This is a genomic window from Qipengyuania sp., assembly GCF_048550555.1.
GTDB lineage: Bacteria > Pseudomonadota > Alphaproteobacteria > Sphingomonadales > Sphingomonadaceae > Qipengyuania.
Genome location: NZ_JBLYYF010000043.1, coordinates 1 through 57,671, shown reverse-complemented (window position 1 = coordinate 57,671; position 57,671 = coordinate 1). Strand labels below are relative to the sequence as shown.

General features: G+C 66.1%; 49 protein-coding genes (1 of these 49 running past the window's edge). 19 read left to right on the top strand and 30 right to left on the bottom strand.

Annotated elements, in window-relative coordinates; all coding sequences use genetic code 11:
* From ACN4E0_RS11580 to ACN4E0_RS11555, 6 genes are all read right to left on the bottom strand, one after another.
* Nucleotides 1-402: the beginning of a type IV secretion system protein gene (locus ACN4E0_RS11580; protein WP_419567997.1), read on the bottom strand. It extends 774 nt beyond the left edge of the window; the window shows 402 of its 1,176 coding nt (coding positions 1-402); the start codon lies at nt 400-402; the stop codon falls past the left edge of the window.
* Nucleotides 399-2,855 carry a VirB4 family type IV secretion/conjugal transfer ATPase gene (locus ACN4E0_RS11575; RefSeq protein WP_419567995.1) on the bottom strand — a complete coding sequence of 819 codons (2,457 nt, stop codon included), beginning with the start codon at nt 2,853-2,855 and terminating at the stop codon, nt 399-401. Before ACN4E0_RS11575 ends, ACN4E0_RS11580 begins: the two co-directional genes overlap by 4 nt.
* Complete coding sequence (locus tag ACN4E0_RS11570; protein WP_419567994.1) at nt 2,845-3,129, bottom strand: type IV secretion system protein VirB3; 285 nt, start codon at nt 3,127-3,129, stop codon at nt 2,845-2,847. The genes ACN4E0_RS11575 and ACN4E0_RS11570 overlap by 11 nt, the downstream gene beginning before the upstream one ends.
* 1 nt (nt 3,130) lies before the next feature.
* Nucleotides 3,131-3,430 (bottom strand): TrbC/VirB2 family protein, encoded by a 300-nt coding sequence (locus tag ACN4E0_RS11565; RefSeq protein ID WP_419567992.1) that lies wholly within the window; start codon nt 3,428-3,430, stop codon nt 3,131-3,133.
* Nucleotides 3,431-3,435: 5 nt separating this feature from the next.
* Complete coding sequence (locus ACN4E0_RS11560) at nt 3,436-4,065, bottom strand: lytic transglycosylase domain-containing protein (protein WP_419567990.1); 630 nt, start codon at nt 4,063-4,065, stop codon at nt 3,436-3,438.
* A gap of 153 nt (nt 4,066-4,218) precedes the next feature.
* Nucleotides 4,219-4,602, bottom strand: coding sequence for a hypothetical protein (locus tag ACN4E0_RS11555; RefSeq protein WP_419567988.1), 384 nt, complete (start codon nt 4,600-4,602; stop codon nt 4,219-4,221).
* 266 nt (nt 4,603-4,868) lie between these two features.
* Here ACN4E0_RS11555 and ACN4E0_RS11550 point away from each other — a divergent pair, with 266 nt between their 5' ends.
* Nucleotides 4,869-6,434 carry a hypothetical protein gene (locus ACN4E0_RS11550; RefSeq protein WP_419567986.1) on the top strand — a complete coding sequence of 522 codons (1,566 nt, stop codon included), beginning with the start codon at nt 4,869-4,871 and terminating at the stop codon, nt 6,432-6,434.
* Nucleotides 6,435-6,560: 126 nt separating this feature from the next.
* Nucleotides 6,561-9,314, top strand: a complete 2,754-nt coding sequence (locus tag ACN4E0_RS11545; RefSeq protein WP_419567984.1) for a TonB-dependent receptor domain-containing protein — start codon at nt 6,561-6,563, stop codon at nt 9,312-9,314.
* A gap of 92 nt (nt 9,315-9,406) precedes the next feature.
* Here ACN4E0_RS11545 and ACN4E0_RS11540 read toward each other — a convergent pair whose 3' ends face one another.
* The 6 genes from ACN4E0_RS11540 to ACN4E0_RS11515 form a co-directional block, all read right to left on the bottom strand.
* Nucleotides 9,407-10,084, bottom strand: coding sequence for a response regulator transcription factor (locus tag ACN4E0_RS11540; protein ID WP_419568045.1), 678 nt, complete (start codon nt 10,082-10,084; stop codon nt 9,407-9,409).
* A gap of 106 nt (nt 10,085-10,190) precedes the next feature.
* Nucleotides 10,191-11,213 carry an aldo/keto reductase gene (locus tag ACN4E0_RS11535; protein WP_419567982.1) on the bottom strand — a complete coding sequence of 341 codons (1,023 nt, stop codon included), beginning with the start codon at nt 11,211-11,213 and terminating at the stop codon, nt 10,191-10,193.
* Nucleotides 11,214-11,430: 217 nt separating this feature from the next.
* Nucleotides 11,431-12,168, bottom strand: coding sequence for an SDR family NAD(P)-dependent oxidoreductase (locus tag ACN4E0_RS11530; RefSeq protein WP_419567980.1), 738 nt, complete (start codon nt 12,166-12,168; stop codon nt 11,431-11,433).
* A 13-nt stretch (nt 12,169-12,181) separates the two neighbouring features.
* On the bottom strand, nt 12,182-13,324 hold the full coding sequence (locus ACN4E0_RS11525; protein WP_419567978.1) for an acyl-CoA dehydrogenase family protein: 1,143 nt from the start codon (nt 13,322-13,324) through the stop codon (nt 12,182-12,184).
* Nucleotides 13,325-13,338: 14 nt separating this feature from the next.
* On the bottom strand, nt 13,339-14,313 hold the full coding sequence (locus tag ACN4E0_RS11520; protein ID WP_419567976.1) for an NAD(P)H-dependent flavin oxidoreductase: 975 nt from the start codon (nt 14,311-14,313) through the stop codon (nt 13,339-13,341).
* A 56-nt stretch (nt 14,314-14,369) separates the two neighbouring features.
* Nucleotides 14,370-14,960, bottom strand: a complete 591-nt coding sequence (locus ACN4E0_RS11515) for a flavin reductase family protein (protein ID WP_419567974.1) — start codon at nt 14,958-14,960, stop codon at nt 14,370-14,372.
* Between the two features lie 231 nt (nt 14,961-15,191).
* On the opposite strand from ACN4E0_RS11515, the gene ACN4E0_RS11510 reads away from it, so the two are divergent.
* The 9 genes from ACN4E0_RS11510 (at nt 15,192) to ACN4E0_RS11470 (ending at nt 29,193) form a co-directional block, all read left to right on the top strand.
* The gene (locus ACN4E0_RS11510) at nt 15,192-18,218 is read left to right on the top strand and encodes a TonB-dependent receptor (RefSeq protein WP_419567972.1); all 3,027 of its coding nucleotides are present in this window, start codon (nt 15,192-15,194) and stop codon (nt 18,216-18,218) included.
* Nucleotides 18,219-18,332: 114 nt separating this feature from the next.
* On the top strand, nt 18,333-19,880 hold the full coding sequence (locus ACN4E0_RS11505) for a tryptophan halogenase family protein (protein WP_419567970.1): 1,548 nt from the start codon (nt 18,333-18,335) through the stop codon (nt 19,878-19,880).
* A 2-nt stretch (nt 19,881-19,882) separates the two neighbouring features.
* Nucleotides 19,883-20,602, top strand: coding sequence for a SapC family protein (locus tag ACN4E0_RS11500; protein WP_419567968.1), 720 nt, complete (start codon nt 19,883-19,885; stop codon nt 20,600-20,602).
* Nucleotides 20,595-21,626 (top strand): cupin-like domain-containing protein, encoded by a 1,032-nt coding sequence (locus ACN4E0_RS11495; RefSeq protein WP_419567966.1) that lies wholly within the window; start codon nt 20,595-20,597, stop codon nt 21,624-21,626. The genes ACN4E0_RS11500 and ACN4E0_RS11495 overlap by 8 nt, the downstream gene beginning before the upstream one ends.
* Nucleotides 21,623-23,125, top strand: coding sequence for a tryptophan halogenase family protein (locus ACN4E0_RS11490; protein WP_419567964.1), 1,503 nt, complete (start codon nt 21,623-21,625; stop codon nt 23,123-23,125). Before ACN4E0_RS11495 ends, ACN4E0_RS11490 begins: the two co-directional genes overlap by 4 nt.
* A gap of 65 nt (nt 23,126-23,190) precedes the next feature.
* Nucleotides 23,191-24,252 carry a LacI family DNA-binding transcriptional regulator gene (locus ACN4E0_RS11485; RefSeq protein ID WP_419567962.1) on the top strand — a complete coding sequence of 354 codons (1,062 nt, stop codon included), beginning with the start codon at nt 23,191-23,193 and terminating at the stop codon, nt 24,250-24,252.
* A gap of 179 nt (nt 24,253-24,431) precedes the next feature.
* Entirely contained in the window at nt 24,432-26,834 is a 2,403-nt protein-coding gene (locus ACN4E0_RS11480) for a glycoside hydrolase family 3 N-terminal domain-containing protein (RefSeq protein ID WP_419567960.1), read from the top strand.
* Nucleotides 26,835-26,945: 111 nt separating this feature from the next.
* A complete protein-coding gene (locus ACN4E0_RS11475) occupies nt 26,946-28,367 on the top strand; it encodes a sugar MFS transporter (RefSeq protein ID WP_419567958.1) in 1,422 nt (473 codons plus the stop codon).
* Between the two features lie 91 nt (nt 28,368-28,458).
* Entirely contained in the window at nt 28,459-29,193 is a 735-nt protein-coding gene (locus ACN4E0_RS11470; protein WP_419567956.1) for a 3'(2'),5'-bisphosphate nucleotidase CysQ, read from the top strand.
* Here ACN4E0_RS11470 and ACN4E0_RS11465 read toward each other — a convergent pair.
* The gene (locus ACN4E0_RS11465; RefSeq protein ID WP_419567955.1) at nt 29,190-30,083 is read right to left on the bottom strand and encodes an HpcH/HpaI aldolase/citrate lyase family protein; all 894 of its coding nucleotides are present in this window, start codon (nt 30,081-30,083) and stop codon (nt 29,190-29,192) included. The genes ACN4E0_RS11470 and ACN4E0_RS11465 overlap by 4 nt on opposite strands.
* A gap of 256 nt (nt 30,084-30,339) precedes the next feature.
* Between ACN4E0_RS11465 and ACN4E0_RS11460 the strand changes: the two genes are divergently transcribed.
* Genes ACN4E0_RS11460 through ACN4E0_RS11445 form a run of 4 tightly spaced genes read left to right on the top strand, consistent with a single transcriptional unit; the run spans nt 30,340 to nt 34,380 of the window.
* Entirely contained in the window at nt 30,340-30,753 is a 414-nt protein-coding gene (locus tag ACN4E0_RS11460) for a hypothetical protein (RefSeq protein ID WP_419567953.1), read from the top strand.
* Nucleotides 30,754-30,780: 27 nt separating this feature from the next.
* Nucleotides 30,781-31,992: an acyl-CoA dehydrogenase family protein gene (locus ACN4E0_RS11455; RefSeq protein WP_419567951.1), complete on the top strand. Its 1,212-nt coding sequence runs from the start codon at nt 30,781-30,783 to the stop codon at nt 31,990-31,992.
* A 19-nt stretch (nt 31,993-32,011) separates the two neighbouring features.
* Nucleotides 32,012-33,082 carry an acyl-CoA dehydrogenase family protein gene (locus ACN4E0_RS11450; RefSeq protein WP_419567950.1) on the top strand — a complete coding sequence of 357 codons (1,071 nt, stop codon included), beginning with the start codon at nt 32,012-32,014 and terminating at the stop codon, nt 33,080-33,082.
* Nucleotides 33,079-34,380, top strand: coding sequence for an MFS transporter (locus tag ACN4E0_RS11445; RefSeq protein WP_419567948.1), 1,302 nt, complete (start codon nt 33,079-33,081; stop codon nt 34,378-34,380). Before ACN4E0_RS11450 ends, ACN4E0_RS11445 begins: the two co-directional genes overlap by 4 nt.
* Here ACN4E0_RS11445 and ACN4E0_RS11440 read toward each other — a convergent pair.
* The gene (locus ACN4E0_RS11440) at nt 34,372-35,598 is read right to left on the bottom strand and encodes a TetR/AcrR family transcriptional regulator (protein ID WP_419567946.1); all 1,227 of its coding nucleotides are present in this window, start codon (nt 35,596-35,598) and stop codon (nt 34,372-34,374) included. The genes ACN4E0_RS11445 and ACN4E0_RS11440 overlap by 9 nt on opposite strands.
* Nucleotides 35,595-37,331, bottom strand: coding sequence for a class I adenylate-forming enzyme family protein (locus ACN4E0_RS11435; RefSeq protein WP_419567944.1), 1,737 nt, complete (start codon nt 37,329-37,331; stop codon nt 35,595-35,597). The genes ACN4E0_RS11440 and ACN4E0_RS11435 overlap by 4 nt, the downstream gene beginning before the upstream one ends.
* A 179-nt stretch (nt 37,332-37,510) precedes the next feature.
* Here ACN4E0_RS11435 and ACN4E0_RS11430 point away from each other — a divergent pair, with 179 nt between their 5' ends.
* The 3 genes from ACN4E0_RS11430 (at nt 37,511) to ACN4E0_RS11420 (ending at nt 43,729) form a co-directional block, all read left to right on the top strand.
* The gene (locus ACN4E0_RS11430; RefSeq protein ID WP_419567942.1) at nt 37,511-38,746 is read left to right on the top strand and encodes a serine hydrolase domain-containing protein; all 1,236 of its coding nucleotides are present in this window, start codon (nt 37,511-37,513) and stop codon (nt 38,744-38,746) included.
* Nucleotides 38,747-38,755: 9 nt separating this feature from the next.
* Nucleotides 38,756-40,792 carry a 3-hydroxyacyl-CoA dehydrogenase NAD-binding domain-containing protein gene (locus tag ACN4E0_RS11425; protein WP_419567940.1) on the top strand — a complete coding sequence of 679 codons (2,037 nt, stop codon included), beginning with the start codon at nt 38,756-38,758 and terminating at the stop codon, nt 40,790-40,792.
* A 159-nt stretch (nt 40,793-40,951) separates the two neighbouring features.
* Nucleotides 40,952-43,729, top strand: coding sequence for a TonB-dependent receptor (locus tag ACN4E0_RS11420; RefSeq protein WP_419567938.1), 2,778 nt, complete (start codon nt 40,952-40,954; stop codon nt 43,727-43,729).
* Nucleotides 43,730-43,898: 169 nt separating this feature from the next.
* On the opposite strand, the gene ACN4E0_RS11415 is transcribed toward ACN4E0_RS11420, so the two are convergent.
* Genes ACN4E0_RS11415 through ACN4E0_RS11400 form a run of 4 tightly spaced genes read right to left on the bottom strand, consistent with a single transcriptional unit; the run spans nt 43,899 to nt 48,166 of the window.
* Nucleotides 43,899-45,308 carry an efflux transporter outer membrane subunit gene (locus ACN4E0_RS11415; RefSeq protein ID WP_419567937.1) on the bottom strand — a complete coding sequence of 470 codons (1,410 nt, stop codon included), beginning with the start codon at nt 45,306-45,308 and terminating at the stop codon, nt 43,899-43,901.
* Nucleotides 45,305-46,288, bottom strand: coding sequence for an efflux RND transporter periplasmic adaptor subunit (locus ACN4E0_RS11410; protein ID WP_419567935.1), 984 nt, complete (start codon nt 46,286-46,288; stop codon nt 45,305-45,307). Before ACN4E0_RS11410 ends, ACN4E0_RS11415 begins: the two co-directional genes overlap by 4 nt.
* A gap of 1 nt (nt 46,289) precedes the next feature.
* On the bottom strand, nt 46,290-47,033 hold the full coding sequence (locus ACN4E0_RS11405; RefSeq protein ID WP_419567933.1) for an ABC transporter ATP-binding protein: 744 nt from the start codon (nt 47,031-47,033) through the stop codon (nt 46,290-46,292).
* Nucleotides 47,033-48,166, bottom strand: a complete 1,134-nt coding sequence (locus tag ACN4E0_RS11400) for an ABC transporter permease (protein ID WP_419567931.1) — start codon at nt 48,164-48,166, stop codon at nt 47,033-47,035. The genes ACN4E0_RS11405 and ACN4E0_RS11400 overlap by 1 nt, the downstream gene beginning before the upstream one ends.
* Before the next feature lie 71 nt (nt 48,167-48,237).
* Between ACN4E0_RS11400 and ACN4E0_RS11395 the strand changes: the two genes are divergently transcribed.
* The gene (locus ACN4E0_RS11395; RefSeq protein ID WP_419567929.1) at nt 48,238-48,864 is read left to right on the top strand and encodes a TetR/AcrR family transcriptional regulator; all 627 of its coding nucleotides are present in this window, start codon (nt 48,238-48,240) and stop codon (nt 48,862-48,864) included.
* Between the two features lie 7 nt (nt 48,865-48,871).
* Here the strand turns inward: ACN4E0_RS11395 and ACN4E0_RS11390 are convergent, their stop codons facing one another.
* The 11 genes from ACN4E0_RS11390 to ACN4E0_RS11340 are packed head-to-tail and all read right to left on the bottom strand — an operon-like array spanning nt 48,872 to nt 57,594.
* A complete protein-coding gene (locus ACN4E0_RS11390; protein WP_419567927.1) occupies nt 48,872-49,705 on the bottom strand; it encodes a flagellar motor protein MotB in 834 nt (277 codons plus the stop codon).
* 1 nt (nt 49,706) lies between these two features.
* Nucleotides 49,707-50,570 (bottom strand): flagellar motor stator protein MotA, encoded by an 864-nt coding sequence (motA, locus tag ACN4E0_RS11385; protein ID WP_419567925.1) that lies wholly within the window; start codon nt 50,568-50,570, stop codon nt 49,707-49,709.
* A gap of 30 nt (nt 50,571-50,600) precedes the next feature.
* A complete protein-coding gene (locus ACN4E0_RS11380) occupies nt 50,601-51,512 on the bottom strand; it encodes a flagellar biosynthesis protein FlgL (protein WP_419567923.1) in 912 nt (303 codons plus the stop codon).
* Nucleotides 51,509-52,849, bottom strand: coding sequence for a flagellar hook-associated protein FlgK (flgK, locus tag ACN4E0_RS11375; RefSeq protein WP_419567921.1), 1,341 nt, complete (start codon nt 52,847-52,849; stop codon nt 51,509-51,511). The genes ACN4E0_RS11380 and flgK overlap by 4 nt, the downstream gene beginning before the upstream one ends.
* Nucleotides 52,849-53,154, bottom strand: a complete 306-nt coding sequence (locus ACN4E0_RS11370) for a rod-binding protein (RefSeq protein WP_370033414.1) — start codon at nt 53,152-53,154, stop codon at nt 52,849-52,851. The genes flgK and ACN4E0_RS11370 overlap by 1 nt, the downstream gene beginning before the upstream one ends.
* Entirely contained in the window at nt 53,151-54,248 is a 1,098-nt protein-coding gene (locus tag ACN4E0_RS11365) for a flagellar basal body P-ring protein FlgI (protein ID WP_419567919.1), read from the bottom strand. The genes ACN4E0_RS11370 and ACN4E0_RS11365 overlap by 4 nt, the downstream gene beginning before the upstream one ends.
* 11 nt (nt 54,249-54,259) lie before the next feature.
* Entirely contained in the window at nt 54,260-54,913 is a 654-nt protein-coding gene (locus ACN4E0_RS11360; protein ID WP_419567917.1) for a flagellar basal body L-ring protein FlgH, read from the bottom strand.
* Between the two features lie 11 nt (nt 54,914-54,924).
* Nucleotides 54,925-55,713, bottom strand: coding sequence for a flagellar basal-body rod protein FlgG (flgG, locus tag ACN4E0_RS11355; protein WP_419567915.1), 789 nt, complete (start codon nt 55,711-55,713; stop codon nt 54,925-54,927).
* A 21-nt stretch (nt 55,714-55,734) separates the two neighbouring features.
* Nucleotides 55,735-56,475, bottom strand: a complete 741-nt coding sequence (locus ACN4E0_RS11350; RefSeq protein ID WP_419567913.1) for a flagellar basal body rod protein FlgF — start codon at nt 56,473-56,475, stop codon at nt 55,735-55,737.
* Nucleotides 56,476-56,480: 5 nt separating this feature from the next.
* Entirely contained in the window at nt 56,481-57,293 is an 813-nt protein-coding gene (locus ACN4E0_RS11345; RefSeq protein ID WP_419567911.1) for a flagellar hook-basal body complex protein, read from the bottom strand.
* Nucleotides 57,294-57,309: 16 nt separating this feature from the next.
* Entirely contained in the window at nt 57,310-57,594 is a 285-nt protein-coding gene (locus ACN4E0_RS11340) for a flagellar hook assembly protein FlgD (protein WP_419567909.1), read from the bottom strand.
* Nucleotides 57,595-57,671: the final 77 nt, after the last annotated feature.

The following is a 57,671-nucleotide window of genomic DNA, read 5'->3' as shown; positions in this document are numbered from 1 at the left end:
AAAGACCACGTCGATCTTCTGCGCGAACGTATCGGTGGCCGAGCCCTGCGTCCCCGTAAGGATGCCGGCGAGATAATCGGGCGTCGCGACCGCGAGATTCCAGACTACGCTCTGGTAGGCGATCCAGCTCGTCGCGAAGGTCAGGACCAGCCCCAGCGTCATCATCCGCGGGACGAGATTGCGCACGCCGACATTGGTGCGCCCGGTCAGCAGCGCGAAGGCGAACAGCGCGATGAACAGCGTGAGAACGAGCGTGAGCACCATGCCGAGCGAGCCGCCCGGGGCGAACAAACGCCCGAACGCCGCGGCGCTGGCTTCGCCAGCGATGCAATCGACACCGCGCAGCGCAGCGGCAACGCCGTTGCCGACCTGCTCGGCAGCCTGCTGACAGCTTGCGCTCATTCGGCAGCAAGGCCGAGGGGTTCGACCCCCGCCTCCCCTGCATCGTCCGCGCCGCCGGGCCATTTGCTGCCGGTGAGCGCGGGGAACCAGTCCGAGGGCGCATCGCCCAGCGCTTCGCGCAGCAGGTCGAGCCTGCGCACCGAGCTTTCGCGACCCGAAAGCAGCGTCAGCACTTCCGGCGCGCCCGAAAGATCGAGGCGCACGACGACGCTGGCATCGGGCTGGCGGACGAGGAAGCAGCGGCTGTGCGCCGGCAGCGTGCGGATCAGCGCCAGCTCGTGCTCGGTGAGGCCGAAGCCGTCGCAATAATCCTCGGGCCGCGCGCGACTGTTGGGCATGAACACCATGGTCGCCGTCTGCTCGACCAATGCGGTCGAAATGCGGCTCTCGAGCGCATCTCGCGCCGACTGGGTGGCGAAACCGACCAGGGCGTTGCGTTTGCGCAACGTCTTGAGCCAGTCGCGGATGCGCGCGGCGAAGACTTCGTCGTCGAGCGCCTTCCACCCCTCGTCGATCAGGATCATGGTCGGCTTGCCGTCCAGGCGTTCCTCGATCCGGTGAAAGAGGTACATCATGGTCGGCGTGCGCAGCTTCGGGTTTTCGAGCAGCGCGGTCATGTCGAAGCCGAGTACGCGAGCGGTCAGGTCGAGCCGGTCTTCGGCATTGTCGAACAGCCAGGCATGTTCGCCCCCTTGACCGTCATTGGCACCGATCCAGGCGCCGAGACGATCGGCGAGGTCGCCCGGTTGCGGACGACGGCTGCCCGATAGCAGCTCCTTGAAGTGCCGCAGCCGGCGCAGCGACGAATCGTTGGCATAGGCGGCATCGACCGCGCCCGCGATCGTCTGCTCCTCCTCGGGCCCTTCGGCCTTGAGGAGGACGCCGAGCCAATCGCGGAGAAAGGCCTTGTTGCCCGCGGTATCGGGCAGCGCGAGCGGGTTGAAACCGGTCGGCTCGCCCGCGCGAATGCTGTCATAGCGACCGCCGATGCCGCGCACGAACAGTTCGGCGCCGCGATCCTTGTCGAACAGGATCGTCCGCGGGCTGAACTTCTGCGCCTGCGCGGCGAGGAAGTTCATCACCACGGTCTTGCCCGAACCCGATGGCCCGATGACCGAGAAATTGCCGAGGTCGCCGTGGTGGAAATTGAAGAAGAACGGCGTCGCGCTGGTGGTTTCCAGCAGCGTCACCGCCTCGCCCCAGTGATTGCCCTGCGCCTGGCCGAGCGCGAAGCCGTGAAGCGAACCGAAGCTCGCCATATTGGCGCTGGAGATCAGTGCGCGGCGGACGAGATAGCCCTCGTTGCCCGGGAACTGGCCCCAGAAAGCCGGTTCGCAATTGGTATCCTCGCGCACCGCGATCGCGCCGGTGTCGGCGAGCGCGGCGGCGCAGGCGGCCATCGCATCGTCCAGGCGGCCCAGGTCGCGTTCCTTGACCATCACGGTCAGGTGGTGGTCGCCGAAGCCGACCGCGCCGTTGCCCAGGGCGTCGCGCGCAGCCATCATGTCGGCGCGCTCGGCGGCGGCCTCCTCGTCGGCGCTCTTCAGGCGGCGGATGGCGAGGTCCATGCGCTCGCGCGCGGTCTGCCGCTCGGTCGGAGCGTAGCTTTCGCTGACCACCATTTCGAAAGGCAGCCGCAGCAGGCTGTCGAGCAGCCCCGGGCTGGTCGCTTCCGGATAGTCCTTGAGGCCGAGAATGGCGGCGAAATCGGGCGAGCCCGAGCCGCGCATCTCGATCGCATCGAGCCCGAAGCTTACACGGCGATAGGGCAGCATATGGCCGAGATCGACATCCTCGGTCGGCTTCCTGACCGGGCGCATCTCGCCATTGTAGAGCGCCGAAAGCAGCTCGAGCATTTCCGAATTGGTGTTGCCCTGCGGCCCCACGTAATCGCCCAGCGGCGTCGCGCCATAGGCCTGCAGCGCGGCAACCAGCCCCTGCGAGGCGGCGCGCAGGCTGCGCAGATCCTTGGGATCGGCTTCGAGCCGGTCGTCACCGCCCCTGCGGCGGAATTTCTTGCTCACGCGCTCGGCGAGCCCCGCCTTGCCCCGTGCCGGGCGACGGATCAGCGTGATGAACTGGTCGTTGACGAAGAGCTGGCCCGAACCCAGGCGTTCGCGCCAGCGGCTGTCGATATGGCGACTGATCGGATCGGGAAACTCGGCCTCGAGCTCGACCGACACACGGCGGCGGATGACGTGATGATAGAGGACGAAACGCGCGTCGAGCGTCGAGCGCAGCACGACCTCACGGGTCGCGGCATGCGCGTTGAGCGCCTCGCTGTCCTCGGTCTCGAACAGCAGGCCGGGAACCTGGATCGCGGTCATCACCGAACCGTCGCGCAGCAGCAGCGTGCTCTCGTCGATCAGGCGCAGATACGGCAGGCGGTCGCCGGCGCGCGCTTCCTTGGCGCTCCAGGCGGCGGCGCCCATCCATTTGTCGTTACGCGGCATAGGAATTGCACCCCCAGCGCTGGTAGTTCTTCACCCGCGGGCATTTGCTGACCTTGGTGATCCACAGGTCGAAGATGCGCGGTTCGCGCAGGCAGGCGAAATAGCCGACACCGTGCATCACGGCGAAGACGAGCAACGCCAGCCAGCTGCCGGTGATGAGGAAGGCCTCGGTGGTCACCATCCCGTTGATGATAAAATAGTTATATGTCACCCCCGCGAACATCTGCGGGCGCGTCAGGGCGCGGTGAACGGGATGGCGGACCAGCGCGGTCATGTCAGCCCGCCACGCCCTGGATGCCGGCGACGATCGAAGCGGCCCCGAACAGGATGAAGACGCCGATGATCACCGTCGCCCCGAAGCGCCAGTTGAGGCGTCCGGTCAGCATCATGAAGCCGACGGCAGCCACCGCCATCACCGCGACCGCGGTGGCGACATTGCCGAGCAGCGTGCCCTGGAGCCAGCCGAGCGCGGCAACGATCGGGCCCGAGCCGGCGGGATCAGCAGCCTGCGCGAAGGCAGCGGTAGGCGAGAAAAGCGCGGCCAGAGTTGCCGGAACAGTGAACTTGCGACTCAAGTAATTTACTCCCGTGAATGATCGGACAGACGACCCATGATCGCTGCCACATAAGTCTGCGTTTCGCGAATGCGGGGAACGCCCCCCGCCTGAAGAACACGCCCCGGGCCGGCATTATAGGCGGCCAGAGCCTTCTCGAGATCGCCGTCGAAGCGGTCGAGCTGCTCGCGCAGATAGCGCGCCCCGCCCTCGAGGTTGGCGAAGGGATCGTCGGGGTCGACGCCCAAGTCGCGCGCGGTGCCCGGCATCAGCTGAGCCAGGCCGCGGGCACCGACCGGCGAAACGGCATTCGCGCGCCAGCGGCTTTCCTGCCACACCAGGGCCTCGATCAGCGTCGGGCTGAGATCGAAGCGCGCTGCGAGTTCGGCGACCTTGGCCTTGTAGCCCTCCGGAACCAACCGCGCATGGCTATCGGGATCGGCAACCGCGACGTCGGGAACGAAAATCTCCGGCGGGACTTCTGCATAGGGTTCGACAGGAGCAAGGTCGGTCGGGGCAGCAGCTAGCGCGGTGCCTCCGCCGGCAACCCAGCGCGCTCCGTCCACGTCGATCTCCATGACATCCGCCTTCACCGGGAAGGCAGTCAGCGCTGCACAGGACAATCCCGTGGTCAGCGCCAAGCGTGCGAGAATCATTGCACCCTCCGTGCGGTCCCCTTGGGCATACTACATGACAGGCGGGTGACAAAAAGCTGAATACAGAAAGAAACTGTCGCAACGCGATACAAAACGGCCCGCCTCCCGAAGAAAGGGAAGCGGGCCGCCTCGGCTCGGCATTCTCGCGGAGAACTAGCGGAGCGAAAGCGCGTAGTAGCGGGAGAACTCGCCGCGATCGAGCATCGCCAAACCCTTGCGGGCAAGACGGCGCGAATCGACCCAGTCTCCGGTCGCGGTCTCGAGTTCGACGCTCGCGCGCGCCTCGGCGACGACGGTGAATGCGGCGCGCGCCGCGTCATAGTCCCCCGTGCGCGCGAGCGCGATGGCATGGTTGATGAGGCGGGCGGGATCGTCCTGCGCCAGTTCGTCGCATGCTTCGATCGCCTTGCGCGCTTCGGCGTCCCGGTGCGCGACGAGCTCTTCATAGCCGACATCGTATTCCGCCTGGGGCCCGGGGACCGCCGCAACCGGCCCCTGCGCGAGAATGGCCAGCGCGACACTCGTAAGGATGGTCATGACTGTTCTCCCAAATCTGTTTCTGACGGGAGAATGCGCCCAGCCGGATCGAACTGCAACAACACCGTAACATTGTCACAAATCTGCAATTTGATGCATTTGGGCATCACTTTTTCGTTGCGCCACAATTCGTCGCATTGGTCGGCGGAATTGCAACATAACGGTCATGCACCGACAAAAACTGTCACGAACGGTCCCTAGCGGACGAGTCGCGATCAAAGAGCTCGCAACTCGATTCATTCCGGTTTTTGAGGGGACCGTTACCCGTGACCAACTTCCATCGTTCGCTCGTCCTCGGCTGCTCCGCTCTGGCTCTCGCCAGCTGCGGTGCCGACGAAATCGTCTCGCCCGGCACCGGCGGCGACATCATCATCAACCCGCCGGCCACCCCGGCGCCCACTCCAACCCCGACGCCCACTCCGACCTCGTCGCTTGTGACGCCGGCCGCAGGCTGCCCGACCATTTCGGACCCGGTCGGCCTGACCGACAGCAACACCATCTCTGGTCCGACCGGTACCTATCGCGTCTGCACCCTGCCCGCGGTCTTCTCGGCATCATCGACTCTGCCCTACATCGAAGGCCTCGTGTACCGCATCAACGGTCGCGTCGATGTCGGTACGGACGGCGGTCCGACGGCGTCCGGCGCCGACACGGATGTCGAACTGACCATCGAGCCGGGCGTGATCCTGTTCTCGCAGGGCTCAGGCTGGCTCAACGTCAACCGCGGCAACACGATCCAGGCGAACGGCACCGCCGACCGCCCGATCGTCTTCACCAGCCGGGACAACGTCCAGGGCCTCAACAACAACAGCTCGTCGGGCCAGTGGGGCGGCGTCGTCCTTTCGGGCCGCGCACCGATCACCGACTGTATCGCTCCGGGTGCAACGCCGGGCACCGTCGCCTGCGAACGCCAGGTCGAAGGCGCGGCGCAGCCGGCCCTGTTCGGCGGCGCGACCCCCGGCGACAGCTCGGGCAGCATGACCTATGTCCAGATCCGCTACTCGGGCTTCGTCCTGTCGGGCGACAACGAACTCCAGTCGCTGACCCCCAGCGGCATCGGCTCGGGGACTACGCTGCGCAACATCATGAGCTTCAACAGTTCGGACGACGGCGTCGAATTCTTCGGCGGTCGCGTCAACGTTCGCAATCTGATCATCGTCGGCCCTGAAGACGACGGTCTCGACTCGGATACCGGCGTGAAACTCAACGCGCAGAACGTTATCGTCATCCAGCGCCCGGGCGTCGGCGACACCATCATCGAAGCCGATTCGAACAACGGCCTCGAAGACCAGACCCCGCGCCAGAATACGAAGATCTCCAACGCCACCTTCGTCTCGAACAGCGGCGTGGGCGATCAGGCGATCCGTATCCGCGGCGGTACCGACTACACCATCGTCAACTCGGTTCTCGTCGATCAGTCCGGCGACACTCCGTGCCTGCGCATCGACCTGCCGGAAACCGTCCGTGCGGCCGATGCCAGCCTCGACGAGGCCGGCCCGCCGGTCTTCAACAGCTTCGTGCTGGATTGCGCGGTCGACTTCCGTGACGGTTCGGGCGGTGTGACCGCGGCGCAGACGCAGAGCATCTTCGACGGCGGTTCGAACACCGACTCGAACTTCACCAACACGCTGACGATGACCTACGTCAACGGCGCAAACGAAAATGCCGTCGCCGTGTTCGATCCGACCGTGTTCTCGGCCTTCTTCACCATGCCGACCAACATCGGCGCGGTATACCCGGGCAACGACACCTGGGTTCAGGGCTGGACCTGCAACTCCTCGTTCGCGAACTTCGGTTCGGTGAGCGACTGCACGAGCCTGCCGGTCTACTAATCGGCATCAAGAGGCCGCGGGGCGCGCAGGATTTGCGCCCCGCGGCCTCCTTCGCATTTTCGCACAGGGGCCATCGCAGGACCCCGCCCAGATTCCAAAGGCCTGAACATGAGGGGGTCTCGAACCATGTCGACCGGCAAGCAGCTTACAGCGCTGCTCCTGCTCACCACCGCGCTTACCGTTCCCGGGACTGCATTCGCCCAGGATACGGGTGTTGGCACCGGCGCCGAAGGCGTCCCCGCCCAAGAAGATCCCGCGACCGACGCCGCAGCGGCGCAGCAGGTCGAAGGCATCGACGACACGCCCGCGGAAGACGAGTATGAGGAGCCCGAAATCTCGGTTCCCGGCGGCGCTATCGTCGTCACCGGCCGCCGCCGCCAGGACGTCACCCGCGCATCTTCGCAGGTCGTCTCGGTTCTCGACAGCGCCAGCATCGCGCGGACCGGCGAAGGCGACATCGCCGGTGCCCTGACCCGCGTCACCGGTCTCTCGACCGTCGGCAACGGCCTCGTCTACGTCCGCGGCCTCGGCGATCGCTACTCGCTCGCCCTCCTCAACGGCCTTCCGCTGCCCTCGCCGCAGCCGCTCAGCCGCGTCGTTCCGCTCGACATCTTCCCGACGAGCATCATCGCCTCGAGCCTGGTGCAGAAGACCTATTCGGCCAACTTCCCGGGCGAATTCGGCGGCGGCGTGATCAACCTCACCACCCGCGCAGTGCCCGAGGAAAGCTTCCTCAAGGTCAGCGCCGGCATCTCGGGCGATACCGAAACCACCTTCGGCACAGGCTACACCTATTACGGTTCCGATTACGACTGGTTCGGCTTCGACGACGGGCGCCGCGAACCCGGTCCCGCACTGCAGTCGTTCCTCGACAGCGGTCAGGCGATGACCGATCCGGGCGTGGACCAGCAGGCGATCCTGACCGAGCTGGGCGATCCCAACCTGATCCTGCTGCAGAGCATCGACAAACTCCCGGTCAACTGGTCGGCGGGCATCACCGCTGGAACCAGCTTCGACGTCTTTTCCGATGGCCGCTTCGGCGTGATCGCGGCCGCCTCGCTCAGCAACAAGTACCGCAATCGCTTCATCACCCGCCAGTCGGCGCTGAACGGCGATCTCGATCTCGACCAGGACGGCACCCAGTTCCAGACCGACCAGCGCGTCCTCGCCAATGCGATGCTGGGCCTTGGTCTCGAAGTGGGCGAACACCGCTTCCGCCTGACCAACCTCTTCATCCGCGACTCGCTCAAGCGTTCGTCCCTGGCGCAGATCGACGATCTCACCGACGACGACGACGATCTGTTCCAGAACACCGGCTGGTACGAGCGCCAGCTGATCGACTCGCAGTTCGTCGGCGAACTCGAATTCGGCGACCTTTCGATCGACATGCGCGCCGGCTACGCCCAGACGCAGCGCGAAGCGCCGAACGAATGGGAGTTCGTCTATTCGCGCGATCTGAATCCGTCGGGTGGCCTCGACGGTATCTACCTGAACCTCCAGAACGGCGGGCAGCGCGGCCGGACGACGGTCGCCTTCTCCGACCTGACCGAGGATCTCTACTACGGCGGCCTCGACGTCAGCTACCAGTTGGCCAACTGGCTCGGCGTGACGGTGGGCGGTGCCTATACCGACACCAGCCGCCTGTCGCGTCGCCGTGAATTCGACATCCGCACCACCGGTTCCTATCCGCTCGTCTTCGGCGCATTCCGTCCCGACAATCTGCTCGGCGATGCGCTGATCGCGCTCGGCTACGACAGCGCCGCCCAGGCGGCAGCCGGGATCGGGCCCTTCTCCTATACGATCATCGATACGACTGCTGCCGACCCGGCCTTTTCCGCCGGGCTCGAGATCAAGGCCGGCTACGTCCAGGCCCGCATCGAACCGGTCACCGATATCTCGCTCGATCTCGGTGTGCGATACGAAGATGCGACGCAGGATGTCGTGCCCCTGGGGCTGGACGGACTCCCCAGCGGTTCGGTCAATGCGACGCTGCTGAAAAACGACTACTGGCTGCCCGCTGCCACGATGACGATCCAGATCTCCGACAGCCTGCAGGCCCGCCTGAACGCGTCGAAGACCATCGCGCGGCCGCAGTTTCGCGAACTGATCCTGCAGACCTATTACGATCCCGAAACCAACCGCCAGTTCACCGGCAACCCGGGTCTCGTCGACAGCGAGCTGACCAATTACGAAGCCCGGCTCGAATATTACTGGGGTTCGGGGAGCAAGCTCAGCGCCGCCGGTTTCTTCAAGGACATCAAGAACCCGATCGAGGTCTTCTCGAGCTTCAACGACAATTCGGTGATCAGCCGGTTCGCCAATGCGCCCTCGGCCATGCTCTACGGTGCAGAGCTGGAGGTGCAGTGGAACAAGGACCTCTACGATCTCGGCGACTGGTGGGACAGCAAGCGCTTCGTGGCGATTGCCAACTACACCTACACGCAGTCGGACATAAGCGTGCAGGCGGGCGATCTGGTCAACGTGCCCGAACTGGGCGGCCTGCAGGCGGCGACCAACTTCTTCGCCGACGGCACCTCGCTGACCGGCCAGTCGGATCACATTGCCAACGTCCAGCTGGGCCTGGAAGACCTCGACCGGGTCAGCCAGTTCACCTTCCTGTTCAACTACGGCAGCAAGCGGGTGATCAGCCGCAGTACGCTGTCGCGCCCCGACATCCTCGAGAACCCCGGCCTGACGATCGACTTCGTCGCGCGCCAGGGCTTCACGCTGGCCGGGGCCGATCTCGAAGTGAAGTTCGAGGCGCGCAACCTGACCGGTCGCGATCACTTCGAATACCAGACGACCGGCACCAACCGGATCGAGAACAACAGCTACCAGGTAGGACGCAGCTTCAGCCTCTCGGTCTCGGCCGAGTTCTGAGGCATCCGAGCCGCAACTTCCGAAGGGCCGCCTCCGGGCGGCCCTTTTTTTGCCTAACGGGAATGGGAAGGTGTGAGCCCCCCCGCCGCCGCTTAGTCGTAGCTGTCGTAGACGTAGCCGAGCGAGCGGACGGTGCGCACGCGCTCGCCCGCCCCGACCATGCGCAGCGCGCGGCGCAGACGGCCGATCCAGACGTCGACCGTGCGTTCGTCGATCGGCGGTTCCTGCTTGCCCAGCGCGGCGATCAGATCGCCGCGCGAAAGCACGCGGTCAGGATTCTGCGCGAGAAAGTGCAGCAGGCGGAATTCGTTCGGCCTGAGGTCGAGCGGCCTGCCGCCCCAGCGCGCTTGCAGCGCGGCGAGATCGACCAGCAGGTGGCCGAGTTCGAGCCGCTCGTTTATGCGGCCCTGCCCGACCTCCGCCTGCAGTGCCATGACCCGGTCGAGGATCGCGTTGCGGTCGAGCGGACCGATGACGTAATCGTCGGCTCCGGCGCGCAGCGCCCTGCGCTTGTCCTCGGCATCGTCTTCCTCGAGCACGATGGCGATATGCGCCTCGGCCATGCGCGGATCGGACCGCAGGCGGCGGCACATCTCCAGTCCCGAGAGGTCGTCCATCACCCAATCGATGAACGCATAGGCCGGGCCTTCCACCAGCCGGCGCGGGCCGTCGGGGTAGAGGCGGGCGAAGGCATAGCGCAGATCGCCATTGTCGAAATCGGCGAGCTCGCCGGCAATCGGGTCTGTCAGAAAGATATTGATCGTACGCACGCGGCTGAGTTCCCACCCTGTCGGGGGAAGCGTTGCCGCAGCCATGTGACTTGTTTGTGACCCGTTCTCCGCGTTTGTAACACTTCGCGCCAAAAGGCGAATTTTCCTATTCCCCGGTCACCGAAAGCGTCCAGTTCCGCGGTGCTGTCGAGGCGATCCCGACGGGCGCCTTCGGGACATAGGGGGCCTCGAGCCGCGCCACTTCCTCGGCGCTCAGTTCCAGGTCGAGCGCGGCCATGGCGGCAGCAATATGCCCCGGCTTGGTCGCCCCGATGATCGGCGCGGTCACGCCCTTGGCGAAATGCCAGGCGAGCGCGACCGTGGCACGCCCGACCCCGCGCTCCTCGGCGATCGCCCCGACCGCCTCGACGATCGCACGATCGGCCTCTTCCTGCTGGCGGTAGAGCGTCTTGCCGAAGCCGTCGGTTTCGCTGCGCACGGTCGCCTCGTCCCACCCCCGCGCGAGCTTGCCGCGCGCCAGCGGGCTCCACGGGATCACCCCGATCCCCTGGTCTTCGCAGAGCGGCAGCATCTCGCGTTCTTCCTCGCGGTAGAGCAGATTGACGTGGTTCTGCATCGAGATGAAGCGCGTCCAGCCATTGGTACGGGCGACTTCCTGCGCCTTGGCGAACTGCCATGCCCACATCGACGAGGCGCCGATATAGCGCGCCTTGCCCGCCTTCACGATGTCGTGAAGCGCCTCCATGGTCTCCTCGACCGGCGTAAAATCGTCCCAGCGGTGGATCTGGAACAGGTCGACATAGTCCATCTTGAGGCGGACGAGGCTGTCGTCCACCGCCTGCATCAGGCTCTTGCGCGAATTGCCGCCGGTGTTGGGCGCCTGCCGCCAGGGGAGGAAAGCCTTGGTGGCGAGCACGATCTCATCGCGCTTCGCGAACTCGCGCAGCAGCTTGCCGACCACCTCTTCCGAGGCGCCGAGCGAATACATGTTCGCCGTGTCGAAGAAATTGATCCCCGCTTCCAGCGCCTCGCGGATGAAGGGGCGGCTCTCGTCCTCGGACAGGACCCAGTCGCCGTGCCAGCCGCGGGTGGTGTCGCCATAGCTCATGCAGCCGAGACAGAGGCGCGAGACCTTGAGGCCGCTGGGGCCGAGATTGACGTATTCCATGGGGCGGGTCCTTCTTTCGCTACGACGACGGGGGGACAATCGGGCGACAAAGGCGACAGTGTGTCGCCCGCCGACTATTTCGCTAAATACCTGACGTTATTTCTATTTTTCCGGACACCTCCGGGGCGACACGGGTGCGCAAGGCGCCCCCCTCCGCTCCCGCTTCCTGGTGGCTGGCACACTCTTGCATGCTGCACGGGTGTAGGAAAGGTGCGGATCAGGAAAGCGTCATGCCGCCATCGACACGGATGGTCTGCCCGACGACGTAATCGGCCAGCGGCGAGGCGAGGAACAGCGCCGCACCGGCCATGTCCTGCGGCGTGCCCATGCGGCCTGCCGGGATCCGCGCGACCGCCCCCGCCGCGCGCTGTTCGTTGTCGGTGGTCACCTTGGTGAGCTTGGTCGGGACGAGCCCCGGGGCGATGCCGTTCACACGGATGCCCTCCCCCGCCCAGGCCTGCGCCAGCGAGCCGACCAGGCTGACCGCGCCAGCCTTGCTGGCGGCGTATGCCGGGTTGCCGATCATCGCGTGATAGGCGCCGACCGAGCTGACCACGATCAGCGATCCGCCCCCTTCGGCCAGCCTCGCCCGCACCGCGCGGGCGCAGTCCATCAGCGAGTTGAGGTTGACCTCCATCACCGCGTCCCAGCCCGCGCGCTCGAATTCCTCGCGGCGATAGCGTACCGTGCCCTGGCACAGCACCACCACATCGAGCCTATGGGGCAGCACAATCGATTCAATCGCGCCCGCACGCGCGACGTCGAGCGTTTGGAAGTGCAATCCGGCAAGATCGCTGCCCTCTTCCGCGCTGTAGTCATCCGCCGACTCACGGGTCCCCGTGACATGGACGAGTGCCCCGCGCTCGCGAAAGCCATGCGCGATGCCATTGCCGATTCCGCTCGAGCCGCCGACGACGAGAACGGTCTGGCCGGAAAAATCGAGCGGATCGGTCATGGCTGCAGGCTCCTCAGATCGAGCGGCTGATCACTTCCTTCATGATCTCGTTGGTACCGCCGAAGATGCGGGTGACGCGCGCATCGCGCCACAGGCGGGCGATGGCATATTCGTTCATGTAGCCCGCACCGCCATGCAGCTGGAGCGCCTTGTCGCAGGCTTCCCACTGGAGGTCGGTGTGCCACAGCTTGGCCGCCGATGCCTCGTCGGTGGTGAGTTCGCCGGCGAGGTGCTTCCTGATCGCCCAGTCGAGGTGCGCCCAGCCGACCTGGAGCTTGGCCTTGAGATCGGCGAGGACGAATTTGGTGTTCTGGAATTCGAAAACCGTCTTGCCGAAGGCCTTGCGGTCCTTGGTGAACTTGACCGCCTCGTCGAAGGCGCGCTGCGCCGCGGCCTGCGCGCCGACGGCGATGCCGAGCCGTTCCTGCGGCAGTTCCTCCATCAGATGGATGAAGCCGCGCCCCTCGCCGCCGAGGATATTGGTCATCGGCACGCGGCAGTCGTGGAAGAACAGCTCGGAGGTGTCGGCCGAGTGCTGCCCGATCTTGTCGAGATTGCGCCCGCGCTCGAAGCCTTCGGTATCGGCGTCGACCAGCACCAGCGTGGTGCCCTTCGCGCCCTGCGAGGGATCGGTCTTGGCGACGACGATGATGACGTCGGCGTTCTGGCCGTTGGTGATGTAGGTCTTCGACCCGTTGACCACCAGGTGATTGCCGTCCTTGATCGCGGTGGTGCGGATGCCCTGAAGGTCGCTGCCCGCACCGGGCTCGGTCATGGCGATCGCCGAGATCACATCGCCCGAGACCATGCCCGGCAGGTACTTCGCGCGCTGCTCGTCGGTCCCGAGACGTTCGATATAGTTCGCGGTAATGTCGTTCTGCAGCGTGAAGCCGGCCGAGCTGCCGAGATAGGACAGCTCCTCGCACAGCACGCAGTTGAAACCGAAATCGAGGCCGAGGCCGCCGTTCTCTTCCTTGACCGTGGGGCACAGCATGCCTGCCTCGCCCAGCGCCTTCCACGCGCTGCGCGGGACTATGCCCTCCTCCTCGTGCTGGTCGAGATAGGGCGTCATGTGTTCGGCGAAGACCTTGCGCACGGTGTCGCGGAAGGCCTCGTGATCCTCGTTGTAGGCGGTGCGCTGGCTGGTATCGAGCATGGGTCCCGTGTCCTTCAGTTCAGGAAGCCGGTCAGGCGGCGGCGAATGATCTCCTCCGCCTCGCTCATGATCCGGTCGATCAGTTCCTTGCAGGTCGGGATGTCGTTGATCAGCCCGGCGACCATGCCGCAGGACCAGGCGCCCGCATCCATCTCGCCCTCGGTCATGATCCGCGGATAGACGCCCGCGACTTCCTCGATGATGTCCTCGAACTTGAGGTCGGGGCCCAGCTTGCGCTCCTTTTCGAGCAGGCGCTCGACCGCGTCATTGGTCATCACGCGCTCGGTGTTGCGCAGCGGGCGCATGACGAGGCGGGTGTCGAGTTCGGACGCGGCGACGATCGCCTTCTTCACGTTCTCGTGCACCGGCGCTTCCTTGGTGGCGATGAAGCGCGTGCCCATGTTCATGCCGTCGGCGCCCATCGCGAGGCTGGCGACGAGGCTGCGCGCGTCGGCCTGGCCGCCGCTGGCGACGAAGGGGATCTCGAGTTCATCCGCCGCGCGGGGCAGCAGGATCATGTTGGGGACATCGTCTTCGCCCGGATGGCCGCCGCATTCGAAGCCGTCGACGCTGACCGCGTCGCAGCCGATCGACTGCGCCTTGAGGCTGTGGCGCACGCTGGTGCACTTGTGGATCACCTTGATCCCCGCATCCTTGAGATGGGGCAGCACCGCCTGCGGATTGTTGCCTGCGGTTTCGACGGCCTTGACCCCGCCTTCGATGATCACGCGGACGAGCCCCGGATAATCGGGCGCGTTGACGCTGGGCAGGAAGGTCAGGTTCACGCCGAAGGGCTTGTCGGTCATGTCCTTGCACCGGGCGATCTCGTCGGCGAGCTTCTCGGGCGTGCCGAGCGTGAGACCGGTGATGATGCCGAGCCCGCCGGCGTTGGAGACCGCCGCCGCCATTTCCGCAAACCCGACATAGTGCATGCCGCCCTGGATAATCGGGTGCTCGATACCGAACAGTTCGGTGATGCGGGTCTTCATGGCTGGCCTCTCCCTCGTTGCTTTTCGCAACGGGTATCGGCCCGTGGGCGCCGAGTCTAGCGCTTCGCCACGCTCTCGAGCGCGGCGAGCAGCTCGGCCCCACTCGCCGTAAGGGAAAGCGCCGAGCCGGTGCGTTCGGCGAGCCCTTCGCGCTCCAGGTCTTCGCCCGTGGGGCTGCGCATAATCCTGCCGTAGCGACCGCCGTGATAGATCAGCGGGTCGACCTCGCGGCGGTCGAAATCGGTCACTTCCCCGAGGAAGATGGCATGGTCCCCGCCCTCGTATTCGAAGCGCGCGGTGCAGCCGAAGCGCGCGGCATAGCCGGGGATCAGCGGCGCGCCCTCCGCTCCGTCGACGTCGTCGAGCTCGGCGAACTTGTCCGCCCCGGCGCGGGCGAAACGATCCGACATCGCCTGCTGGTCCGCCGCCAGGACGTGTACCGCCCAAGCCTCGGCGTCGCGGAACACCGGCAGCGAACCCGACTGCAGCGAGAGGCTCCACAGCACCATCGGCGGATCGAGGCTGACCGAGTTGAAACTGTTGGCGGTCAGTCCGAAGGGGCGCCCCTCTGCGTCGCGCGCGGTCACGATGGTGACGCCGGTGACGAAGCTGCCGAGCGCGTCGCGAAATGCATGGGGGTCGAACATCGTCGCTCCAGCTAGTCATGCGCCGCCGTTTGGGCAACCGTGCGGGTCTGCCCCCGCGTTCGTCAGCAATCGCCTACACGCAAAAATCGCAACATTCTTGCCACACACATGCATTTTTGTGACGATTCCTGCGCTCGTTCGATTGACCAAGTGAACGTTACCAAATAGGTGAACGTTCACATTTGGATTGTCATGCGCAGTAAGTGCATGTCTCTGGGAGGAGAATCACCAATGAAGTGGAAGAGCAAGCCTTCGCTCGTCAAATTCATGGCGGGCGCATCGGTCGTTGCCATGGGCGCAACCGCCACGGCGGCGATGGCGCAGGACGCGACGGCAAACGAGGAAGCGGCCGAAGCGGCGCTCCAGGACGACGGCAACGTCATCGTGGTTTCGGGCATCCGCGCAAGTCTGCGCGAATCAATGAACATCAAGCGCGAAGGCCAGGGCGTGGTCGACGCGATCTCGGCCGAGGACATCGGCAAGTTCCCCGACACCAACCTGGCGGAATCGCTCCAGCGCATCACCGGCGTCTCGATCGACCGTGAAAACGGCGAAGGTGCGCGTGTCACCGTGCGCGGCTTTGGGCCGGAATACAATCTCGTGACCCTCAATGGCCGTCAGATGCCGACCTCGACGCTCGGCGACGGGGCAAGCGCTCCTTCCTCGCGTTCGTTCGACTTCGGCAACCTGGCTTCCGAAGCTGTGGCAGCTGTCGAAGTCTACAAGACCGGCCGCGCAACCGTGGCTTCGGGCGGCATCGGCTCGACCATCAATATTCGTACGCCTCGGCCGCTCGACGATCCCGGTTTCAAGGGCAGCATCGCGGTCAAGGGCGTATACGACGAGTCCCAGAACGGCGATGTCGACATCACGCCAGAAGTCTCGGGCATCCTGTCGAGCACGTTCGCCGACGATCGTATCGGCATCACCGTGACCGGCAGTTACCAGAAGCGCAATTCGGGCTTCAACCAGTACTTCACCGATTGGCGTGACGGCTACCTCGGCTGTGGCGGCGTGGATTCGCTGGGCAACAGCTACGAAAACGAATGGGGCAGCGTTTGCGGCCGCCCCGACGCGAATGTACAGAACCGCCCCGGACCGGACGATGTCTATGCCGTCCCGCAGAACGGTTCGTACAATGTTACCGACATTTCGCGTGAACGCATCAACGGCCAGGCTGTCCTGCAGTACGAAGTCGTCGATGGGCTGACCGCCACTGTTGACTACACCTTCTCGCAGAACACCGTGGAAGCGCGCCAGAGTTCGGTCGGGATCTGGTTCAACCATGGCGACACATCCAGCGCCTGGACCGATGGCCCCGCCGCCGGCCCGATCTTCTATTCCGAGAATTTCGGGGACGCCCCTTCGGATCTTTCCTATTCCGGTTCGCTGACTGCCAACCGTTCGATCAACAAATCGATCGGCTTCAACCTGGAATGGGAAGCTCCGGGCGGGCTCACCTGGGTACTCGACGCTCATAGTTCGAGCGCGGAATCCAAGCCGACCCTGCCCTATGGATCGAGCGTTTCGGTCGGTACCGCGGTGTTCGGACTGCAGGAACAGCGCATCGACTTCGACAGCTACCTGCCGGTCATTTCCTATGTGAACGCAGCGGGCGTCGACTCGAACGATATTTCGCAGCGCTTCGCCACGGGCAACGCTTTCCGCAATGCCTACTTCCGCGACGATATCGATCAGGTCCAGCTGAACGGCCATTGGGAAGCCGATCTCGGTTTCCTCGAAAGCCTGGACTTCGGCGTTTCCTACACGGAAAACAAGATCAAGTCCGCTTACGGGTTCCTGCAGAACGAAACCTGGGGCGGCCTCGGCACGGCGGCGGATATCCCCGACGATATCTTCTTCCCGATCAGCATTCCCGAAGCATTTCGCGGAATGGATGGCGTCGACAATCCGAACATCATCCAGCAGTTCTACGGCTTCGACGTAGAGCGCATGGTCGACCTGCTCGAGAACCAGTTCGGTATCTGCAGCAATCCCGGTGCAGGCACCTCGATTGCCGGTACCTGTCTTGCGAACCCGACCACCGATCGCCGAATCTCGGAGAAGACCCTGGCCCCCTTCGTGGAGGCCAATTTCTCCTTCGATGTCGGTGCCGGCGAAGCCCATCTGATCGCGGGCTTGCGTTACGAGGACACCGTCGTCGATTCCACCGCGCTGGTTCCGACCGTAACCGGGTCCTACTGGGCGGCGGCGAACGAATTCTATCTCGAGCTCGACAACGACAATCTCGAGTACACCCGGGTCAAGGGTGGTTACGATGTCTGGCTTCCGAACTTCGATTTCGATATCGAGCCGATTCAGGATGTCGTCCTGCGTGCATCGTACAGCCACACGATCACGCGCCCGACCTACAACAATCTGGAAGCCGGGCTTAGCTACAACCCGCTGTTCCGTCAGGACGGGGCCGAAGGCAGCCAGGGCAACCCCAGCCTGTTGCCCTTCAAATCCGAGAACTTCGACGCATCTGCCGAATGGTACTACGGCCCGGAAAGCTATCTCTCGATCGGCTATTTCCGCAAGAACGTGAAGAACTACATCGACACCAGCGGCAGCCGGCAGATCTTGCTGCAGGACATCACCAACCCGTATAACGGTCCGCGTGCCAACGCCGCCCGTGCTGCGCTCGGTGCCAACGCCAACAACGAGAGCATTCGCGACTACATCATTGCGAATTTTCCCGAGACGACCGCAGTCGTGAACGGCGTGACCCGGATCTACGGCCTGCCCGAAGACGCCCCGCTCCAGGTCGACCTGACCCTGCCAGGCAATTCGGACCAGAAGGCAACGATCGATGGCTTCGAATTCGCCCTGCAGCACAGCTTCTGGGAAACCGGTCTCGGCGTCATCCTGAACTACACCATCGTCAACGGCGATGCGACCTTCGACAATACGCAGCCCTACAAAATCCCGCAGTTCGCGCTGGTGGGTCTGTCAGACAGCGCCAACGCGGTTCTGTTCTACGACAAGGGTCCGCTGCAGGCACGTGTGGCATGGAACTGGCGCGACAAGTTCCTGGCGGGTTACAGCCAGAATCCGACCAACCCGTTCTATCGCGACGAATACTGGCAGATCGATGCCAGCGCGTCCTACGAGTTCGACTTCGGCGTCACCGCCTTCGTCGAAGCGATCAACCTGACCGGCGAGAACCTCAAGGGCTTCCGCCGGAACGAGAACGAGACCTTCTTCGCCTATCGCGGTGCTCCGCGCTACGCGGCGGGCGTTCGCTTCTCCTTCTGACACGACCGGGGCCGCCGCGGCGGCCCCGTCAGTGGGCGGAGAGAGCCGCGCTGCCGGGCAGTGCGGCTCTCTTTTTTGTCTCCCGTGCGTAGAGAGGGTATGGGACCGGGGATAATGGCTGGCGACTTCAACAGGCTGGTGATCGTGGGCGGCGGGACGGCGGGCTGGCTGACCGCCTGCGTGCTCGCGGCGCGCCGGCCCGAACTGGATGTGACGCTGGTCGAGGCCCCCGACATCCCGACGATCGGCGTCGGCGAAGGCAGCTGGCCGACGCTGCGCGATACGCTCGCCACCATCGGGATCGACGAGGCAACCTTCCTCGCGGCCTGCGATGCCTCGTTCAAGCAGGGCTCGCGCTTTGACGGGTGGGTCGATGGCTCGCCCGCCGACAGCTATTACCACCCCTTCACCCCGCCGGCCGCAGGACCGATGGCGGAACTGCTCGGCGCCTGGGCGCAACCCGGCGACGGGACCTCCTTCGCCGCCGCGGCCGGCCCGCAGGTCGCGATCTGCGACCGCGACCTCGCCCCGCGCCAGCGCGCCATGCCCACCTATGCCGGGGCGCTGAACTACGGCTACCACCTCGACGCGGGCAAGCTCGCCGCGCTGCTGGCGGGTCACGCGGTCGCCAGGCTCGGCGTGAAGCACGTGTGCGCGCATGCGACCGGCGTCGAGCGCGACGCGGACGGCCTGCTTTCGCGCCTGCAGCTGCGTGACGAAGAGCCGCTTGCCGGCGACTTCTTCATCGATTGCACCGGCATGGCCGCCCGGCTGATCGCCGGCGAACTCGGCGTCGGCTGGGTCGATCGCTCCGACGTCTCGTTCAACGACCGGGCGCTCGCGGTACAGGTACCGGTCGAGCCCGGCAGCGCGATCGCCTCGCAGACCGTCGGCACCGCGCACGAAGCGGGCTGGCTGTGGGACATCGCGCTGCCCACGCGTCGCGGGATCGGCTGCGTCTATTCCTCGCGCTTCCTCGACGATGCCGGGGCGGAGAAAATGCTCGCCGACTACGTCGCGGCGCGGGTTCCGGGTGCCGATATGTCGGCTCTCGCCCCCCGCAAGCTGCAATTCGCGACCGGGCACCGCGAAAAGTTCTGGGAAGGCAATTGCCTCTCCGTGGGACTTTCGGCCGGGTTCATCGAGCCGCTCGAAGCCTCGGCCATCGTGCTGATCGAACTGTCGGCCAAGGCGCTCGCCGACGGTTACCCGCACAGCCGCAGCGCGCTCCCCCGCCTTGCCGACCGCTTCAACGCGCTGTTCCGCTATCGCTGGGACCGGATCGTCGATTTCCTCAAGCTGCACTACGTCCTGAGCCGGCGCGAGGAGCCCTATTGGCGGGCGCACCGCGATGCGGCGACCGTACCCGCCTCGCTGGCGGCGCAGCTCGAACTGTGGCGCGACCATCCGCCCGCGACGGCCGATTTTCCCCAGGTCGACGAAATCTTCTCCGCCGCCAGCCAGCAATATGTCCTCTACGGAATGGGCTTTCCGCTGCCCGCCGAGAGTGTCGGCGCACCTTCCGAGGCCGCCGCAAAACGCATTGCCGAAATCGCCGAACGCAGCCGCGCCCTCGCCGCGGCGCTCCCGACCAATCGCAGCTATCTCGATACACTGACCGCGAGCGCCCAGAGCCGCGCCGCGCAAGGAGAAAACGCCTGACAATGAGCAACCACCAGATCCTCAACACCGCCGATCACGCGACGCTGCGCGTCCATACCGGTGCCGGTGCCCGGTTCGGCGACGCCGCCATGGCGGCGCTGGTCGTGCCCGACGAATTCCGTCAGCTGCAGGCGCATTATCCGATCGTTTTCCGGCGCGACAACGAGAGCGGAAAGTTCACCGCGCTCGCCCTGTTCGGCTTCGAGAACGGAGAAAACCTGTTCCTCGACGGCGACAATTGGGACGCCCGCTACCGCCCGCTCTCGATCGCCGTCCAGCCATTCCTCGTCGGCCGGGCGCCCGACGGCGAAGGCGAAGGCCAGGTCCATATCGACATGGACCACCCGCGGGTCGCCAGCGATGGCGAAGGCACGCTGCTGTTCGACGAGAACGGCCGGCCGACGCCCTTCCTCGAGGATATCTCGGGCAAGCTCGGCGCGCTCCATGCCGGGTATCAGGCCAGCGCGGGTTTCTATGAGGCGCTGGCGCGCTACGAACTGCTCGAACCCTTTACCTTCGAAGTCCCGCTGTCGAACGGCTCGAAGCATTCGCTGGTCGGCTTCCACATGATCGCCGAGGACAGGCTGCGCGCGCTCGACGGTGAAGCGCTCGGCGCGCTCCATGCCGAGGGTCACCTGCTGCCAATCTTCATGGCCGTCGCCTCGCTCTCGAACCTTTCCACCCTCGTCGAACGCAAGGATGCGAAGGAGAGCCGTGGCTGAGGCCGATCCCTCGATCTTCGCGCAGATGAAGCAGGTCGAAACGCGCGAGGTGGCCGATGCGGCCGCCCTGTCGGATGTGCTCGACGGCACTCCGCAGCCCTTCGTCGTCCGCGGCCTCGTCAGGGACTGGCCGCTGGTCAGGGCGGGGCTCGAATCCCCGCGTGCCGCGCGGCAATATCTGCTCGAACGGTCGCGGCCGGTCCCCTTCACCGTCACCATCGGCCAGCCCGGTCGCGACGGCCGGCTGTTCTACGACGACGATTTCGGGATGAATTTCCGCGAGGCGCGGGGCAAGCTGGGCGACATCTTCCGCGGCTTCGACGACAATGAGGGCCGCGCCGAAGCCCCGGCGATCTACCTGACATCGGTCGACATGAAGCTGTTCTTCGACGGGCTGGTCGAAGCGAACCCCTCACCCGTGGCGCCGCGCGATCCGCTCCAGAGCATCTGGATCGGCACCTCGACCCGCGTTGCCGCGCACAATGATTTCCCGCGCAATCTCGCCTGCTGCGCGGTGGGGCGGCGACGCTTCACCATCTTCCCGCCCGAGCAGTTCGAGAACCTCTATATCGGGCCGATCGAGAACACGCCGGCGGGCCGTGCGGTCAGCATGGTCGATTTCCATGCGCCCGACCTCGACGCCTATCCTCGCTTCGCCGAAGCGCTCGAGCACGCGCAGGTGGTCGAACTCGAGCCGGGCGATGCGGTCTATATTCCGTCGATGTGGTGGCACCATGTCGAAGGGCTGTCCGCCTTCAACGTGCTGGTGAACTACTGGTGGCGCGACACGCCGGCCTTTCTCGGCCAGCCGCAGGAAGCGCTCAACCACGCCATCCTGGCGATCCGCGACCTACCCGCAGACGAGCGCGCGCTGTGGCGCAAGCTGTTCGACCACTACGTGTTCGAAAACCCGCCCGAGGTCACCGAGCACATTCCCGAGCGGGCGCGCGGCGTGCTCGCCCCGCTGACGGCGAAGACCGCGGGCCAGCTCCGCGCCTTCCTCCTGAGGACACTGAACCGATGAGTAGCGACTACAAGCCCCGCCGGATCGTGGTGGCGGGCGGCGGCACCGCCGGCTGGATGGCGGCCGCGGCGCTGGCCAAGACGATGGGCGACGCGATCGAGCTGACTTTGGTCGAAAGCGATGCCATCGGCACGGTCGGCGTGGGCGAGGCGACGATCCCCCCGCTGATCAATTTCAACCGCCTGCTCGGCATCAACGAGGCCGAGTTCATGAGCGAGACGCAGGCGACCTTCAAGCTCGGCATCGAGTTCGACAACTGGAAGGTCGAAGGCGAGAAGTACTTCCATTCCTTCGGTTCGACCGGGCGCGATCACTGGTCGGCCGGCTTCCAGCATTTCTGGGGCGAAGGTTTGCAGCGCGGCCACATGCAGAGCTATGACGACTATTGTCTCGAGTTGCTCGCGGCCTACGCCGGCAAGTTCGCGCACCTGCCCGAGAACCGGCTCAACTACGCCTATCACCTCAATGCCACCGCCTACGCCGCCTTCCTGCGACGGATCGCCGAGGGGGCGGGTGCCAGACGGGTCGAAGGGAAGATCGCGCAGGTCGAACTCGATGCCGAGAACGGCAATATCGCCGCCATCAGGCTCGAGGACGGCCAGCGGCTCGAGGGCGACCTGTTCGTCGATTGCACCGGCTTTCGCGCGCTGCTGATCGAGGGCGCGCTGCATGTGGGCTATGACGACTGGACGCACCACCTGCCCTGCGACAGTGCGATCGCGGTGCAGACCGAGTTGGCCGGTCCGCCCCTGCCCTATACCCGCGCCATCGCGCATGATGCCGGCTGGCAATGGCGGATCCCGCTGCAGCATCGCGGCGGCAACGGCATCGTCTATTGCAGCCGCTACCTGTCGAAGGACGCGGCGCAGGACAGGCTGATGTCGACCCTCGAAGGCAAGCCGATCAGCGAGCCGCGCGCGATCCCCTTCACCACCGGCGCGCGGCGCAAGCAGTGGCACCGCAACTGCATCGCCATCGGGCTGTCGTCGGGCTTCCTCGAGCCGCTCGAATCGACCAGCATCCACCTCATCCAGCGTGCCGTCATCCGGCTGCTCAGGATGATACCCGCGGGCGAGGTCAGCGAGCGCGACGTGGCCGAATTCAACGACCAGCAACTCACCGACATGGTTCAGGTGCGCGACTTCCTGATCCTGCACTACAAGGCCACCGACCGGCGCGACAGCCCGTTCTGGCGCCAGTGCGCGACGATGGACATACCCGACAGCCTGACCCAGAAGATCGAGCTGTTCCGCGAGACGGGACGCGTGTTCCGCAAGAACGAGGAACTCTTCGTGGAAAACAGCTGGGTCCAGGTCATGCTCGGCCAGGGCATCATGCCGCGCGCCTTCCACCCGGTGGCGAAGAAGATGAGCGACGACGAACTCGCGCTCTTCCTCAAGACGCTGCGCGAGAACGTGGCGCGGACGGTGGCGAGCCTGCCCGAACATCACGCCTATGTGGCGCAATATTGCGGGGCAAAAGCGGCTCGGGCCGCATAGGCCGGGGTTCTCAGCACGACGAGTTCATATTAGCGAAACGGGTAGTACGGGGGTTAGTCACACTCATGGGACGGCGGCGGCAGTCAGTCACCATCAAGCATGTTGCAGCCGATGCAGGCGTTTCCCTGCAGACGGTCAGCCGTGTGATCAACAACGAGCCCAATGTGCGGCCGGCGATGAAGGAGAAGGTGCAGGCGAGCATCGACAAGCTCGGCTACGTCCCCTCGATCGCGGCGCAGAGGATGAGCGGGTCGCGTTCCTACCTGATCCTCGCCATCAACGATCGCGACCGCACCATAGCCGACTGGCAGGCGCGCGACGGGCGCGACTGGGTCGACCAGATGCTGCTCGGCGGGATGCTGACCGCGGCCGAGCGCGGATATCGCATGATCTTCGAACTGGTCGACACGCATAGCGACCACGTCGAGCGCGAGCTCGGCGCGGCGATCGCCGCCTTGCAGCCCGACGGCGTGATCGTGACGCCGCCGCATTCGGAAAACCCGCAGATCACCGGGTTCCTCGCCGAGAGCGGCATTCCCTTCGCGCGGATCGGATCGACCGAGGAAGGCCCCGGCATCCGCATGACGATGGGCGACGAATTGCTGGCGGGCAAGGCGACCGACCATCTCATCGAACTGGGTCACACGCGGATCGGCTTCATCGCCGGGCCCGACGAGTACAGCCTCGCCGGCTGGCGCGTCGACGGATGGCGCGAAGCGATGGCGAATGCCGAGCTCGATTGCGACGGCCTGCTCGAAAAAGGCGATTTCAGCTTCGAGAGCGGACTGCCCGCGGCCCGCGCGCTGCTCGACCGCGCCGACCCGCCGACCGCGATCATCGCCAGCAGCGACCAGATGGCGCTCGCGACGCTCGACGTGGCCAAGGAACGCGGGCTCCATGTCCCGCGCGATCTGTCTATCGTCAGCTTCGACAATACCCCGATCGTGCGCTTCACCACCCCCGCCCTGACCGCGCTCGACCAGCCGATTGCGAGGACCGTGGCCCGCGCGGTCGAGCTGCTCATCGACCTGCGCAAGGACGGAATTCCGGGGGCTCCGGTGGTGGTCGAAGGCGAATTGATCGTCCGCGGCTCGACCGGACGGGCGCCGAGCGATCGCAAGCGCTGAGCCGATCCGCGCCGCACCGGGGACGGCATTTCCCGCCGCGCCACCCCAACCCTTCGGCTGGGTGCGACGCCAACCGGCAAGAACCTTGATCCGCCGCTTGATTTTCCGTCATTTGCGTGGCACCCCTCACGATTGATAACGTTCTCATTCAAATCGGGAACGCTGAGGGGACTATTGGGATGAAAGCGTTTCTGACGTCGACGGCTGCGGCCATCTGCCTTGCCGGGTGCACCACGGCCCCGGCCGAATTGCGCGATGCGCCGGCGGTGCAGGCGCCGCAGTCCACCGAGGATGCGCGCGTCGCCAATCTCATTTCGCGCATGAGCCTCGAGCGCAAGGTCGCGCAGCTGATCCAGCCGCAGATCAATTCCTTCACCGCCGCCGACATGGAACGCTACCGCTTCGGGAGCTATCTGAACGGCGGCAACGGCGGCCCCTATGGCGACGAATACGCGCCTGCCGGCGAGTGGCTGCGGCTGGCCGACGAGATGTATCTCGCCTCGGTCAAGCCGCTGCCCGGCGACGAGCCGGCGATCCCGACCATGTGGGGCACCGACGCCGTCCACGGCCATACCAATGTGGTGGGCGCGACCATCTTCCCGCACAATATCGCGCTGGGCGCGACGCGCGATGCCGACCTGATCCGCCGGATCGGCGAAGCGACCGCGGTCGAGATCGAAGTGACCGGGATCGACTGGAACTTCTCGCCCACCGTTGCGGTCGCCCAGGACGACCGCTGGGGCCGGACCTATGAAAGCTATTCCGAAGACCCCCGGATCGTCGCTCCGCTGGGCGCCGCGCTGGTCGAGGGGCTGCAGGGGCGCAAGGGCGATCCCGACCGTCTCGGACCAGGTCATGTCATCGCCACCGCCAAGCACTTCTTCGGCGACGGCGGAACCGATCAGGGCGTCGACCAGGGCGAGGTGACCGGCGACATCGAGGCGCTGAAGGCGATCCACGCCGCCCCCTACCCCGCCGCGATCGGTGCCGGGGTCGAGGCCATCATGGCCAGCTTCAATTCGATCAACGGCAAGAAGATGCACGGCAACAAGGCGCTGCTGACCGACGTGCTGCGCGGCCAACTGGGCTTCGACGGCCTCGTCGTGGGCGACTGGAACGGCCATGGGCAGGTGGCAGGGTGCACCAATACCGATTGCCCGCAATCGCTGCTCGCCGGGCTCGACATCTACATGGTGCCCGACGACTGGAAGGGGCTGCTCGAAACGCTGGTCGCGCAGGTCGAGGACGGCACCGTCCCGATGGCGACGCTCGACGAGGCCGTCACGCGCATCCTGCGCGTCAAGCTGCGGGCCGGTCTGCTCGACGGCGTCGTGAAGCCCTCCGATCGGCCCAATGCCGGCCAGCTTGAATTGCTTGGCTCGCCCGAACACCGCGCGATCGCGCGCGAGGCGGTGGCGAAGTCGCAAGTGCTGCTCAAGAACGACGGGGTCCTGCCCCTGCAGGCGGGCGCGAACATCCTCGTCGCAGGCACTGCCGCCGACAATATCGCGCAGGCTGCGGGCGGCTGGACGCTGACCTGGCAGGGCGGCGGCGAGCTCGACAACAGCTATTTCCCCGGTGCGACCTCGATCTGGAGCGGGCTGAAGGCGGCCGCGGAGGAAAGCGGCGGCAAGGCGACGCTGTCGACCGACGGCAGCTATGCCGAAAAACCGGACGTCGCGATCGTCGTCTTCGGCGAGGAACCCTATGCCGAATTCGCGGGCGATAGGAAGCATCTCGGTTTCACCGACGAGGAAGGACTCGACCTGCTGCGCAAGTTCAAGGCGGACGGCATCCCGACCGTCGCCGTGTTCCTTTCGGGCCGGCCGATGTGGGTCAATCGCGAACTCAATGCCGCAGATGCCTTCGTCGCCTCGTGGCTGCCGGGCAGCGAGGGCGAGGGAATCGCCGACGTGCTGACCGGCGCGCGGCCCGCGACAGGCAAGCTCGGCTTCAGCTGGCCGGCGACCTGCGATTTCGGCCCGTTGAACGGTCCGAAGGGAGCCCTCTTCCCGGTCGGATACGGCCGCGCGCTCGGCGACACCTCGGCCACGTCGCAGCTCGACGAGACCTGCGCGCCGCTGCTCGAAGGACCGACGCGGGCATTGTTCGAATCCGGGCGGCTCGCCGATGGCGCGATCGCTTTCGTGACCAAGCCGAACATCACCGGCGAAGGCGAGCTGCTGGCGCAGATGCGCGGCGACATCACCGATGCGGGGGTGAGCGTTCGCAGCGTGGACCGGAATGCGCAGGAGGATGCGCGCGAGATTTCGATGCGCGCCGGATCGCGCTTCGGCCTCGCGCAGGATCGCGACAGCGGCGGCGCCTATCGCATCGCCTACGAGGTGATGACGCGCCCGACCGCGCCGATCGCCCTGCGGGTCGGCGAGGACGCCGTGGTCGACCTGACCGACAAGTTCGCGCTCGCCCACGGCAAGGGGTGGCGCGAGATGCTGATCACCGGGGCCTGCGCACCGGGCCTGGGCAAGCGCATCCGCTTCGAAACCGAAGGCGACATAAGCTTCCGGATTTCCAGCGTAACGCGCGAGGACGTACCAGAGGGCACCGCCTGCTCGTTCTGAACGAATGCATTCGTATTCGTCTTGTGACCCGGTTATGGCGTGTCACACGACGAACGAGAAATACGGCCCGGGCGCCGATACGTCGCACCGGCTCCAGGGAGGAAATCTGACATGGCACTCGCACCCGATGTTGCGACGAGCACCGATCCGAACGCGATCGCGGACGAAGGCACACATGTGAATGCGCCCGGCCTGCAATATTTCGTCTTCGCGCTGTTCTTCATCTTCGGCGGCATCACCTCGCTCAACGACGTGATCCTGCCCAAGCTGAAAGAGCTGTTCACGCTCAACTACACGCAGGCGATGCTGGTCCAGTTCTGCTTCTTCACCGCCTATCTGCTGATCGGGATTCCGGGCGCGCAGCTGGTCAAGAAGGTCGGCTACATGCGCGGCGCGGTGGCCGGCCTGCTGACCATGATGGCGGGCTGCCTGCTGTTCATTCCGGCGAGCCAGACCGCGACCTACGGCCTGTTCCTCGGCGCGCTGTTCATCCTCGCCAGCGGCGTGGTGATCGTTCAGGTCGTCACCAATCCGCTGATCAGCCTGCTCGGCCCGCAGAAGACGGTGCACAGCCGGCTCACCTTCGCGCAGGCCTTCAACAGCCTCGGCACGACGGTCTTCCCGCGCGTCGGCTCCGCGCTGATCCTCGGCGGGATCGCGGGGGTCTCCGCCGCCGAGCTCTCGGGCGCCGAACTCGACGCCTATCGCACCGCCGAAAGCGCGGCGATCGTTTCGACCTATATCGGCCTCGCCGTCGCGCTCGCCGTGATCGCGCTGGTGGTCTGGCTCTATCGCAACAAGCTGCCGCATGACACGACCTCGATGGAAGGCGCCGCTCTGACGACACCGCTGCGCTATCTCGTTGGGATCGTGCTGATCGGGATCGGCGGCTGGCTGGTGATCAGCGGCAGGGAAATCCTCGGCATCGTCCTGCTTGTGGCCGCTCCGGCGATCTGGCTGTGGGGCAACAGCCTGCTCAGCCGCACGCGCTTCTCCTTCGGCGCGGCCTGCATCTTCCTCTACGTCGGTGCCGAAGTCGCCATCGGCTCGCTGATCGTCAGCTACCTGATGCAGGAAGGCGTCATGGGACTGAGCGAGCAGGCGGCGGGCAACATGATCTGGATGTACTGGGGCGGTGCCCTCGTCGGCCGGATCATCGGTTCGCTGGTGCTGCGCTTCGTCAGCCCCGGCCTGATCCTGACGGGCGTGGCGCTGGGCGCGATCTCGCTGGTGCTGATATCGACCAACACCACGGGCACTGTCTCGGCCTACAGCCTGCTGGCGGTGGGCCTGATGAACTCCATCATGTTCCCGACGATCTTCTCGCTCGCCTGCGAAAAGCTCGGGCTCAAGGCGGCCGACGGGTCGGGGATCATCAACATCGCCATCTTCGGCGGCGCGGTGATCCCGCTGCTCACCGGCATGCTGGCCGATGCCAGCGGCAGCCTGGGCACGGCCCTGATCCTGCCGATCGCCTGCTATGCGATCATAGCGGCATTCGGCATCTACGCGCGCAAGCCCGCCACCGCCTGATTTCGCACTTGCAACAATTCGGGGGTTCGCAAGGCGACTTCGGTCTGCCATGCGAACCCCCAAGCATTTGGACACCGGGGACAATACCAGCATGACCGACGCCGAACTCGCAGCCCATCTTGCCGAAGTGGCGGGCCGGATCCTGATCGAGGTCCGCGAGAGCGGGATGTTCGAAGGCAAGGCGCTGGGCAAGGCGGGCGACCAGACCGCCAACCAGTTCCTCGTCCACGCGCTGCGCGAACAGCGGCCCGACGACGGTCTGCTGTCCGAGGAAAGCAAGGACACCGACGAGCGCCTGTCGAAGGAGCGCGTGTGGATCGTCGACCCGGTCGACGGCACACGCGAATATGGCGAGGCGCGCACCGACTGGGCGGTGCATGTCGCGCTCTGCGTCGACGGGAAGCCCGAGATCGGCGCCGTTGCCCTGCCCGGCCTCGGCACCGTTCTGCGCACCGACGCCCCCATCGACATGCCCGCGAGCGCCGAGAAGCCGCGCATGGTGGTCAGCCGCACGCGTCCGGCGGCCCAAGCGGTCGCCGTCTCCGAAGCGATCGGCGCCGAACTCGTCGGCATGGGCTCGGCCGGCGCCAAATCCATGGCGGTGGTTCGCGGCGAGGCGGAAATCTATCTCCACACCGGTGGCCAGTACGAATGGGACAGCGCCGCGCCCGCCGCAGTCGCGTTGGCGCACGGCCTGCACGCGAGCCGCATCGACGGCAGCCCGCTGATCTACAACAATTCCGACACCTACATGCCCGACCTGCTCATCTGCCGCCCCGAATGGGCCGAGCGGGTGCTCGAGGAGGTCGGCAAGCTGTCCGCCTAATCCTCGACCTGCGCCAGCAACTGGCGCGCGCGCGAGAGATGCGGGCGGTCGAGCATGCCGCCCTGCCAGCCGATCGTTCCCGCGCCTGGGTTCGCCTCGAACAGGCCGACGATCTCGCGCGCCTCGGCGATCTCTTCCTCGCTCGGCGTGAAGGCTTCGTTGATCACCGGGACCTGCGCCGGGTGGATCGCCAGCATCCCGCGATAGCCCTGGCGGCGGACCTCGATCGCACGATGGCGCAACGCCTCGAGATCGCGGAAATTGGTGTCGATGGTCTCGACCGGAACGACTTCGGCCGCCGCCGCGCCGAGCAGGCACAGGCTGCGCGCGAGCTTGTAGGTGAAGGCGAAATCGCCATCGAAATCCTTGTTGCTCTGCGCGCCGATCGAATCCGCGAGATCCTCCGCGCCCCAGGTCATCGCAGCCAGCCGCGGCGCGCCGCCATAATCACCCGTGGTGAACATCGCCGCCGCGGTTTCGGTCACCAGCGCGATCACCGGGGTCGATCCGGGTTCCATCCCGTTCTCGACCTCGAGCGCGGTCATCTGGCGATCGAGCTCCTCGACGTCATGCCGCCCGCGCGATTTGGGCAGCATGATCCCGCCGGGACGCGCGGGCATGATCACCGCAAGGTCGGCGGCGGTCCACGCCCCGTCGAGCGGGTTGACCCGCACCCACAGCCGCGCGCGCTCTGCCTCGCTCTTTCCCTGGAGGAACTGCGCGATCGCCGCGCGGGCCTCGGGCTTGCCGCTTTCGACCACCGAATCCTCGAGATCGAAGATGACGATGTCGGCCTCGCCCTCGGCGGCCTTGGTCATTTTCTTCTCGCTGTCGCCCGGGGCGAACAGCCAGCTGCGCATGCGGATCCGGGGCTTGGATGTCTCACTCATGCGCGTGCTTGAGGCGGATGCGGTCGCCCGCGTCAAGGGCAAAGCGCCATGCCGTAGCGTCGGCATGCTTGCGCTTGCCCACTTTCGGTTGTGCGGTATGCTACCCATCGCCCAGAGAGCATGCGATTCCCCAAAACGGACGAGCGCATGGGGCAGGAGAGGAGCGTCACTGGGTGCGGCACCGACCCCGGCATATGATCGCCGTCGTGCGAATGGTTTTTCCGAAAATTGGGTATCCCGATCGGGAGCCGCTGCCATGAGCCGCGCCGACGCCCTGCTCGCGACTGCGCCGCGCAAGCTCTCGACGGCAGTCGAAGACGACGCGGTGAAATCGGACTGCCACAATGCAGGGATCCATTTCGCGGCGAACAGCTTCGCGGTGCAGTGCGCCGCCGGGCTCGGCATCCTCGCGGCAGGCATCTGGCTCGAAACCTCGCGCTTCCCGGTCGGTCTCAATCCCGAGGCGGGGACCCGCGCGATGACCGACAGCCCGATCGCGCATGAGGTGCCGATGGTGATGGCGCCGTGGGGGATTGGCTGCCTTGTCCTGTGGTTCTATCTCATTACCCAAGCGCAGCACCTGGAGAATGTCGAGACGCTGCGCGCCCGCGAGGCGGAAGCGAATGCCCGCGTGCAGAGCAACAATCCCGTAAGCGGCGCCACCCGCTAGGATCCGAATGATTTCAAGGAGAGGCCCATGGCAACCCAGCTAGAACCCGATGTCCGGGCGGACGAGGATGCATTCCGCACCGAAGTGCAGCAATTCCTCGCCGACCATTTCCCCGCCGAGCTCAAGAACAAGGGCAGCGCCCTTGCCGGCGTCGACGGGCCGACCGATGAAACGCCGGCGCAGAAGGCCTGGCGCGAGGCGGTGGGCGAACGCGGCTGGGGCACGCCGAGCTGGCCCCGCCAATATGGCGGCGGCGGCCTGACCAAGGCGCAGGCCAGGATTCTCGACCAGGAATTCGCCAAGGCCGGCGCCTACAATCCGATCGGCGGCATGGGCGTGATGATGTTCGGCCCAACGCTGCTCGAATACGGCAGCGAGGAACAGAAGAGCGAGCACATCCCGCCGATCTGCCGCGGCGAAATCCGCTGGTGCCAGGGCTATTCGGAACCCAATGCCGGGTCCGACCTCGCCAACCTGCAGACCTTCGCCGAGGACAAGGGCGACCACTATCTCGTCAACGGCCAGAAGACCTGGACCAGCGGCGGCCAGTGGGCCGACAAGTGCTTCGCCATCGTCCGCACCGACAAGAGCGACAAGCACCGCGGCATCAGCTTCATGCTGATCGACATGGACGCGCCCGGCGTCGAGGTTCGCCCGATCACCATGATCAGCGGCACCAGCCCCTTCTGCGAGACTTTCTTCACCGATGTGAAGGTGCCCAAGGAGAACCTCGTCGGCGAGGAGGGCCAGGGCTGGACCATCGGCAAGCGCCTGCTGCAGCACGAGCGCACCAACATCTCCGGCGGCGGACGGCTCGCCAGCATGATGGGCCAGAGCCTTGGCGACATCGCCAAGAAATACGGCGCGACCGATGCCGGTGGCGAGCTCGCCGACAAGGTGCTGCGCGACAAGATCGCCGATTTCGAGATCCGCTGGAACAGCTTCCTGCTCACCGCGCGCCGCGCGGTCGAGGAGAGCAAGGCGCAGGGCGGCGTCTCCGAGATCAGCTCGGTGCTGAAAAAGCTCGGCACCAAGCTGAGCCAGGAACGCAGCGAGCTGCTGATCGAGATCCGCGGCCTGCAGGGCCTCGGCTGGGAAGGCGAGGAGTTCACCGACGGCGAGCTCGAGGCCGTGCGTGGCTGGCTCTTCGGCAAGGCCACGACGATCTATGGCGGATCGACCGAAATCCAGAACAACATCATCGCCAAGCGCGTGCTCGGCATGCTCGACCACCAGTAAGAGAGGGGAGCAATCAGACATGGCAGTTCTCAACGAAGAACAGGAAATGTTGCGCGACATGGCGCGCGAATGGGCGACCAATGAAAGCCCCGTCACCGAATTCCGGAAGGTCCGTGCGACCGGCGAGCCGCAGGCCTACGACACCTCCGCCTATGCCACGATGGCCGAAATGGGGTGGGCCGGGGTGATCGTGCCCGAAGAGCACGGCGGTTCGGATTTCGGCTTCATGTCGGCCGGCCTCGTCGTCGAGGAACTCGGCAAGACGCTGACCGCGAGCCCGCTGGTCGCCACCACGATCGCGGCAAGCGCGATCATCCTCGGCGGCAGCGACGAGCAGAAGGCCAAATGGCTGCCCAGGCTGGCGAGCGGCGAGACCGTCGCCACGCTGGCGGTCGACGAAGGCGCGCATCATGATCCGTCGGCGATCGAGACCAGCGTGTCGGGCGGCAAGCTGACCGGCAAGAAGGCTTTCGTCCACGAGGCGCATGGCGCGGCCCTGTTCGTGGTCGCGGCCAAGGACGGGCTCTATCTGGTCGAAAAGGGCGACGGCGTCACGCTCACCACGCGCAAGCTGACCGATCAGCGCAGCCATGCCGACCTCGCCTTCGACGGCGCTGCCGCGGACAAGCTGGCCGGCGGCGGCGACGGCCTGCTCGACGATGTGCTCGACCGCGCGCGGGTGCTGACGGCTGCCGAAATGCTCGGCATGGCGCAGCAGGTTTTCGACACCACGCTCGACTATCTGAAGCAGCGCGTGCAGTTCAACCAGGTGCTCGCCACCTTCCAGGCGCTGCAGCACCGCATGGCCGACCTCTTCGCCGACCTCGCGCAGATGCGCAGCGCGGTCGAGGCGGGACTGCAGGCGGTCGACGGCGGCTTCGGCGTCGCCCGCGCCGCGACCATCGCCAAGGCGGAAGCCAACCGCGTGCTGCACACGATCTCCAACCAGGGCATCCAGCTGCACGGCGGGATCGGCATGACCGACGAATACGACGTCGGCTTCTACCTCAAGCGCGCCCGCGTGCTCGAGGCTGCCTGGGGCTCGTCGGGCTATCTCAAGGACCGTTTCGCCAAGCTCGGCAACTATTGAGCGAAGCGCTCGCCTCTTCGGGCGAGGATAATGCGGCGCCCCCGGACGGCGATGTCTGGGGGCGCCATCGCGCCTTCATGGAGGCGAACCTCCGGCGCAATTACGCGACCAATCTGACGCACGGCGTCTTCGGCATGACCGGCTTCCGCCTGATCTATGCCCCGACGATCATCCCCGCCTATCTCTACCTGCTGACCGGCAGCGCCGCCGCGGTCGGCCTCGGCACTGCGCTGCTGCAGCTGGGCGGAACGGTCTCGCCCATATTGTCGGGCGCGCAGGTCGAGAGCCGCAAGCGGATCCTGCCCTATGCGATCGCGGTCGGGTCGATGATGCGGGTGATGGTGCTCGCGCTGGCGATCGCCGCCTGGACGCTCGAGGGCACCGCATTGCTGGTCGTCACCCTCGCCAGCTTCCTCCTGCTCGGCTTCTTCAGCGGGGCGCAGCGCGTCGCCTTCCAGATGCTGATGGCCAAGCTCATTCCGATCGACCGGCGCGGGCGGCTGCAAGGCATCCGCAACATGGCCGGCGGGCTGATCGCCGCCGGGCTCGCCTGGGTCGCGGGACATTACTTTATCGAGCAGAAGTGGCTCGGCAACGGCTATGCGACGACCTTCCTGCTCGCCTTCCTGCTGACCTCGGTCGGCCTGTTCGTGCTGCGGCTGGGCATCCGCGAGCCCGACGCGCCGCGGCTGCGCCCGGTACTGCCGCTGCGCGAGCGGATCGGGCAGTTCGGCGAATTGCTCCAGCACCGCGATTTTCGCGCCTTCCTCATCGCCCACGGCCTCGCCGCGATCGCGCGCGTCGGCCTGCCCTTCTGGACGCTCTATGTCGGCGACCGGCTGGGTCTCGACGGCGCGCTGATCGGCTCCCTCAGCCTCGCCTTCCTTGCCGCCGACACATTGTCCAACCTCGTCTGGGGCTCGCTCGGCGACCGGATGGGCTTCCGCGCGGTCTATCTCGGCGCGCTGGCCAGCAGCCTTGCGGGCATGCTGTTGCTCGTGTTCGGCGACGGCTGGCTGCTCTACGCGAGCTTCGCCTTCCTCGGCTTCGGCTTCTCGGGCTGGATGATGGCGGCGATTTCGCTGGTGCTCGAATTCGGGGAGCACGAGGACATCCCGATGCGCCTCGCGCTGACCACCACGGTCGAGGGCGGCGTGTCCTCGATCGGGCCGGTACTGGTGGGACTGAGCATCGCAGCGCTGGGTTACGCCCCGCTGATCGTCGCCGCCTTCGTCTCGCTGATCGCGAGCCTCGCGCTGATGGTCTGGCGCGTGCGCGAACCGCGCGCGTCAGCCTGACGGCGCGAGCAGCCCTTCGGACATGGCCGAGAGATAGGTCCGGATGGCCTCGCCCGGGGGATCGAAGCGCGCCGCCCAGTGCCGCGCCTCATAGGCCGAATTGACCGTCGACATGATCACCTGCCCGGCAACCAGCGGGTCGATCGCACGGACCGAACCGTCGGCGATCCCGTCGATCAGCATGCCGGCAAACCGCCGGGCGAGCCGGTTCGAACGGGTCACCACATCGGCCTTGTGCTCGGCATCGAGCGCCTGCAGCGCGGTGGTACGCAACAGCGGCGTCGGATCGAAGAACTGCAAATCGACCAGTTCGGCGAGCACGCTCGACAGGCGGGTCCAGTAATCGGTCCCGATATCGCGCCCGGCGATCTGTGCCGAGGACAGGCGGTCGTAGCTCTGCTGGAAACAGGCCAGCACAAGGTCGTCCTTCGCCTGGTGGTGGTGGTAGAAGCTGCCCTTGGTGACGTTGAGGCTCTCGGCGATCCGATTGACCGAGGCGCCGCGATAGCCGAGCTGGTTGATCATCACCGTCGCGGCGCGCAGGAAGGCCTCGTTCTGCCCCGGTTCGTCGGCATCGCGCGTGCGCCAGTTGCCGATCAGCTCCTGCGGTTCGAAGGCGCCCCGCCGGGACGGCAGGCCGTTGGCGAGAATATCGAACAGGCGCTCCTCGATACGGCCGAAATCGAGCACCGAATAGCGCAGCGACCACACCGGCCACCACATCATCGCCTCGAGCAGGATGTGCGCACGGGCGGAAAACAGCGCGCGCCGGGCATTGCTGTGCCATTCGCCGAAGAAGCGGCGGACGATGTCGACCACGCGCAGATAATGCGCCATCAGGGGCTCCTGCACTTCGGGTTCGAGCGTGCGGATTTCCGACAGGGCGGTGGTGAGGCCGCGCTCGCCGGCGCGGATGCGCTTGCGCAAGGCGACATGCGCGGCGATGAAATGGCGCAGCCGCGCGGCCGGATCGGGCTGTTCCAGCGCCTCCTGCGCCATCGCCTCCATCAGCGTGAGCGTCTGGTCGTAAACCGCCACGACCAGCTGTTCCTTGCGCGGGAAGTAATAGGTCACGCTGGTCGCATTGAGCCCGATCGCCCTCGCCACCTCGGCCAGCGTGGTCGCCTGCACCCCGACCTCGTTGATCAGCACCGAAGCGGCGTGGACGATCTCTTCGCGTTTCTCGCCGAACTTGCGGGTGGCGGCGGGCCGGTTCACGCGAAAAAGGCCCCGAGATCCTTCTTGAGGATCTTGCCGTTGGCGTTGCGCGGCAGCGTATCCTCCACGAAGGCCACGCGCACGGGCACCTTGAACTTGGCCAGCCGCTCCGCGACCCAGGCGCGCAGTTCCTCCTCGCTCGCCGACATGCCCGGAGCGAGGTGGACCACCGCCGCGGGCTCTTCGCCCAGCGTCTTGTGCGGAATGCCGACCAGCGCGGCGTCGGTCACCGCCGGGTGGTCGTAGAGGACGTTCTCGACTTCGGAGGAATAGATGTTCTCGCCGCCACGGATGATCATGTCCTTCGCCCGGTCGGCGATGTAGCAGAACCCTTCCTCGTCGAGGCGGGCAAGGTCGCCCGTCCGCACCCAGCCCTCGACGAAGGTCTCGGCAGTCGCCTCGGGGCGGTTCCAATAGCCTTTCACCACCATCGGACCGCGCGCCCAGAGCTCGCCGACTTCGCCGACGGGCAGCTCGGTTGTCCCGTCTTCCGACATGATCTTCACGTCCGCGGCGGCGACCGGCGGACCGCAGCTATCTGGACGGTTGAGGTAATCCTCGCTGGAATGGCTGGTGACGGTGGCCATCGTCTCGGTCATGCCCCAGCCGTTGCCGGGCAGCGCGCCGAACACCTGGTATATCTTCCGCACCAGTTCGGGCGCCGAGGGCGCGCCGCCATAGGCGATCGCTTCCAGGCTGGAGAGGTCGTGGTTCTCCCGCTCGGGATGTTCGATCAGCTGCCAGGCGATGGTCGGTACGCCGCCGGTCATATTGACCTTCTCGCGCTCGATCAGCTCGAACGCCTGCACCGGGTCCCATTTGTGCATGAACACCATGGTGTGGCCGGCGACGAGATAGCCCATCAACCCCGCCGAACAGGCAGTGACGTGGAACAGGGGGATGACGGTCAGGCCGACCTTCTGAACGGGCTCGGGCGGCTGCTCGCCCCGGCGCAGCGCAGCGCAGGACGCACTGTATCCGCTGGACAGAATATTGGTGCACAGATTGCGGTGGGTACCGAGCGCGCCCTTGGGCTGGCCGGTAGTCCCGCTGGTGTAGAAAATCGTCGCCTCGTCGTCGGGGGCGATCTCCACTTCGGGCAGTTCGGCGTCCGGCAACCCGTCATAGTCGTTGGGCTTGCCGATGATCGATTCCAGCCGCTCGGCGCCCTCGGGATCGCCTTCGGAGCGCGAGACGAACACGGTTTCGAGGTCGGGGAATTCCGCGCGGTGCCCGGTGATACGGTCCCAGCGCTCGTCGTCGCAGACCAGCAGTTTCGCGCCCGAATTGGCCAGGCCGAAGGCCAGTTCCTGCCCCGTCCACCAGGCGTTGAGCGGGACGCAGATTGCCCCGATCGACACCGCGGCGAAGAAGGCGACCGGCCATTCGGGCAGATTGCGCATGGCCAGCGCCACCCGGTCGCCCTTCTCCACCCCGCGCGCACGAAATTCGGCGGCCAGCCGGGCGACTGCGCGAAACCACGCGCCGTAACTGACGCGTTCTTCCTCGTAGATCGTGAAGAGACGGTTTCCATGCGCGCGGCCGGCCATAGCGACGAGGCGCAGGTTCGCCGGGGCGTTCTTCCACACCCGCGTCGGCACGCCGCCGATCTCCACCGTTTCCATCTCGAAGCGGGCGCCCGGGGCGCACAAACGCTCGCGGCATTCCTCGCGCGTCATGGCGGGCCAGCCTTCGGGCGGCACGAATCCGATCGCGCGCGCAAGCTCGCTCATTGCAATCCCCTCATCCATCGCCTCTTGCTGGGCGAGTCTCTCTCCGGGCGTCTGTCTAACCCTGCTTCGGCTTTTCACGCAAGCTGCGTTTGAAGCTGAGGTATGAGGGTGGCAAGAAGCGATGAAATCGCTATTCCTGCAAAACCGAAGCATAGGTATGCAGAGGCGAGGAGAGAGGAATGTTCGAGCTGGCAGAGGCCGGAACGCTGGGATTCAGCGAAGATCGGCTTGGGCGAATCGCCCCCTTCCTTGCCCAGACCTACATCGACAGTGGCCGCTTGCCCAATGCCCAGCTGGTGGTCGCACGCGACGGCCAGCCGGTCCATTACACGCGGCTCGGCAGCATGGGCGACGACCGGCGCGAGCTGCGCGACGACGCGCTGTTCCGCATCGCCAGCATGACCAAGCCGGTGACCTCGGTCGCATTCATGCAGCTGGTCGAACAGTGCAAGGTCGCGCTGGAAGAACCGGTGACCAAGGTCTTTCCCGAATTCGCCGACCTCAGGATCTATGCCGGCGGCGGCGGCTCGATCCCCTTCGCACCGGGCAAGCCCGCGCATCCGATGCGCTTCGTCGACCTGCTCACGCACATGTCGGGCCTCACCTACGGGCTGCAGAACCGCAACAACATCGATGCGGTCTATCGCGAGCACAATTTCGACTTCGCCCGCGACCATCTGGACAGCGACGAATTCATCGCCAAGCTGGCAAAGCTCCCGCTCGAATTCGCGCCCGGCGAAGGCTGGAACTACTCGGTTTCGACCGATGTCCTCGGCGTAGCGGTCGAGCGGATCAGCGGGATGCGTCTGGGCGACTATTTCGAGAAGCACATCTTCGCGCCGCTGGGCATGACCGACACCGGTTTCGGCGTCGCCGAGGAACAGAGCGAGCGGCTGGTCGATGCCTATGCCTATCGCCCGGGCCAGGCGCCGCGGATGATCAACGCCGGCGCCACCAGCAAGCTCAATCAGCCAGGCACCTTCGACAGCGGCGGCGGCGGGCTCATCGGAACGATTGCCGACTACCACCGCTTCGCGACCATGCTGCTCAACGGCGGCGAGCTCGACGGCGCGCGCATCCTCAGCCCCAAGACCATGCGGCTGATGCGCACCAACCATTTGCCGAACGATGCCGACCTCACCGAGATGTCGAGCAGCCTGTTCTCCGAAGCCAACAACGCCGGGACCGGCTTCGGGCTCGGCTTCGCCACGGTGATCGATCCGGCGAAGACGCTGATGCCGTCGAGCCCGGGCGAGTTCTATTGGGGCGGCGCCTATTCGACTGCCTTCTTCGTCGATCCCGTCGAACGCATCACCATGGTCTTCATGACGCAGGTCTATCCCTCGTCGGCCTATCCCATCCGGCGCCAGCTGAAGACGCTGATCTATTCCGCCCTCACCGAAACCTACGCCTGAGGAAAACCCATGACCTCCCCCATCCGCACCGAACGCCACGACAACGTCCTCGTCGTCATTTCCGACAACCCGCCGGTCAATGCGCTCGGCCAGGCCGTCCGCGCCGGGCTCAAGAACGCGATCGAGCAGGCGCTGGCGGACGATACGATCGAAGCGGTGGTGATCCGCTGCGACGGGCAGACCTTCTTCGCCGGTGCCGACATCACCGAATTCGGCAAGCCACCCGTCGGTCCCAACCTGCCCGAAACGCTCGACGCGATGGAGGCGAGCGACAAGCCGGTGGTCGCCGCGATCCACGGCACCGCGCTGGGCGGCGGCTGCGAGGTCGCGCTCGCCTGCCACTACCGCGTCGCCGTGCCCTCGGCCAAGCTCGGCCTGCCCGAGGTCAAGCTCGGGCTGATCCCGGGCGCAGCGGGCACGCAGCGCCTGCCGCGCCTCGTCGGGGCCGAAGCCGCCCTGCCCCTGGTCGTCGGCGGCAATCCGATCCCGGCCAGGAAGGCCGAGGCGATCGGCCTGGTCGATGCGCTGGTCGGCGAGGACAGCCTCGAGGCCGACGCCATCGCCTTCGCCCGGTCGAAGATCGGCCAGCCGGTCCCGCGCGCCTCGGAGGGCAAGGCGAACGAGGACGGCGTGCGCGATCCCGACCTGTTCGACCGCTTCCGCGCATCGCAGGCCCGCCGCATCCGCGGCTTCGATGCGCCCAATGCGGCGATCGAGGCGGTCAAGGCGGCGGGCGAGCTGTCCTATGCCGATGGCGTGAAGAAGGAGCGCGAGCTGTTCATGAAGCTGATGGGCGGCACCCAGAGCGCCGCCATGCGCCACTATTTCTTCGCCGAGCGTGCCGCCAACAAGATCGACGATGTGCCCAGGGATACGCCGCTGATCCCGGTCAAGAAAGTCGGCGTGATCGGCGCCGGCACTATGGGCGGCGGTATCTCAATGAACTTCCTGTCCGCCGGGATCCCGGTGACCATTCTCGAGATGCAGCAGGACGCGCTCGATCGCGGCACCGGCGTCATGCGCAAGAATTACGAGAACACCGCCAAGAAGGGCCGCATGACCGAGGAGCAGGTCGAACAGGCCATGGGCCTGCTCACCCCGACGCTGTCCTATGACGACCTCGCCGATTGCGACCTCGTGATCGAGGCTGTCTATGAGAACATGGACGTCAAGAAGGAGGTCTTCGCCAAGCTCGACGAGGTGGTGAAGCAGGGCGCGATCCTCGCTTCGAACACCAGCTATCTCGACGTGGACGAGATAGCCACCGCAACCAGGCGGCCCGGCTATGTGGTCGGCATGCACTTCTTCTCGCCCGCCAATGTGATGAAGCTGCTCGAGGTCGTGCGCGGCAAGGAAACGCGCGACGACGTGCTCGCCACGGTGATGAAGCTGTCCAAGAAAATCGGCAAGGTCGCGGCCGTGTCGGGCGTCTGTCCCGGCTTCATCGGCAATCGCATGCTGTCCAAGCGGCAGGAACAGGCGAATGCGCTGATCATGGAAGGGGCGAATTATTGGGAGGTCGACGAGGTGCTGCTCGACTTCGGCTTTCCCATGGGCCCGTTCCAGATGGGCGACCTGGCCGGGATCGACATTGGTTGGCACCGCGACCCGACCAAGGTCGCCACGATCCGCGAAGCCCTCTGCGCGGTCGGCCGCTTCGGCCAGAAGGCGGGCAAGGGCTTCTACGACTATGATGCCGCGCGTCAACGCACGCCGTCGGACGAGGTGAAGCAGATCATCGCCGATTTTGCCGCCGGGGAGGGGAAGCAACAGCGCGACATCTCCAAGGACGAGATTCGCGAGCGCCTGCTCTACCCGATGGTCAACGAAGGCGCGAAAATCCTGGAGGAGGGTATGGCGCAGCGCGCCAGCGACATCGATGTCGTCTGGATCAACGGCTATGGCTGGCCGCTCTATACCGGCGGGCCGATGTTCTGGGCCCAGACGGTGGGGCTCGACACGGTGGTCGTCGGTCTCGGGAAGTACGGCCTTCCGGTCAGCAATTATCTGCGGGGCAAGGCCGAGGGCAGCGGAAAGTTCGACTAGGGGAAGCCACAATCTGCGACATTTTTGAAACGCCGGTACGCAAATCGGTCGGCTGAGGAAGTCGTTTGTCTGGCTGCGCTTGACTTGCGCGAGGCAGGCGGCTTGTGACGCATGTAAATGGGCCCGGCATGAGCCGGCGCCGGGATGAGAGGAGAAACTATGAGAAAGTTCGGTCTACGCCATCAGTGCGCCTTCGGTGCACTCGCTATCTCGCTTGCCATCGCGCCCGCAGCGGCCCAGGCGCAGGATACGACTGGTGCAGATGCCGAGGAAGCCCAATCGGTGGACAGCACCGATGTGGACACCGGCAACGTCATCATCGTTCGCGCCCAGGGCCGCGAACAGGCCCTGGCCGACGTGCCCGTCGCCATCTCGGCCGTCTCCGGCGAGATGCTCGAGAAATCGGGTGTCTCCGACATTCGCGACCTGACCCAGGTTGCCCCCTCTCTGCTGGTCTCCTCGACCGGTAACGAAGCCAATGGCTCGGCGCGTATTCGTGGCATTGGTACGGTCGGCGACAACCCCGGCCTCGAAAGCTCGGTCGCGGTCTTCGTCGATGGCGTCTATCGCTCGCGCTCGGGCAATGCGCTGTCTGAACTCGGCCCGCTCGACCGCGTCGAGATTCTCCGCGGCCCGCAGGGCACGCTCGGCGGCCGCAACTCTTCGGCCGGCCTGATCAACATATATACCGCCCCGCCCGAGTTCGAATTCTCGGGCTATGGCGCCTTCACCTACGGCAATTACGACGCGATCAAGGTCGAAGGCGGCGTCAACGCTCCGCTCGGCGAGACGATCGCGGCGCGTGTCGATGGCGTCTATTTCAAGCGCGACGGCTTCTACAACGACGTGGTCAACAACGTGAAGGTCAACGACCGCGACCGGTACCTCGTCCGCGCGCAGCTGCTGTTCGAACCGACGAGCGACCTCAGCTTCCGCCTGGTCGGCGACTATTCGAAGAAGGACGAGGCCTGCTGCGCCGCCACCTTCGTGCAGCCCGACTTCGCCCCGTTGGCTCGCGTATCGCCCGGACTCGATCCGTTTGCCCGCCCCAATGGCGGCCCGGGGCTGACCAGCACGAGCAATCCGATCGTCCCGATCCTGCTCGGCCTCGGCCAGGATCCACGCGCACTGACGCAGTCGACCTTCGACCGCGACATCTACGTCACCCCCGGCCGCACCTATGCCGGCGAGACCGAGGACTGGGGTATCTCGGGCGAACTCAACTGGGACTTCGGCAATGTCACGCTGACCTCGATCACCGGCTATCGCCAGTATTCGAACAACCAGGCCTCGGACACCGACTACACGCAGGTCGACATCCTCTATCGTGCACCGGGCGAGAATGCCGGCGCGCGCGAGTTCAAGACCTTCACGCAGGAGCTGCGCCTCAACGGTACGGCCTTCGATGACCGGCTCGACTGGCTCGTCGGCGCCTATTACGCCAACGAGAAGCTCCAGACCCGCGACAACCTGCGCTTCGGCAACGATTACGGCACTTTCGCCAACTGCCGCATCGCACTGGCGATCAATCCGGCGCTGGCCAATCCGTCGGCGGACAACTGCCTCGGTGCCAATGTCGCAGCACTCGACGGGACGCTGACCGGCACGCCGGCCTTCGGCGCGGCAACCCCGCTGATCCTTGCAGGCATCAACAACCTTGCGCAGATCCGCGATATCGGCGGCACGGGCGACGTGTACAACCAGACGAGCGAGAACTTCGCCCTCTTCACGCACAACATCGTCCACATCACCGATACCATCGATCTGACGCTCGGCCTTCGTTACACCAACGAAACGAAGGATTTCGATGCCAGCTTCGGCAACGACAACGTGTATTGTCCGGCGAACCGCACGCTGCTCTCGCCGCTGCTGGTTCCCTCGGTCGATACCGATGGCGACGGTACTCCCGACCTTGCGCCGCTGGCCGGCCTTGCGGGTGGCCTCATCGCGCTGTCGTGCCAGGGCAATTCGACCTCCGAGCTGGATGGTGTCTCGATCGCCGACACGCGCGACGAGGACGAGTTCACCGGTACGGCGGTGCTGAGCTGGAAGCCCAATCCCGACTGGCTGGTCTACGGCTCCTACTCGAAGGGCTACAAGGCCGGCGGTTTCAACCTCGACCGCTCGGCGCTGGCAAACCCGCTGGCGCTCAATCCGGCCAATCTCGACACGGCGAACCTCCAGTTCGACGCGGAAACCGTCAATGCCTATGAAATCGGCGTCAAATACTCCGCGCGCAAATGGGGCTTCAGCGTCGCCGCCTTCCGCCAGGAGTTCAGCAACTTCCAGCTGAATACGTTCAACGGCTCGGTCTTCCTGGTCCAGAACGTCAATGGCTGCGATACCGACCTCGGCGGGGCCGATCGCGACGGCAGTGCCGCCACCGGCGCCTGTGCCACCGACAACGTCGCTCCGGGCGTCGTTGCGCAGGGTTTCGAATTCGAAACCTCGCTCAGCCCGATCCGCGACCTGACGGTGACCATGGGGATCACCTATTCGGACACCAGCTACGAGAGCAATCTCGTCGGCCGGGACGACGGCTCGCCGCTCGATCCCGCGCTGCGCCTGCTGCCGGGAGACAATCTGTCGAATGCACCCGAGCTGGCGGCAACCGCCTCGCTCAGCTGGACCCCGCCGATCGGCAATTCGGGTCTGTCGGGCCTGTTCTTCGTCAACGCCCGTACCACCGGCGACTACAACACCGGTTCCGACCTACTCTACGGCAAGGAACAGGACGGCTACACGATCGTGAACGGCCGTATCGGGATCACCGGACCGGACCGTCGCTGGGGTGTCGAGCTGTGGGCGAACAACCTGTTCGACGTCGACTATACCCAGGTCGCGTTCAACACGCCGTTCGTGGCGCCGCAACAGACCTACTCGGCGTTCCTCGCCGAACCGCGGACTTACGGCGTCACGGTTCGCGCCGGCTTCTGACCGCGCGTCGCGCACAAGTGACGAAGGGGCCCGGCATCGATGATGCCGGGCCCTTTTTCTTGCCGTTCGCCGTGCTCGCGGCGGATACCGCCCTTCCCTCTCCGGTCGGCAATGCCGCGAGCAATCGCCATTAGGGGTCGACGGCGGGGCTACGATCGAGGCCAGAAGCTCAGGGAAGCTCGCTCCCGCCCAGTGCCTGCCACAACAGCACGCGCGCCCGCCGTGCCCGTCCCAAGGCGGCCGCGGCGCGCTCGCCGCTTGCATCGGCCGCGCGGCGCGCCTCGAGCACGGTGAGGAAGTCGGCGAGGCCGGCCTGATAGCGCGTGTTCGCCAACCGCGCGGCACGCTGGAGGTTGGCCGCCTCGCTCGCCGCCGCCGCAACTTCGGCATCGGCGGCGGAAACGAGACCATATCCCGCCTCCGCATCTCCCAGCGCCGTATAGACCGCGCCGCGATAGGCTTGAAAGCTGGCCTTCTTCTCGGCCGCCGCGCCGTCGATCTCGGCTGCGATCCGCCCGAAGTCGAGCAGCGGTCCGGCAATGCCGGCAGCGAGCGACCCGACCACAGAGTCACTGTCGAAAAGGTCGCCCAAGCCGAAGGCCAGCAGGCCGATCGCTCCCGAGAGGCTGAATGTCGGGAAGCGCCGGCGTGCCGTCGCGGCAAGCTGCGCATCGGCTGATGCCAGCGTGGCTGCGGCGGCCAATACGTCGGGGCGATTGGCGAGCAGTGCCGAAGGCAGGGCCGCGGGCGGCGCGGGGATCTCGCTATCGCCGGCGCGCTGCGCCAGCGCGGCGCGGACATCGGCACCGCCCTGCGCCGTCAGCGTCACGAGACGACCCAGCAGGCGCGTCCGTTCGCTCTCGAGCGCCGCCAGGCGGCTGCGCGAACTCGCCGCCGAACTTTCCGCACGAACCCGGTCGAACCCCGGCGCAAGGCCGGCGCGTTCGCGCACGCCCGCGAGCCGCGCCAGATCCTCCGCCGCGGCGAGATCGCTGCCGACTTCGCGTTCGCGCGCCTCGAGCGTGCGCCAGTCGATAACGCCTGCGGCGATTTCCGACAGCAGCGCGATCCGCACCGCCTGCGCCTGCGCACTCGCGGCATCGACCTTGGCCAGCGCAGCGCGCTCGCTCGCCTTGAGGCGTCCGAAAAGATCGAGGTCCCAGCGCGCGGTGAGATTGGCGGCATAGGACACGCGCTCGGTATCGAGGGCGATGCCTGCCGGCAGGTTCCCGCCGAAGGAATTGGGGTTGGTCCGCTGCCCGGTCACCGACGCATCGGCGCCGATCGACGGAAGGCGCTCGGCGCCGGCCCGGTCGGCCCCCGCGCGCGCCTGCTCGACGCGCGCCGCCGCCTCGCCCAGCGTGGGCGAGGATGCGAGCGCCCGGCGCGCCAGTGCAACGAAGGCCGGATCCTCGGTCGGCATCAGTTGGGCAAGCGACGTTTTCGCCTCGCCATCGGGCGCGAAGAGGAAGCTTTCGGGCAGCTCCGGCAGCGGCGTCGCCACCTCGGGCGGTGGGCCGGCGGTGCAGGCGGCCAGCGCCAGCGCGCTGGCGGCGGGGAGGAGCGTGCGCGCTCTCACTCTCCGTCACCCTTGGCGGGGATATAGGCATCGACCTGCTGGCCGACGCGGAACAGCCCGTTCGTCTCGGGAAGCTGGTAGATCGCCTGCAGCACCCGCACGTCGACGCGTTCCGCAGCGCTGTTTGTGAGAGAGCGCTTGGGCACCACCTGCGGCTCTGCACGGACGAAGACCGCCTCGACCTGCTTGTCCGCCGCGCCGCGCGGGCTGACCGTGGCCGGCGCGCCCAGCCTGAGCCGCGGGGCCTGTTCCTCGTCGATGTCGATCCGGACATGCAGCGGGCTCGTCTGCCCCATTTCGATGAAGGGCTGCGATCCGCCGCCGCCCATGGTGCTGACGAATTCGCCCTTGCGGATGTTCACCGCCAAGACTTCACCCGCCATCGGCGCGCGGATCGACAAGCGATCGATTTCGGTCCGTGCCGATCCGGCGCGGGCCTCGGCCGCCTGCAGCCGCGCCTGCGCCAGCCGAAGGCGTTCGCTCGCAGCACTGGCATCGCCCTCGGCGCGGATCACCTCGGCGCGGCTCACCGCGGCGGGATCCTCGACCTGGCGGTAGAGCGCGAGCTGGCGACCGGCCGTGGCGCGCGCGCTCTGCGCCTCGGAGATCGCGGCGCGGGCCTCGGCGATCGCGGCCTGCGCCTCGCGCAGTTGCGCGCGGGCGGCGCGATCGTCGAGCGCGAACAGCAACTGGCCTTCGCCGACGCGGTCGCCGGGTTGGACCATGAGGCGGGTGACGAGGCCCGAGAGCGGCGAGCCGATCTGGACCGTCTCGCTCGACGGTTCGACCACGCCGGATCCCGCCACTCGAGGCTGCGCGGCCAGATCGGAGGACGCATGCGGTGGCTCGCGCGCAGGATCGGACAGCGTGCGGTCGGGCAGGCCCGCAAGGATGAAGGCCGCCGCGCCGAGCAGGGCGACCACGGCAATCGCGGGGAGGATCTGGCGCGGGAAGCTGAGGTTTTTCCAGTCGAGGGCCATGTCAGTGTCCTTCGGGCATATCGCTGCCGTCATGGGTGATCCGACCGTCCTCGAGCACGAGGATGCGGTCGGCGAGGTCGAAGATGCGGTTGTCGTGGGTCACGATGATGCAGGCGCGGTTTTCGGCCACCGCGACCTCGCGCAGCAGGTCCATTACCCGCCGGCCGGAGGAAGCATCGAGGGCTGCGGTGGGCTCGTCGCACACCACCAGCCGCGGTTCGTGCACCAGCGCGCGGGCAATGGCGACGCGCTGCTGCTGGCCGCCGGACAGCTGGCTCGGCAGCTTGTTCGCCTGGTCGCCGATATTGAGCTTCTCGAGCATCGCCACCGCACGTTCGCGAGCCTCGGGGCGCTCCATCCCCTGTGCGATCAGCGGCACGGCGGCATTGCTGGCGGCATCGATCGAGGGGATGAGATTGTACTGCTGGAAGATGAAGCCGATGTTGGCGAGACGGAATTCGACGAGTTCGCTGTCGCCGAGCTCGTAGATGTCGGTGCCGAAGACCTTCACCTCGCCCAGCGTCGGCCAGAGGATTCCGCACATGATCGAGATCAGCGTAGTCTTGCCCGAGCCGCTCTCGCCGACAAGAAAGGTCATCTCGCCCGCGCGGATATCGAGATCGATGCCGTGGAGCACGGTGATCGTCTGCTGCCCCGCCTGGAAATCGCGCGTCACCCCGCGCGTGCAGATCGCCGCTTCGGGGTTGCAGCCGCCGATGCCGCTGGTGTCGAGCGGGGGCCCCATCAGCGGAACACCGATGCCGGTTCGGTCCGGAGGACGTTGCGCAGCGCCAGCCAGCCGGTCAGCGCCAGGATCAGCGCCACCGAAGCCAGACTTACGAGCGGGATCTGCCAGGGAATGTAGAACCCCTTGAAGGTCGGATTGCCGGAGAAGCCCCAGATGAAGAGGATCGTTCCGAGTACGCCCAAGCCGTAGCCGATCAGCCCGACCAGCCCCGCCTGCACCGTCACCATCCGGCGAATCTTGGCGTTGGTGACCCCGATCGCCTTGAGCGCACCGAACTGCTTGATGTTATCCCGGATGAACAGACTGAAAGTCAGCCCGACGATCGCCACGCCGACGATGAAGCCAAGCGCCACGGTGATCCCGAAATTGAACGGGATGCCGGTGTTCTCGATGATGAAGTCGATCCCGTCTTCGGCGAATTCGTCGCGCGTCTGTGCCTTCAGCCCCGTTTCGCGCTCGATCCGCTCGGACAGCGCCTTGGCTCGCGCGGGATCTTCGGCCCCCACCAACACGAAGGACAGGCGGTTGCGCGTACCGGGCACGTAGTTCAGCGCCTGGCTGTATTTGGTGTAGAGCACCACGGTGCTGGTGAAGCTGGGAATGGCATCGGCGATCCCGCGGATGACCGCGCGCTGATCGTTGAGTTCGAGCCGCTCGCCGATCGGCGACTGGTCGGGGAACATGCGCGTCGCACCGACATCGTCGATGATGACGCTGTCGGGCTGTTCCAGCACTTCGGTCGACCCTTCGAGCATGCGCTTGGGCAGTCCGATCAGCGTCGCATCGTCGACCCCGATGACTGCCACGCCCTCGAGATCGCCGTCACCGGTGCGCACGCTCGCCTGCGCGCGGATATGCGGCACCGCCCAGGCAACGCCTTCGACGCTGCGCACCTTGTCGAGCGCGGTCGAGGGCATGGCATAGGCGATGTCGGTGGTGCGGCTGACCGGATCCATGACCCATATATCGGCGCTTGAGACGTTGTAGACGCCGCTCGCGCCGCGCTCGATCAGATTGACGAAAATGGTCAGCTGCTGGGTGATCAGCAGCGTCGAGAAAGCAATTCCGAACACCAGCCCGTAGAACTTCTGGGCATCGCCGGTGAGCATCCTGATCGCGATCCAGAGCACGTGCGCTTGCCTTGTTCCCTCGATTCGTTCATTATTGAACGATGTAGTTCACATGAACGGAGGCGTTCATATTGTCAAGCAGCAGGCCCAAACGCAGTGGCCGTCCGGCGGACGAGGCCAAGCGCGAGGCGATCCTGGCAGCCGCGGCGGCGAGCTTTTTCGAGCACGGCTTCGCGGCCAGCTCGATCGAACAGATCGCCGCCGACGCCGGGGTTTCCAAGGTCACGATCTACAATCGCTTCGGCGACAAGCGCGCGCTGTTCACCGCCGCCGTGGAGCAGGAATGCGCGCAATTGCGCGGCAGTCTCGAAGTGCCGAAGATCGCCTCGGGCAGTCTGCGCGACCGGCTCACCGCGATCGGCGAGGCAATGGTCACCTTCCTCTCGCGCCCCCGGATGGTGCAGTTCGAACGGCGTATCGCGGCCGAAACCGAACACGAGCCGGCGGTCGGCGAAGCCTTCCTAGCTGCCGGTCCGCTGCGGATGAAGAAGGCCTTTGCTGCCCTGCTCGCGGCGATGCACGACGCGGGCGACATCGAGATCGACGATGCTGAGCTAGCCGCCGAACAATTCGCCAGCATGTGCAAGGGCATGGGCGATCTCGAGCGCCGCTTCGGGGTTCCCGACGATCCCCGGCGAAACCGCGAACGAATCGCCGGGGCAGTCGAGGTCTTCTGCCGCGCCTACGCCCGGCGCTGAGCGCGGCTTAGCGCTCGAGCGTGATCGAAATCCGGCGGTTGCGCGGATCGGAGGGATCGTTCGCGATCAGCGGTTCAGTATCGGCGACGCCTTCGATGCGGCGGAAGCGGGTGCGCGCGATGCCGTGACGGATGAGCATCTGGCGCGTCGTTTCCGCACGGCCCGCCGACAGCGACCAGTTGTTGACCCGTGCCGGATCGCGATACTGCAGCGCGTCGGTATGGCCGCGCACGGTGATCTTGCCGGCTTCAGGACCGATCGCCTCGGCGATGAGATCGAGCAGATCGCGCGCATCCGTGGTCAGGACAGTCGTCCCGAGCGAGAACATCGAAAAATCCGCGTCGTCGACGAGGTCGATCCTGATTCCGGTGGTGGTGTCGACCATGCGTACCTGGCGCATCAGGCGCTTGAGGCGCTCTTCATCGGCGATCGCCGCCGTAACCCGCCGCTCGATCTGCTTGATGCTGGCGGCGCCTTCCTTCGGTCCGCCGGTCGCATCGCGGGGAACGGTCAGCGCCTTCGTGCCCGTCTGCCCGGCCGCATGCGGGTAACTGTCGACATCGACCAGCGAGGAGCCGCCGAGCACGCCGTCCGCGCCCGCGCTCTGTTCCTTGGTCTTGACCAGCGTCGGGGTGAAATAGTCGGCGAGGCCCTTGCGCTGGTCCTCGGTCGTCGCGCCGAGCAGCCACAGCAGCAGGAAGAACGCCATCATCGCGGTGACGAAGTCGGCATAGGCGACCTTCCAGGCGCCGCCGTGATGACCCGACGCCGCGACGACCGTGACCTTCTTGACGATGATCGGAACGGGTGGCTCGTTGCGGCCCGCCGCCTTGCTGGCCATCTTATCTACCCCTGAGCGCGTCGAGCAGTTCGTTCAGCCCCGGACGAACCGTGTGGCCGAGGCCCGAGCGGGCGCTTTCGACCACCAGCGGCTGCGGGTGGCCGTAGAGCGAGGCGATGATCACCTGCTTGACCGCGTGGAAGATCTGTTCGTCCTGCTCGAGCACCTGCTTGAGGCGCCCGGCGAGCGGGCCGACGATGCCATAGGCGAGCAGCACGCCGAGAAAGGTTCCGACCAGTGCCGAACCGATCATGCCTCCGAGAATCTCGGGGGGCTTGTCGATCGAACCCATGGTCTTCACCACGCCCAGGACCGCCGCGACGATGCCCAGCGCGGGCAGCGCGTCGGCGAGCGACTGGAGCGTGTGCTGCGGCTCGTGGAGCTCGTGGAAATGCGTCTTCATCGCATTGTCCATCACTTCCTCGACCGCATGCGTCTCGAGCGTGCCCGACGACACCACCAGCAGCGTCAGCGTGTCGCAGATCAGGCCGATCAGGGGCTCGTTCTTGAGCAGGTTGGGATAGGCGCTGAAGATCGTCGAATCCTGCGGATTCTCGACGTGGCTTTCCAGTGCGACGGGGCCCTCGTTCTTGAGCAGTTTCATGCACTGCGCGGTCAGCGCGATCGCATCGATATGGTCCTGCTTGGTATGCTGCGGACCCTTGAAGATGACCTTGAAGGACTTCCCGATCGCCTTGAGGCCGTCCATCGAGTTACCCGCCACCAGCGCGCCAATCGCGGCGCCGCCGATGATCAGCATTTCGTGCGGCACGGCTTCCATCACCGGCCCCAGTGCGCCACCGGTGAGGGCGAAGCCGCCGAACACCATGACGAGCAAAATGACTATTCCGATTGCGGCGAACACGATTGAATCCCCTGTATTTTCAGGCCGCGATCAGCGCAGCATCGAGAAGAGCGAAAGATTGGCAAGACGGACGAAGCTGGCCTGGCTCGCTTCGAGTACGGTGAGCGTTTCCTGCAGCCGGCTCATCGTCACGGCGATATCGGCACCGCCGACATTCGAGCGTTCATCCGCCACGCGTTCGGCATTGGCCTCGCGCCGCTCGGTCATCAGGTCGATCCAGTTGAGCCGCGCGCCGACGACGGTCTGCGCGGTGGTGACTTTCTCTAGGCCGGCGTCGAGGTCGGCCAGCGAGGCGGCGCCGGCTTCGGCCGCGCCCTGACCGCCGGCCTTGAGGACGGCAGCAAGATCGCCGAGCACGGTGAACAGGTCGGTCGAGCCATTGGCGGTGTCGAACTGGAAGACATCGGGGCCCGTCAGGCCCGGAACCACCGTCTGGCCTTCGCCGATCTCAAGCGGCGTGATCTCGGTCGTGCCCACGAACTGGATCGTGCCGCCATTGTCGGCATAGGCTGCGCCCGAGGCCTGTCCGCCAAGCAGCGAATGGCCGGCGATGTTCCGGCCATTCGCCAGCAGGACGAGGTTTTCGCGCAAGCCGGCGACTTCCGCGCCGATCGCGGCGCGCTGGTCGTCGCTGAGCGTGCTGTTGGTGGCCTGCACCGCCAGCTCGCGCACGCGCACGACCAGGTCGGCAACCGAACCGAGGGCCTGGTCGGTGAGCGAAAGATCGGCCTCGGCCAGCTGCGAATTGCGCGTATCCACGTTGGCGATCCGCTCGTTCCGGCTGAGCATGCGCAGGCGCGCCGCCGCGACCGGATCGTCCGAGGAGCGTTCGAGGCGCTCGCCCGTCCCGATCTGCTGCTGGAGCGATTCCGCCTGCGAGCGCAGGCTGCTGATCTGCCGCGTTCCGCGCTCGTAGAAGGCCCCGGTGCTGAGATTGATCATCGGCCGATCCCCAGAAGAGTGTCGAAAATGTCGCTGGCGGCCTGCATGGCCCTGCCCGAAGCCTGGAACGCCTGCTGGAAACGGATCAGATTGGCCGCCTCGGCATCGAGATCGACGCCCGACTGCTGTTCGAGCGAGACGCGCGCCGACGAGGCGATCGTCTCGAGCGCGCTCTGGGTGACGTTGCGGCCCGCAACCTTGCTCGACACGTCGAACAGCACCCCGCTCAACTGCTGGGCGGGATCGAGACCGGCCAGCGACTGGCGCAGCGCATTGAGATTGGCGTCGTCGCGGCTTCCCGCCACTGCCCCCGCGGGGGCCGTGGCCAGCCCCTTGCCGTCGGTCATCACCACGCGCAACGTGCCGGCCGTGCTGCCGGCAAAGATCGGCTGGCCCTGAGTGCCGTCGAGCGCGACGCCGGCAGCCTGGGCGTTGTTCACCACGTCGGCGAGGCCCGCGGCAATGGCATCGAGCCTGCCGCGGACCGATGCCAGTTCGGTCAGTGCAAGCGAGGCACCGGCGAGCGCGCCCGAGCCCGGCGTGACGGCCTGGCCGTTGACCGCGAAACTCATCGTTCCGTCGGCGGCAGTGGCCGAACTCAGAGTGGAAGCGGCGCCCCCCTGCACGAAGCTGCGGGCGGGGTTGCTGCCGAGCGAGACCGCGACGGTTCCGTCGCTGGCGAAAGTCGTCGAAATCGACGTGAAGCCGGCGAGCCGCTCTAGCAGCTGGTCGCGCTGGTCGAGCAGGGCCGCGCGGTCGCTGCTGCCGGTCCCGGCGCGGGTCAGGCGCAGGTTCACCCGCGCCAGTTCGCCACCGACGATATTGGCCTCCGAAACCTGCGATTCCGCTTCGAAACGCAGGCCTGCGCCGACCGAGTCGAAGCCCGAGGCGGTGATGTTGAACTTGTTGGCCAGCGTATCCGCCTCGGCGACCACGGCTGCGCGGCGCGAGGGATCGGTGGGGTCGCCGGCGAGCTGCTGGAGCACCGCTTCGAATTCGACCACGGCGGTGAAGACGCCCGACTGTTCGAGCGCGCTTTCCATGTTGCGCAGGCCCGAAAGCTCGGTATCGGCGCGCTGCAGGTCGCCCGAAGTGCGACGGACCTCGCCCTGGAGGAAGGAGTCCGCGTTGCGGCGGATCTCCGCGATCCGCGCACCCGACAGCGAGATGTCGCCGATCCGTCCGGCACCGCCCGAAGCGGAGACTTCCTCGATCCGCAGGCTGCGACGGACGTATCCGTCGCTCGACGCGTTGGCGATGTTCTGCGCCGTGACGTCGAGCGCGCCGCGTGCCGCGCGGGCACCGCTGGCGGCGATCGAGAGAAGGTCCGAAGCCATCAGCTCTCCCCCTGCGGGAGGAAGCGCGACAACTGCTGTTCGATGGCGGCGGCGAAGCCGAGCTGGCCCGACTGCGCGGTCACCTCGGCAAAGCGCGCGTCGCGCATCTCGCGGAAGGTATCCTCGCCCTCGCCGCTGAACAGGTCGTTGCCCCCGAAATCGGTGTTGCGCGCGCTGGCGAGCATCTGGCGCAGCAGGATCGCCTCGAACTGCTGCGCCGCCTGGCGCAGTTCGGTCCGTTCCGGCGAAGCCTCGCGCTCGGCAAGCGGCTTCGCGCCGGTCATGGAGATCGGAAAGGCGGTCATATGATCACGAGCTCCGCAGTGAGCGATCCGGCCTGCTTGAGACCTTCGAGGATCGCGACCAAATCGGCCGGGGTTGCACCCAGCGCGTTGAGCGCATCGACCACTTCGGCGAGCGAGGCACCGGGGCCGACGCGCGAGACGACATTGTCCTGCTGGCGAGCGGTGATCGTGCTGTCGGGCTCGACTGCGGTGCGTCCGCGCGAGAAAGGCTCGGGCTGGACCACGGTGGGGTTTTCGTCGATCCGCACCACCAGGCTGCCATGGCTGATCGCCGCGGGGGCGAGCCGCACAGCGCTGGAGATGACGATCGTGCCGGTACGGCTGTTGATCACCACCTTGGCGGCGCGTTCGGCCGGGTCGATATCGAGCATCTCGATCTGCGCCATGATCTCGGCGCGGGTGTTGGCGCCCGGCGGGAGCATCAGCGCCAGCGTCACCCCGTCCTCGACCTGCGCCATGCCCGGATAGGCGGCGTTGATCGCATCGCGGACGCGCGAAATGGTCAGGAAGTCGGCCTGGTAGAGGTTCCAGCGCAGCACTTCGGAAAAGTCGAAATTGCTGGCCACCGCCTGTTCGACGGTCGCACCGTCGGCGATCCGGCCCACGGTCGGCACATTGACGGTCAGCTTCGAGCCGTCCTTGCCCGACACGCCGAGCCCGCCGACAGCGAGGTTGCCCTGCGCCATCGCGTAGATCTGGCCGTCGGCACCATAGAGCGGGGTCATGACGAGCGCACCGCCGCGCAGCGACTTGGCCTTGCCCATGGTCGACACGGTGACGTCGATCCGCTGGCCGGGCTTGGCGAAGGCGGGCAGTTCAGCGGTGATGATCACCGCAGCCGCGTTTTTGAGCGCCGGATTGACGCCCGGCGGCAGCTGCAGGCCGAGCCGGCCCGACACGCCGCGCATGGCCTGCGTGACATAGGCGAAATTGTCGTCGCCCGAACCGTCGAGGCCGACGACGACGCCATAGCCGGTCAGCTGGTTGGAGCGGACCGACTGGAACTGGCCGAGATCGCGCACCCGCTCGGCCGCTGCCGGAACCGGCAGCGACGCGAGCAGCGCGACGAAGAGGAAGGCGAGGCGACGGATCATGATCGGCATCCTCAGAAGGGCGAGATCGCGCCGAAGAACTTGGACAGCCAGCCTTCGCGGCTCGCGCGCTGGACCGAGCCCGCGCCCGAATAGGAGATCCGCGCATCGGCGACGCGGATCGAGGGGATGCGGTTGTCCTGGTCGATGTCCGAGAGGCGGATGATGCCCGAAAGCTGGACCCATTCTTCGCCCTGGCTGAGTTGCATGACCTTTTCCCCGCGTACGAGAGCCGTCCCGTTCGGTCGAACCTCGGCAATGGTCACGGTCAGGTCCGCCCGGATCGAACTGGCCTGGGATGCATCGCCCGATCCTTTGAACGACGAACCGCCCGAAGCATTAAGGTCGCTGTCGTCGATTCCGACGAAGGCGGGGAGCGACAATCCGATGCTGCCGTCGCGCTTGGTCGACCCGCTGGTCGATTTCGAGGTCTGCGTCCGCTCGACGAGCACGATGGTGACGATGTCGCCGACCTTCGCCGCGCGATTGCCGTAATAGAGCGGCGCATAGCCCTGGCTGGCCTGGTAGATCGCGCCGTCCTGATGGCGGACCTGCGTGGCCTGCGGTGCGGGCGGGAGCGCCGCGGCAAAGCCTTCTGGCCGCGCGGAACCACCGCCGCAGGCGGCAAGGCCGAGCGCCAGGGGCAGTATGCAGAGAGCGGATTTCATCGCGACAGTCCTCACAGCGTCTGGTTGGCGTTGCGGAGCATTTCGTCGACGGCCGAGACCATCTTCGAGCTGATTTCGTAGGCGCGCTGGCATTCGATCATTTCGACCAGTTCCTCGACGATGTTGACGTTCGAGGCTTCGAGCATGCCCTGGCGGATATTGCCCCGCCCGTTCTCGCCGCCGGGTGCGAGCTCCGCCGCACCGCTGGCAGCGGTTTCGACGAGGAAGTTGTCGCCGATCGCCTGCAGGCCCGCAGGATTGGTGAAGCGCGCCACCTGGATCTGGCCCAGTTCGGTCGCTTCGGCCTCGCCCGGAACGGTTGCCGAAACGGTGCCGTCGGGCGAAACCGCAATCGACGTCGCCCCCTCGGGCACGGTGATCGCCGGCTGCACGGCATAGCCCTGCTGCGTCACCAGCTGCCCTTCGGCCGACACGGTGAAATTGCCTGCGCGGGTGTAGCCGGTGCGGCCGCCGGGCATTTCGATCTGGAAATAGCCGTCGCCGTCGAGCGCGAGATCGAAGGCATTGCCGGTGGTGTTGAGCGCACCCTGCGTCATGATCTGGCTGGTCGACTGGACCGCGACGCCGGTGCCGAGATTGAGCCCGGTGGCATAGGCGGTTTCACCTGACGAACGCTGCCCCGCGACGCGTGCATCCTGATAGGCGAGCGTGGCGAAGTTGGCGCGGTCGCGCTTGAAGCCGGTAGTGCCGACGTTGGCGAGGTTATTGGCAATGACGCGCATCCGCGCATCCTGCGCCTCGAGCCCGGTACGAGCGACCTGAAGGGCTGAAGTGGGCATGGTGGTGTTCCTTTTCCCTGATTAGCTGAGGCGCATGAGCTGCGCGCCGCTTTCGTCGACTTCGCGTGCGGTGGAGATGAGCTTGCTGCGCATCGCGAAGAGGCGCTGCGCATCGATCATCTCGACCAGGACTTCGGTGGGTTTGACGTTGGACTGTTCGAGCGCGCCGGTCTGGACCTTCGCCGCCTCGTCGGTCGGCAATACGCCCCCGCCTTCGACCCGGAAGAGGCCGTCGAGCCCCTTGCTGACCGGCGATCCCGCCCATGTCGCCAGCTTGATCCGGCCGACTTCGGCCGGTGGCTGGTCGGGCGCCGTCGGGTCGGTGATCGTCACCGTCCCGTCGGGTGCGATGCCAGGGATGCCGACCGGCGGGATGGTGATCGGACCCGTATCTCCGAGCACCGGCCGCCCGTCGCCATTGACGAGCAGGCCGGTGGCCGAAATCGACAGGTCGCCGCGGCGCGTATAGGCCTCGGTACCGTCTTCCGCCTGGACCGCCATGAGCGCATCGGTCGCGACCGCGATGTCGAGATCGCGACCGGTTTCGATGATTTCGCCCGCCGCCATATCCGCTCCGCGGACCGCGGTGGTCTGCATCGCGCGGGCCTCGTTGGGCTGGCCCTCGATGGTGACCGAGCGCTGGTCGAGCAGTTCGGCGCGGAACCCGAGCGTATTGGCATTGGCCATATTGCTCGCGATGACGCGCTGGCTGTCCATCGACGCCCGCATGCCCGAAAGAGCGGTATAGATGAGGCGGTCCATGGGGATCAGGTCCGCAGGTTGATGACGGTCTGCGAGATCTGGGTCGCGGTGTCGATCGCCTTGGCATTGGCCTGGAAGTTGCGCTGGGCGGTGATCAGCCCGACGAGTTCCTCGGCAATGTCGACGTTCGAGCGTTCGAGCGCACCCGAGAGCAGCGAACCATAGGCGCCCGAGCCGGGCGAACCGTAAGTGGCGGGACCCGAAAGACCGGTGCCTTCCCAGTTCGCCGAACCGACCTTCTTGAGCCCGGTCGGCGAGATGAAGCTGGCGAGCGCCACCGCACCGATCGGCTCGACCGAACCGTCGGCATACGACGCCTGGACGAGGCCTTCGCGGGTGATCGTCACACCGGCGAACTCGGCTCCCGCGGCGTTCTGCGCGGGGATCTGGGCGTCGGAGATGGAGTTGCCGGTGACCACGCCATTGGCATCGACCGGGAACACCTGCAGGCGGTTGCCATCGCTGTCGGCGATGTTGCCCGTCTCGGACATGGTGAACGAGCCGGCGCGGGTATAGAGCGTCTTGCCATCGACCGGCGAGCGCGTGGTGAAGAAGCCGTCGCCGGTAATCGCGAGATCGAGCGCCGAGCCCGTCTGTTCGACGGGGCCGAGGGCGAAGTTCTGCGTGATCGACGAAACCGAGGCACCGATGCCCTGGATCATGCGCGGGTTGGTCAGCGCGGAACCGGCGACGATTTCGGAGAATTCGGTACGGCTGCGCTTGAAGCCGTAGGTTTCCGAGTTCGAGATATTGTGCGCGATCACCCCGAGCGAGGTCTGCGCGTTCTTCATGCCGTTGAGCGAAGTATAGAAGGACATGGGGTGTCTCCCTGGGTCAGAGTTCGGATGCGGACTGGGTGGTTTCGATCAGCTGGTCGAGCTTGTCCGCAATCCGCTCGAGCATGGCATTGGTTTCGGAAACCCCGGCGAGCGAGGAGAACTGCGCCATCTGGGCGAGCATTTCCTTGTTATCGACGGGATCGAAGGGATCCTGTTGCTGCATCTGGACGGTCAGCAGGCGGAGAAAGTCGCCCTGCCCGAGTGCGTCCATGCCGCGGCCCGAAACGGGGCCGGTGGTGTTGGTGGCGCCGGCCACCTGGTTGGTCGTCGAAGTGATCATTTCATCCTCATCGTTTCGAGCATGAGTTGCTTGGCGGTCGACATCGCTTCGACCATGTTGCGGTACTGGCGCGAGGC

Excerpts from the sequence above, each read along its gene's own strand:
- ACN4E0_RS11575 (WP_419567995.1), bottom strand. The coding sequence starts at position 2,855 with ATGCCGCGTAACGACAAATGGATGGGCGCCGCCGCCTGGAGCGCCAAG.
- ACN4E0_RS11570 (WP_419567994.1), bottom strand. The coding sequence starts at position 3,129 with ATGACCGCGCTGGTCCGCCATCCCGTTCACCGCGCCCTGACGCGCCCG.
- ACN4E0_RS11560 (WP_419567990.1), bottom strand. The coding sequence starts at position 4,065 with ATGATTCTCGCACGCTTGGCGCTGACCACGGGATTGTCCTGTGCAGCG.
- ACN4E0_RS11555 (WP_419567988.1), bottom strand. The coding sequence starts at position 4,602 with ATGACCATCCTTACGAGTGTCGCGCTGGCCATTCTCGCGCAGGGGCCG.
- ACN4E0_RS11545 (WP_419567984.1), top strand. The coding sequence starts at position 6,561 with ATGTCGACCGGCAAGCAGCTTACAGCGCTGCTCCTGCTCACCACCGCG.
- ACN4E0_RS11535 (WP_419567982.1), bottom strand. The coding sequence starts at position 11,213 with ATGGAATACGTCAATCTCGGCCCCAGCGGCCTCAAGGTCTCGCGCCTC.
- ACN4E0_RS11530 (WP_419567980.1), bottom strand. The coding sequence starts at position 12,168 with ATGACCGATCCGCTCGATTTTTCCGGCCAGACCGTTCTCGTCGTCGGC.
- ACN4E0_RS11525 (WP_419567978.1), bottom strand. The coding sequence starts at position 13,324 with ATGCTCGATACCAGCCAGCGCACCGCCTACAACGAGGATCACGAGGCC.
- ACN4E0_RS11520 (WP_419567976.1), bottom strand. The coding sequence starts at position 14,313 with ATGAAGACCCGCATCACCGAACTGTTCGGTATCGAGCACCCGATTATC.
- ACN4E0_RS11515 (WP_419567974.1), bottom strand. The coding sequence starts at position 14,960 with ATGTTCGACCCCCATGCATTTCGCGACGCGCTCGGCAGCTTCGTCACC.
- ACN4E0_RS11510 (WP_419567972.1), top strand. The coding sequence starts at position 15,192 with ATGAAGTGGAAGAGCAAGCCTTCGCTCGTCAAATTCATGGCGGGCGCA.
- ACN4E0_RS11505 (WP_419567970.1), top strand. The coding sequence starts at position 18,333 with ATGGCTGGCGACTTCAACAGGCTGGTGATCGTGGGCGGCGGGACGGCG.
- ACN4E0_RS11500 (WP_419567968.1), top strand. The coding sequence starts at position 19,883 with ATGAGCAACCACCAGATCCTCAACACCGCCGATCACGCGACGCTGCGC.
- ACN4E0_RS11490 (WP_419567964.1), top strand. The coding sequence starts at position 21,623 with ATGAGTAGCGACTACAAGCCCCGCCGGATCGTGGTGGCGGGCGGCGGC.
- ACN4E0_RS11485 (WP_419567962.1), top strand. The coding sequence starts at position 23,191 with ATGGGACGGCGGCGGCAGTCAGTCACCATCAAGCATGTTGCAGCCGAT.
- ACN4E0_RS11480 (WP_419567960.1), top strand. The coding sequence starts at position 24,432 with ATGAAAGCGTTTCTGACGTCGACGGCTGCGGCCATCTGCCTTGCCGGG.
- ACN4E0_RS11475 (WP_419567958.1), top strand. The coding sequence starts at position 26,946 with ATGGCACTCGCACCCGATGTTGCGACGAGCACCGATCCGAACGCGATC.
- ACN4E0_RS11470 (WP_419567956.1), top strand. The coding sequence starts at position 28,459 with ATGACCGACGCCGAACTCGCAGCCCATCTTGCCGAAGTGGCGGGCCGG.
- ACN4E0_RS11465 (WP_419567955.1), bottom strand. The coding sequence starts at position 30,083 with ATGAGTGAGACATCCAAGCCCCGGATCCGCATGCGCAGCTGGCTGTTC.
- ACN4E0_RS11460 (WP_419567953.1), top strand. The coding sequence starts at position 30,340 with ATGAGCCGCGCCGACGCCCTGCTCGCGACTGCGCCGCGCAAGCTCTCG.
- ACN4E0_RS11455 (WP_419567951.1), top strand. The coding sequence starts at position 30,781 with ATGGCAACCCAGCTAGAACCCGATGTCCGGGCGGACGAGGATGCATTC.
- ACN4E0_RS11450 (WP_419567950.1), top strand. The coding sequence starts at position 32,012 with ATGGCAGTTCTCAACGAAGAACAGGAAATGTTGCGCGACATGGCGCGC.
- ACN4E0_RS11435 (WP_419567944.1), bottom strand. The coding sequence starts at position 37,331 with ATGAGCGAGCTTGCGCGCGCGATCGGATTCGTGCCGCCCGAAGGCTGG.
- ACN4E0_RS11430 (WP_419567942.1), top strand. The coding sequence starts at position 37,511 with ATGTTCGAGCTGGCAGAGGCCGGAACGCTGGGATTCAGCGAAGATCGG.
- ACN4E0_RS11425 (WP_419567940.1), top strand. The coding sequence starts at position 38,756 with ATGACCTCCCCCATCCGCACCGAACGCCACGACAACGTCCTCGTCGTC.
- ACN4E0_RS11420 (WP_419567938.1), top strand. The coding sequence starts at position 40,952 with ATGAGAAAGTTCGGTCTACGCCATCAGTGCGCCTTCGGTGCACTCGCT.
- ACN4E0_RS11410 (WP_419567935.1), bottom strand. The coding sequence starts at position 46,288 with ATGGCCCTCGACTGGAAAAACCTCAGCTTCCCGCGCCAGATCCTCCCC.
- ACN4E0_RS11405 (WP_419567933.1), bottom strand. The coding sequence starts at position 47,033 with ATGGGGCCCCCGCTCGACACCAGCGGCATCGGCGGCTGCAACCCCGAA.
- ACN4E0_RS11390 (WP_419567927.1), bottom strand. The coding sequence starts at position 49,705 with ATGGCCAGCAAGGCGGCGGGCCGCAACGAGCCACCCGTTCCGATCATC.
- ACN4E0_RS11380 (WP_419567923.1), bottom strand. The coding sequence starts at position 51,512 with ATGATCAATCTCAGCACCGGGGCCTTCTACGAGCGCGGAACGCGGCAG.
- flgK (WP_419567921.1), bottom strand. The coding sequence starts at position 52,849 with ATGGCTTCGGACCTTCTCTCGATCGCCGCCAGCGGTGCCCGCGCGGCA.
- ACN4E0_RS11370 (WP_370033414.1), bottom strand. The coding sequence starts at position 53,154 with ATGACCGCCTTTCCGATCTCCATGACCGGCGCGAAGCCGCTTGCCGAG.
- ACN4E0_RS11365 (WP_419567919.1), bottom strand. The coding sequence starts at position 54,248 with ATGATCCGTCGCCTCGCCTTCCTCTTCGTCGCGCTGCTCGCGTCGCTG.
- ACN4E0_RS11360 (WP_419567917.1), bottom strand. The coding sequence starts at position 54,913 with ATGAAATCCGCTCTCTGCATACTGCCCCTGGCGCTCGGCCTTGCCGCC.
- flgG (WP_419567915.1), bottom strand. The coding sequence starts at position 55,713 with ATGCCCACTTCAGCCCTTCAGGTCGCTCGTACCGGGCTCGAGGCGCAG.
- ACN4E0_RS11350 (WP_419567913.1), bottom strand. The coding sequence starts at position 56,475 with ATGGACCGCCTCATCTATACCGCTCTTTCGGGCATGCGGGCGTCGATG.
- ACN4E0_RS11345 (WP_419567911.1), bottom strand. The coding sequence starts at position 57,293 with ATGTCCTTCTATACTTCGCTCAACGGCATGAAGAACGCGCAGACCTCG.
- ACN4E0_RS11340 (WP_419567909.1), bottom strand. The coding sequence starts at position 57,594 with ATGATCACTTCGACGACCAACCAGGTGGCCGGCGCCACCAACACCACC.